The 55,439-nt window shown below is 66.8% G+C and carries 52 protein-coding genes, 1 tRNA gene and 1 pseudogene (2 of these 54 running past the window's edge); 19 read left to right on the forward strand and 35 right to left on the reverse strand.

Features of this window, described 5'->3' with window-relative positions:
* A protein-coding gene (locus tag ACU0AG_RS06840; protein WP_482781512.1) for a fatty acid desaturase crosses the window boundary here: on the reverse strand, nt 1–305 show its 5' portion. Its footprint begins 481 nt before the window's first position; 305 of the gene's 786 nt are visible here — the first part of the coding sequence; the start codon lies at nt 303–305; its stop codon lies off the left edge, out of view.
* A gap of 186 nt (nt 306–491) precedes the next feature.
* Between ACU0AG_RS06840 and ACU0AG_RS06845 the strand changes: the two genes are divergently transcribed.
* Nucleotides 492–2,543, forward strand: coding sequence for a GMC family oxidoreductase N-terminal domain-containing protein (locus ACU0AG_RS06845; RefSeq protein WP_482781513.1), 2,052 nt, complete (start codon nt 492–494; stop codon nt 2,541–2,543).
* A gap of 7 nt (nt 2,544–2,550) precedes the next feature.
* On the opposite strand, the gene ACU0AG_RS06850 is transcribed toward ACU0AG_RS06845, so the two are convergent.
* On the reverse strand, nt 2,551–2,967 hold the full coding sequence (locus tag ACU0AG_RS06850) for an acyl-CoA thioesterase (RefSeq protein ID WP_482781514.1): 417 nt from the start codon (nt 2,965–2,967) through the stop codon (nt 2,551–2,553).
* A 130-nt stretch (nt 2,968–3,097) separates the two neighbouring features.
* Here ACU0AG_RS06850 and leuC point away from each other — a divergent pair, with 130 nt between their 5' ends.
* From leuC to ACU0AG_RS06890, 8 genes and pseudogenes are all read left to right on the forward strand, one after another.
* Nucleotides 3,098–4,528: a 3-isopropylmalate dehydratase large subunit gene (gene leuC / locus ACU0AG_RS06855; protein WP_482781515.1), complete on the forward strand. Its 1,431-nt coding sequence runs from the start codon at nt 3,098–3,100 to the stop codon at nt 4,526–4,528.
* A 45-nt stretch (nt 4,529–4,573) separates the two neighbouring features.
* Nucleotides 4,574–4,750, forward strand: a complete 177-nt coding sequence (locus ACU0AG_RS06860) for an LPXTG cell wall anchor domain-containing protein (RefSeq protein WP_482781516.1) — start codon at nt 4,574–4,576, stop codon at nt 4,748–4,750.
* 9 nt (nt 4,751–4,759) lie between these two features.
* Nucleotides 4,760–5,362: a 3-isopropylmalate dehydratase small subunit gene (gene leuD / locus ACU0AG_RS06865; protein ID WP_482781517.1), complete on the forward strand. Its 603-nt coding sequence runs from the start codon at nt 4,760–4,762 to the stop codon at nt 5,360–5,362.
* 24 nt (nt 5,363–5,386) lie between these two features.
* Nucleotides 5,387–6,385: an NADPH:quinone oxidoreductase family protein gene (locus tag ACU0AG_RS06870; RefSeq protein ID WP_482781518.1), complete on the forward strand. Its 999-nt coding sequence runs from the start codon at nt 5,387–5,389 to the stop codon at nt 6,383–6,385.
* A 102-nt stretch (nt 6,386–6,487) separates the two neighbouring features.
* Nucleotides 6,488–6,811: a DUF1476 domain-containing protein gene (locus tag ACU0AG_RS06875; RefSeq protein ID WP_482781519.1), complete on the forward strand. Its 324-nt coding sequence runs from the start codon at nt 6,488–6,490 to the stop codon at nt 6,809–6,811.
* A gap of 3 nt (nt 6,812–6,814) precedes the next feature.
* Complete coding sequence (locus ACU0AG_RS06880; protein WP_482781520.1) at nt 6,815–7,048, forward strand: BolA/IbaG family iron-sulfur metabolism protein; 234 nt, start codon at nt 6,815–6,817, stop codon at nt 7,046–7,048.
* 41 nt (nt 7,049–7,089) lie between these two features.
* Entirely contained in the window at nt 7,090–7,416 is a 327-nt protein-coding gene (grxD, locus tag ACU0AG_RS06885) for a Grx4 family monothiol glutaredoxin (protein ID WP_482781521.1), read from the forward strand.
* A gap of 458 nt (nt 7,417–7,874) precedes the next feature.
* Nucleotides 7,875–8,678: pseudogene (locus ACU0AG_RS06890) on the forward strand (NUDIX hydrolase); the annotation flags it as partial.
* Between the two features lie 30 nt (nt 8,679–8,708).
* On the opposite strand, the gene ACU0AG_RS06895 reads toward ACU0AG_RS06890, so the two are convergent.
* The 4 genes from ACU0AG_RS06895 to ACU0AG_RS06910 all read right to left on the reverse strand — a co-directional run bounded on the left by ACU0AG_RS06895 (nt 8,709) and on the right by ACU0AG_RS06910 (nt 11,227).
* On the reverse strand, nt 8,709–9,521 hold the full coding sequence (locus tag ACU0AG_RS06895; protein ID WP_482781522.1) for an outer membrane protein: 813 nt from the start codon (nt 9,519–9,521) through the stop codon (nt 8,709–8,711).
* 235 nt (nt 9,522–9,756) lie between these two features.
* Nucleotides 9,757–10,452, reverse strand: a complete 696-nt coding sequence (locus ACU0AG_RS06900; RefSeq protein ID WP_482781523.1) for an anti-sigma factor — start codon at nt 10,450–10,452, stop codon at nt 9,757–9,759.
* A complete protein-coding gene (locus ACU0AG_RS06905) occupies nt 10,445–11,014 on the reverse strand; it encodes a sigma-70 family RNA polymerase sigma factor (RefSeq protein ID WP_482781524.1) in 570 nt (189 codons plus the stop codon). Before ACU0AG_RS06905 ends, ACU0AG_RS06900 begins: the two co-directional genes overlap by 8 nt.
* Nucleotides 11,015–11,150: 136 nt before the next feature.
* A tRNA-Arg gene (locus ACU0AG_RS06910) sits at nt 11,151–11,227 on the reverse strand.
* A 61-nt stretch (nt 11,228–11,288) separates the two neighbouring features.
* Here ACU0AG_RS06910 and ACU0AG_RS06915 point away from each other — a divergent pair.
* A complete protein-coding gene (locus ACU0AG_RS06915; protein ID WP_482781644.1) occupies nt 11,289–12,173 on the forward strand; it encodes a queuosine precursor transporter in 885 nt (294 codons plus the stop codon).
* Here the strand turns inward: ACU0AG_RS06915 and ACU0AG_RS06920 are convergent.
* The 11 genes from ACU0AG_RS06920 to ACU0AG_RS06970 form a co-directional block, all read right to left on the reverse strand.
* On the reverse strand, nt 12,170–13,717 hold the full coding sequence (locus ACU0AG_RS06920; protein WP_482781525.1) for a Ppx/GppA phosphatase family protein: 1,548 nt from the start codon (nt 13,715–13,717) through the stop codon (nt 12,170–12,172). The genes ACU0AG_RS06915 and ACU0AG_RS06920 overlap by 4 nt on opposite strands.
* Nucleotides 13,717–15,909: an RNA degradosome polyphosphate kinase gene (locus tag ACU0AG_RS06925; RefSeq protein WP_482781526.1), complete on the reverse strand. Its 2,193-nt coding sequence runs from the start codon at nt 15,907–15,909 to the stop codon at nt 13,717–13,719. Before ACU0AG_RS06925 ends, ACU0AG_RS06920 begins: the two co-directional genes overlap by 1 nt.
* Before the next feature lie 102 nt (nt 15,910–16,011).
* Nucleotides 16,012–17,028, reverse strand: a complete 1,017-nt coding sequence (virB11, locus tag ACU0AG_RS06930; RefSeq protein WP_482781527.1) for a P-type DNA transfer ATPase VirB11 — start codon at nt 17,026–17,028, stop codon at nt 16,012–16,014.
* Between the two features lie 4 nt (nt 17,029–17,032).
* Entirely contained in the window at nt 17,033–18,187 is a 1,155-nt protein-coding gene (locus ACU0AG_RS06935) for a TrbI/VirB10 family protein (protein ID WP_482781528.1), read from the reverse strand.
* Nucleotides 18,187–19,011 (reverse strand): TrbG/VirB9 family P-type conjugative transfer protein, encoded by an 825-nt coding sequence (locus ACU0AG_RS06940; RefSeq protein WP_482781529.1) that lies wholly within the window; start codon nt 19,009–19,011, stop codon nt 18,187–18,189. The genes ACU0AG_RS06935 and ACU0AG_RS06940 overlap by 1 nt, the downstream gene beginning before the upstream one ends.
* A complete protein-coding gene (locus ACU0AG_RS06945) occupies nt 19,008–20,210 on the reverse strand; it encodes a TrbL/VirB6 family protein (protein ID WP_482781530.1) in 1,203 nt (400 codons plus the stop codon). The genes ACU0AG_RS06940 and ACU0AG_RS06945 overlap by 4 nt, the downstream gene beginning before the upstream one ends.
* Nucleotides 20,207–22,630, reverse strand: a complete 2,424-nt coding sequence (locus ACU0AG_RS06950; RefSeq protein WP_482781531.1) for a VirB4 family type IV secretion/conjugal transfer ATPase — start codon at nt 22,628–22,630, stop codon at nt 20,207–20,209. Before ACU0AG_RS06950 ends, ACU0AG_RS06945 begins: the two co-directional genes overlap by 4 nt.
* The gene (locus ACU0AG_RS06955) at nt 22,620–22,904 is read right to left on the reverse strand and encodes a VirB3 family type IV secretion system protein (RefSeq protein WP_482781532.1); all 285 of its coding nucleotides are present in this window, start codon (nt 22,902–22,904) and stop codon (nt 22,620–22,622) included. Before ACU0AG_RS06955 ends, ACU0AG_RS06950 begins: the two co-directional genes overlap by 11 nt.
* Entirely contained in the window at nt 22,901–23,200 is a 300-nt protein-coding gene (locus ACU0AG_RS06960) for a TrbC/VirB2 family type IV secretion system protein (protein WP_482781533.1), read from the reverse strand. The genes ACU0AG_RS06955 and ACU0AG_RS06960 overlap by 4 nt, the downstream gene beginning before the upstream one ends.
* A gap of 39 nt (nt 23,201–23,239) precedes the next feature.
* Nucleotides 23,240–23,866, reverse strand: a complete 627-nt coding sequence (locus ACU0AG_RS06965) for a lytic transglycosylase domain-containing protein (RefSeq protein ID WP_482781534.1) — start codon at nt 23,864–23,866, stop codon at nt 23,240–23,242.
* A 164-nt stretch (nt 23,867–24,030) separates the two neighbouring features.
* Nucleotides 24,031–24,432, reverse strand: a complete 402-nt coding sequence (locus tag ACU0AG_RS06970; RefSeq protein ID WP_482781535.1) for a tetratricopeptide repeat protein — start codon at nt 24,430–24,432, stop codon at nt 24,031–24,033.
* Nucleotides 24,433–24,746: 314 nt separating this feature from the next.
* On the opposite strand from ACU0AG_RS06970, the gene ACU0AG_RS06975 reads away from it, so the two are divergent.
* Nucleotides 24,747–26,312: a hypothetical protein gene (locus tag ACU0AG_RS06975; RefSeq protein ID WP_482781536.1), complete on the forward strand. Its 1,566-nt coding sequence runs from the start codon at nt 24,747–24,749 to the stop codon at nt 26,310–26,312.
* 126 nt (nt 26,313–26,438) lie between these two features.
* Nucleotides 26,439–29,147, forward strand: a complete 2,709-nt coding sequence (locus ACU0AG_RS06980) for a TonB-dependent receptor domain-containing protein (protein ID WP_482781537.1) — start codon at nt 26,439–26,441, stop codon at nt 29,145–29,147.
* A gap of 326 nt (nt 29,148–29,473) precedes the next feature.
* Here ACU0AG_RS06980 and ACU0AG_RS06985 read toward each other — a convergent pair whose 3' ends face one another.
* The 3 genes from ACU0AG_RS06985 to ACU0AG_RS06995 form a co-directional block, all read right to left on the reverse strand.
* Complete coding sequence (locus ACU0AG_RS06985; protein WP_482781538.1) at nt 29,474–30,148, reverse strand: response regulator transcription factor; 675 nt, start codon at nt 30,146–30,148, stop codon at nt 29,474–29,476.
* Between the two features lie 94 nt (nt 30,149–30,242).
* Nucleotides 30,243–30,983: an SDR family NAD(P)-dependent oxidoreductase gene (locus tag ACU0AG_RS06990; RefSeq protein ID WP_482781539.1), complete on the reverse strand. Its 741-nt coding sequence runs from the start codon at nt 30,981–30,983 to the stop codon at nt 30,243–30,245.
* A 14-nt stretch (nt 30,984–30,997) separates the two neighbouring features.
* Nucleotides 30,998–32,140, reverse strand: coding sequence for an acyl-CoA dehydrogenase family protein (locus ACU0AG_RS06995; protein ID WP_482781645.1), 1,143 nt, complete (start codon nt 32,138–32,140; stop codon nt 30,998–31,000).
* 397 nt (nt 32,141–32,537) lie between these two features.
* Between ACU0AG_RS06995 and ACU0AG_RS07000 the strand changes: the two genes are divergently transcribed.
* Both ACU0AG_RS07000 and ACU0AG_RS07005 read left to right on the forward strand, forming a co-directional pair.
* The gene (locus ACU0AG_RS07000; protein WP_482781540.1) at nt 32,538–33,815 is read left to right on the forward strand and encodes a FecR family protein; all 1,278 of its coding nucleotides are present in this window, start codon (nt 32,538–32,540) and stop codon (nt 33,813–33,815) included.
* Nucleotides 33,816–33,841: 26 nt separating this feature from the next.
* Nucleotides 33,842–36,034 carry a CHASE2 domain-containing protein gene (locus ACU0AG_RS07005; RefSeq protein ID WP_482781541.1) on the forward strand — a complete coding sequence of 731 codons (2,193 nt, stop codon included), beginning with the start codon at nt 33,842–33,844 and terminating at the stop codon, nt 36,032–36,034.
* Here ACU0AG_RS07005 and ACU0AG_RS07010 read toward each other — a convergent pair.
* The 6 genes from ACU0AG_RS07010 to ACU0AG_RS07035 form a co-directional block, all read right to left on the reverse strand.
* Nucleotides 36,012–36,572, reverse strand: a complete 561-nt coding sequence (locus ACU0AG_RS07010) for a hypothetical protein (RefSeq protein ID WP_482781542.1) — start codon at nt 36,570–36,572, stop codon at nt 36,012–36,014. The two genes, ACU0AG_RS07005 and ACU0AG_RS07010, sit on opposite strands and share 23 nt — an antisense overlap.
* Nucleotides 36,553–37,248 carry a response regulator transcription factor gene (locus ACU0AG_RS07015; RefSeq protein WP_482781543.1) on the reverse strand — a complete coding sequence of 232 codons (696 nt, stop codon included), beginning with the start codon at nt 37,246–37,248 and terminating at the stop codon, nt 36,553–36,555. Before ACU0AG_RS07015 ends, ACU0AG_RS07010 begins: the two co-directional genes overlap by 20 nt.
* A 451-nt stretch (nt 37,249–37,699) precedes the next feature.
* Entirely contained in the window at nt 37,700–38,065 is a 366-nt protein-coding gene (locus ACU0AG_RS07020) for a hypothetical protein (protein WP_482781544.1), read from the reverse strand.
* 71 nt (nt 38,066–38,136) lie between these two features.
* The gene (locus tag ACU0AG_RS07025) at nt 38,137–38,952 is read right to left on the reverse strand and encodes a ferredoxin--NADP reductase (RefSeq protein WP_482781545.1); all 816 of its coding nucleotides are present in this window, start codon (nt 38,950–38,952) and stop codon (nt 38,137–38,139) included.
* A 398-nt stretch (nt 38,953–39,350) separates the two neighbouring features.
* Entirely contained in the window at nt 39,351–40,400 is a 1,050-nt protein-coding gene (locus ACU0AG_RS07030; protein ID WP_482781546.1) for a Fe(3+) ABC transporter substrate-binding protein, read from the reverse strand.
* Between the two features lie 63 nt (nt 40,401–40,463).
* Complete coding sequence (locus ACU0AG_RS07035) at nt 40,464–41,483, reverse strand: ABC transporter ATP-binding protein (protein ID WP_482781547.1); 1,020 nt, start codon at nt 41,481–41,483, stop codon at nt 40,464–40,466.
* Between ACU0AG_RS07035 and ACU0AG_RS07040 the strand changes: the two genes are divergently transcribed.
* The 5 genes from ACU0AG_RS07040 (at nt 41,483) to ACU0AG_RS07060 (ending at nt 47,098) form a co-directional block, all read left to right on the forward strand.
* Nucleotides 41,483–43,171, forward strand: coding sequence for an ABC transporter permease (locus tag ACU0AG_RS07040; protein ID WP_482781548.1), 1,689 nt, complete (start codon nt 41,483–41,485; stop codon nt 43,169–43,171). The genes ACU0AG_RS07035 and ACU0AG_RS07040 overlap by 1 nt on opposite strands.
* 187 nt (nt 43,172–43,358) lie before the next feature.
* Entirely contained in the window at nt 43,359–44,360 is a 1,002-nt protein-coding gene (gene bchI / locus ACU0AG_RS07045) for a magnesium chelatase ATPase subunit I (RefSeq protein ID WP_482781549.1), read from the forward strand.
* Complete coding sequence (locus ACU0AG_RS07050; protein ID WP_482781550.1) at nt 44,357–46,051, forward strand: magnesium chelatase subunit D; 1,695 nt, start codon at nt 44,357–44,359, stop codon at nt 46,049–46,051. Before bchI ends, ACU0AG_RS07050 begins: the two co-directional genes overlap by 4 nt.
* On the forward strand, nt 46,048–46,920 hold the full coding sequence (gene bchO, locus ACU0AG_RS07055) for an alpha/beta fold hydrolase BchO (protein ID WP_482781551.1): 873 nt from the start codon (nt 46,048–46,050) through the stop codon (nt 46,918–46,920). Before ACU0AG_RS07050 ends, bchO begins: the two co-directional genes overlap by 4 nt.
* Nucleotides 46,921–46,930: 10 nt before the next feature.
* Complete coding sequence (locus ACU0AG_RS07060; RefSeq protein WP_482781552.1) at nt 46,931–47,098, forward strand: hypothetical protein; 168 nt, start codon at nt 46,931–46,933, stop codon at nt 47,096–47,098.
* On the opposite strand, the gene ACU0AG_RS07065 is transcribed toward ACU0AG_RS07060, so the two are convergent.
* From ACU0AG_RS07065 to ACU0AG_RS07105, 9 genes are all read right to left on the reverse strand, one after another.
* The gene (locus ACU0AG_RS07065; RefSeq protein WP_482781553.1) at nt 47,095–48,579 is read right to left on the reverse strand and encodes an OmpA family protein; all 1,485 of its coding nucleotides are present in this window, start codon (nt 48,577–48,579) and stop codon (nt 47,095–47,097) included. The two genes, ACU0AG_RS07060 and ACU0AG_RS07065, sit on opposite strands and share 4 nt — an antisense overlap.
* Nucleotides 48,563–50,335 (reverse strand): S8 family serine peptidase, encoded by a 1,773-nt coding sequence (locus tag ACU0AG_RS07070; protein WP_482781554.1) that lies wholly within the window; start codon nt 50,333–50,335, stop codon nt 48,563–48,565. The genes ACU0AG_RS07065 and ACU0AG_RS07070 overlap by 17 nt, the downstream gene beginning before the upstream one ends.
* A 6-nt stretch (nt 50,336–50,341) precedes the next feature.
* Entirely contained in the window at nt 50,342–51,064 is a 723-nt protein-coding gene (locus ACU0AG_RS07075) for a hypothetical protein (protein WP_482781555.1), read from the reverse strand.
* Between the two features lie 184 nt (nt 51,065–51,248).
* Complete coding sequence (locus ACU0AG_RS07080) at nt 51,249–51,641, reverse strand: hypothetical protein (protein ID WP_482781556.1); 393 nt, start codon at nt 51,639–51,641, stop codon at nt 51,249–51,251.
* Nucleotides 51,642–51,674: 33 nt separating this feature from the next.
* Nucleotides 51,675–52,412 (reverse strand): hypothetical protein, encoded by a 738-nt coding sequence (locus ACU0AG_RS07085; protein WP_482781557.1) that lies wholly within the window; start codon nt 52,410–52,412, stop codon nt 51,675–51,677.
* Nucleotides 52,399–52,884, reverse strand: a complete 486-nt coding sequence (locus ACU0AG_RS07090; protein WP_482781558.1) for a hypothetical protein — start codon at nt 52,882–52,884, stop codon at nt 52,399–52,401. Before ACU0AG_RS07090 ends, ACU0AG_RS07085 begins: the two co-directional genes overlap by 14 nt.
* 3 nt (nt 52,885–52,887) lie before the next feature.
* On the reverse strand, nt 52,888–53,865 hold the full coding sequence (locus ACU0AG_RS07095; protein WP_482781559.1) for a hypothetical protein: 978 nt from the start codon (nt 53,863–53,865) through the stop codon (nt 52,888–52,890).
* Nucleotides 53,866–53,968: 103 nt separating this feature from the next.
* On the reverse strand, nt 53,969–54,838 hold the full coding sequence (locus tag ACU0AG_RS07100; protein ID WP_482781560.1) for an AfsR/SARP family transcriptional regulator: 870 nt from the start codon (nt 54,836–54,838) through the stop codon (nt 53,969–53,971).
* 308 nt (nt 54,839–55,146) lie between these two features.
* Nucleotides 55,147–55,439: the 3' portion of a hydroxyneurosporene dehydrogenase gene (locus tag ACU0AG_RS07105; protein ID WP_482781646.1), read on the reverse strand. It continues 613 nt past the right edge of the window; 293 of the gene's 906 nt are visible here — the last part of the coding sequence; the start codon falls outside the window, past its right edge — the gene reads right to left on this strand; its stop codon occupies nt 55,147–55,149.

The following is a 55,439-nucleotide window of genomic DNA, read 5'->3' on the forward strand; positions in this document are numbered from 1 at the left end:
AGCTGCTTCCACGCAAAGCCCGCATAGAGCGCCAGCAGCACCGCGCCGATGGCGGCGTTCACACGCGGGCGGCCCGGCACCAGGCTGCCGTGCATCGCATCATGGCAGACGATGAAAACGCCCACCGAAAGCCAGCACTGCACCGCCGCCATGGCAAGCGCGAGCGGCCAGTTGTTCCAGGTCAGTTCGAACACGAACATCCCCCAGGCGTGGATACCCAGCCAGCTCCCGGCAATCGCCAGCGCCAGCGCCAGCCCGACAGCACCCTGCGTGCCGCGTTGCGGAGGGGAGAAATGCGCGTTCATCGCAGCAGGGATACGGGGGCGCGGGCCATCGGGATGCGTATAGCCGGGCCGCGCAAAACGGCAATTGCGATTGCAGCGCGCCCCGCCGCGCCCCGCGCAAACCGGCGCATGCCAAATCGACGCATGGTTACAAGCCTTTGTTGCTGTGTCAGGATAGCGCCTGCGTATCAGGGGGATCATCACGCAATGCTGTCCAAGCCGTTCAATCCGTTCATCGCGTCGATCTGGCGCAGGCTGGCCGAGACGATGTTCGTCGAACCCGAACGGATGGTGATCACGCCGCAGCAGGTGGTCGACAATCTCCAGACGATGTTCGGCAATATCGAGGGCAGAAAGCCGTTCGAAACCGGCCTGTCGGTGCTGGCCGCGTGGGTGGTGCTGGGCGGGCCGTTCTGGCATTTCGCGCCGCGCAGCTGGCGGATCGCGCGGATCAACCGCAAGCTCAGGAACAGCCGCGTCGACCTGTTTCAGGACATGGCCCGGATTCGCGGGATCGTTTACGCGGGCTATTACGGCCACTGGCTTGGCTCGCCCGATGATGATCAGGCCGCGCAGGAAGATGCCAACGCCGCAAACCCGGTGTTCGAAGCGATCGGCTTCACCCTCCCCCGCCACCGCGAGCGGGCGGGCACGCCCGACGATCCGGCGATCGAGGAATACACCGGCAATGATCTGCCCGCTTCGGCCTTTGTCGATCCCGAGGCGATTCCCGCGAGCGTCGAGGTGGTGGTGATCGGATCGGGCGCGGGCGGCGCGGTGGCAGCGGCGAACCTTGCCGCGCAAGGCTATGAAGTGCTGGTGATCGAGGCCGGGCCTTACCTCCCCAGCACCGCGATCACCCCGCATGAATTGTGGATGTCATCGAGCCTCTACAAGGACGGCGCGATCCAGACCACGGCGGACCGCGACATCATCGTGTTCCAGGGCCGCACCGTGGGCGGATCGACCGTGATCAACAACGGCATCTGCCTGCGCGTGAAGGGCGCCGAAACCCACCCCCGCGCCAATAATGTGCTGGATACGTGGAGAAGCCTCGGCGCGGCGGTGGCTCCGGAGGCGCTCGATGCGGCCTATTGCAACATCGAGAAGCGGCTGAACATCCACGAGATCGACCGCCGCCTGGGCCGCAACAACGGCACGCGGATGCTCACCGCCTGGCAGGCCTATCGTGCAGGGTCCAGCGATCCGATGGATCTTGAAGCGCCTTCGGGCTGGTTCCGCAAGAACTGGGGGGCGAAGGATGAGGACAACCGCTGCCTCTCCTGCGGCTATTGCAACACCGGCTGCCCCTATGGCCGCAAGCGCGCCATGCCCGAAAGCTTCCTGCACGATGCGGTGCTGGCCCCCGGGCCGCGAGGCCGCAAGGCGCGCATTCTTGCCGATGCGCAGGTGCTGGAGATCGGCTGGGGGCCGCGGGCGGATGATGGCCGGCAGGTCGCGACATCGGTGCAGGTGCTCTTCCCCGACGGACGCGGCAAGCGCATCGGCGTGACGAAGGGCGTGGTGGTGGCCGCAGGCACCATCGCCTCGACCAATATCCTCGTCGCCAGCGGCATCCGCGGCACTGGCAAGGACGTCTCGCTCAACATCGCCTGCCCTGTCCCTGCGCTGATGCCCACACCCGTGATGGCGTGGGATGAAGACCAGATGGCGACCTATATCGACCGCGGCGACTTCCTGATCGAAAGCCATTTCCAGCCGCCCATGAGCATGGCGACGCTGGTGCCCGGCTGGTTCGACGATCACTTCGCCCGGATGCTCAACTACCACCGCCTCGCCTCGGCAGGGGTGCTGTTCCCGGCTGACCGGCGCGGCGAGATCAGCAAGGGCAAGCTGTGCTTCAAGCTGGAGGAGGAAGACCTCGACGTGCTGCGCCGTGCGCTGGGGCTGCTGACCAAGATTCACCTCGCCGGCGGGGCCGAGGAGGTCTATCCTGCGCTGCTGAAGGGCGACACGATCCGCGCAGGCACCAGCCACGAGGCGATCGACCGGCTGATGCGCGACAAGATCAGGGAGCCGGACGATGTTGTGCTGTCATCCAGCCACCCGCACGGCGGCAATGCGATCAACGCCGATCCGGCCAAAGGCGTGGTCGATCTCGACCAGCGGGTGCACGGCACCAGCAACGTGCTGGTGTGCGATGCCAGCGTGATGCCGAGCTGCATCCGCGTCAACGCGCAGCTGACCACCATGGCGATGGCCGACCGCGTGACCAGAGACCGGCGGGTGTTCGGTTAGGGGCGGTCTACTCGCCCTTGGGGAAGAAGAATTCGCGCAGGTGTTCGCCGATCCGCGCCGGGCGCAGGGTTTCGGCATCGATGCAGCACCAGCTCGATTGCACCTCGGCCAGCACCTCCTCGCCGCGCTTGATCAGCGTGGAATAGAACGCGCGCGCGCCGTTGAACCGTTCGAGCACGGTCTGGGCGATCACGTCGTCTTCGAGGAAGGCGGGCTTGCGATAGGTGATCTCGTGCTTCAGCGCGACCCACGCCTTGCTGGCCACATCCTCTGCCGGAGCGATCCCGCGCCAATGCGCCAGCACTGCATCCTGCACCCAGTTCAGGTAACGCGCATTGTTGACATGGCCCATGAAGTCGATGTCGTCGGCCACGACCTTGATCGGATGGAGAAAAGCGGCGGCGGGCGGGAAGATTGCTGACATGGATGTAAGCTAGCGCATAATTGTTACAATTTCCACCTCCGCCTGACGGTCAATCGCCGCAATCTTGCCACGGCTCGGCAAAGATGATTAGGGGGCATCACCCTGACCCCTCGCAACAATGGATCCCGCCATGGCCAGCCGCCCCCGCACGCTCTACGAAAAGATCTGGGACGCGCACGTTGTCGAAACCCGCGACGATGGCACCGCGCTGATCTATATCGACCGCCATCTGGTGCACGAAGTCACCAGCCCGCAGGCGTTCGAGGCGCTGAAGGTGGCGGGCCGCCCCGTGCGCCGGCCCGAACTGACGCTGGCGGTGCCCGATCACAACCTGCCGACCACGGCGCGGGTGGATGCCAGCGGCAAGCCCGTTCCCATCGCTGACCCCGAAAGCGCCGCGCAGCTCGCCGCGCTCGAAGTCAACGCCCCCGCCTTCGGCATCCGTTACATCCCCGCCACCGCGAAAGAGCAGGGGATCGTCCATGTGGTCGGCCCCGAACAGGGGTTCTCGCTGCCCGGCACCACCATCGTCTGCGGCGATTCGCACACCGCCTGCCACGGCGGCCTGGGCGCGCTCGCCTTCGGGATCGGGACGAGCGAGGTCGAGCACGTGCTCGCCACGCAGACCCTGCTGCTCCAGCAATCAAAGCCGATGGAAGTGCGGGTGGAAGGCGATCTCGGCCCCGGCGTTTCTGCGAAAGACCTGATCCTCCACATCATCGGCCGCATCGGCGCGGCGGGCGGATCGGGCTATGTCATCGAATATCGCGGGCGCGTGTTCGAGGCGATGACCGTCGAGGAACGCCTCACCGTCTGCAACATGAGCATCGAGGCAGGCGCGCGCGCCGGGCTGATCGCGCCCGATGATGTCACCTTCGCCTATCTCAAGGGCCGCCCCATGGCCCCCAAGGGCGCGGAGTGGGATGCGGCGGTGGCTTACTGGCGCACGCTGCATTCGGATGAAGGCGCGGTGTTTGCCAAGTCGGTCACCATCAACGCCGCCGATGTCGAACCCAGCGTCACCTGGGGCACCAGCCCCGAAGACGTGGTCCCTATCGGCGGGCGCGTTCCCCACCCCGAGGATTTCGCGGACGAGAGCAAGCGCGTCGCCGCGCAGAAATCGCTCGATTACATGGGGCTGACGCCGGGCACCCCGATGACCGAGGTGCCCATCGAGAACGTCTTCATCGGCAGCTGCACCAACAGCCGCATCGAAGACCTGCGCGCCGCCGCCGCTGTCCTGAAAGGTCGCCGCAAGGCCGACAATGTGCGCTGGGCGATCGTCGTGCCGGGATCGGGTCTGGTCAAGGCGCAGGCCGAGGAAGAGGGCCTCGACAAGGTGTTCACCGAAGCAGGTTTCGAATGGCGCGAGCCGGGCTGTTCGGCGTGCCTCGGCATGAACCCCGACAAGGTGCCGGCAGGCGAACGCTGCGCTTCGACCAGCAACCGCAATTTCGTCGGGCGGCAGGGGCCGGGGGCACGCACGCACCTCGTCTCGCCTGCCATGGCCGCAGCTGCCGCAGTCACCGGTCGGCTCGCCGATGTGCGCGCACTGGTGTGACGCCAACCCCTTGAAACCCGCAGCAGCGAGGCGCATGGAACAGCCATGACCGACAAGCCCAAAAGCAACACCGCCCGCAACGCCGCGATTGCCGCAGCGGGTGCCATCGGATCGGCGGCCATCGCGGCTGCGCTGCTCTATGCGGGCAAGCGCAAGAAGAAGGCCGATGAGCCGGCCAAGCCCGACGCCATTCCCTCGGGCGAACCGCCCCAGACCGATTAAGGACAGCCCATGCAGCCCCTCACCCGCGTCGAAGGCCGCGCCATTCCGCTCGGCCTCAAGAATGTCGATACCGACATCATTATCCCGGCCAAGTGGCTCAAGACCATCAGCCGCGAAGGCCTTGGCGCAGGCGCTTTCGAGGTGCTGCGCGCGGAGCCGGGCAATGTGTTCGATGATCCCGCTTACAAAGGCGCGCCGATCCTGATCGCGGGCGACAATTACGGCTGCGGTTCCAGCCGCGAACACGCCGCATGGGCGATGCTCGATCTCGGCATCCGCGTGGTGATCGCGCCGAGCTTTTCCGACATCCATTCGGGCAATGCGGTCAAGAACGGCATCCTGCCCGTGGTGCTGCCGCAGGACGCGGTCGACCGGCTGCTGGAGGTTGCGCGCGAGGGGCTGGAAATCACCGTCGATCTCGAAGCCCAGACCGTCACCACCCCCTATCAGGATCGCTTCGCCTTCGAGATTGATCCGTTCCGCAAGCACTGCCTGCTGAACGGGCTCGACGAGGTGGGGCTGACGATGGCGCGGGGCGAGGCGATCGGCACCTTCGAGGCCAGCCGCACCGCCGCCCAGCCCTGGCTGATGCGCGGCACGCAAGCTGCCTGACACAATCACTTGGGAGAGGACACAATGAAAGCCATTCGCACCCACCAGACCGGCGGGCCGGAAACCCTGACGCTTGACGAGGTCGAAACCCCCGTCCCCGGCAAGGGCGAAGTGCTCGTCGCGGTCAAGGCCTGCGCGATCAACTATCCCGACGGGTTGATCATCCGCGACCTCTACCAGTTCAAGCCGCAGCGGCCCTTCTCGCCCGGCGGCGAGATTTCGGGCGTGATCGAAGCGGTGGGCGAAGGGGTTGAAGGCTTTGCCGTGGGCGACCGCGTGCTGGCCGGGATCGGCAATGGCGGCCTTGCGGAAAAGGTCGTCGTCCCCGCCGGGCGCATGTTCAAGGTGCCGGACGGCGTTCCGTTCGAAAAGGCGGCGAGCCTGCTGATGACCTATGGCACCACCATCCACGGGCTGAAGGATCGCGGGCATATCAAGGCGGGTGACACCGTGCTGATCCTCGGCGCAGCGGGCGGCGTGGGGCTTTCGGCGATTGAACTGTCCAAGGCCTTCGGGGCGCGTGTGGTCGCTGCCGTTTCGTCCGAAGCCAAGGGCGAGGTCGCCCGCAAGGCCGGGGCGGACGAAGTGGTGATCTACCCCCGCGAGGCGATGGACAAGGATGCGTCCAAGGCGCTCGCCGACGCCTTCAAGAAAGCCTGCGGGCCGGAGGGCGCGAACATTGTCTATGACATCGTCGGCGGCCAGTATTCCGAGCCTGCCCTGCGCGCCATCGCGTGGGAAGGCCGCTTCCTCGTGGTCGGCTTCCCCGCCGGGATCGCCAAGATGCCGCTCAATCTCACCCTCCTGAAATCCTGCGACATCTGCGGCGTGTTCTGGGGCGCCTTTACCGCGCGCGATCCCAAGGGCTTCCACGCGCAGGTGCAAGAGCTGTTCGACCTGATGGCGGCGGGCAAGATCGATCCGCTGGTGAGCGAAACCTTCCCGCTCGAACGGGCGGGCGATGCCATCGCCAAGCTCGAAGCGCGCGAGGCGGTCGGCAAGCTCGTCGTCACGATGGAATAGTCCGGGGGAATAGAGCCTGCCTGCGGGCGGGTTCGCGCTTGAAGGCGCGGCCTGCCCGCTTTATCGCTGATGCCGGATCGTATCCGAAGGGACACTGAACACATGACCGATTTCAAGGACCGCGAACGGGCGGAAGAAGCCCACTTCGCGCTGGAGGAAGAAACCGCCTTCCGCATCGCGGCGCGCCGCAACCGTCTGCTGGGCGAATGGGCCGCCGGCGCGATGAAGCTGACGCCGGAGGAAACCGACGCCTACAAGAAGGCGGTGGTGCAGGCCGATTTCGAGGAATCGGGCGATGAAGACGTGGTGCGCAAGCTGCTCGGCGATCTGACCGCGGCAGGCACCGACATCAGCGAGGCCGACATCCGCGCCAAGCTCGATGAAATGGCGATCGAAGCCCGCCGCCAGCTGATGGGCGAGGCCTGATCCATGCCGATGTCCGCGACCGAGATCGAAGACGCGATCCTCGCCGCCCTGCCCGGCGCGCGCGTGGAGCTGACCGATCTGGCGGGCGACAATGATCACTGGGCCGCCACTGTCACCGCACCGCAGTTTGCCGGCTTAAGCCGCGTGGCGCAGCACAAGCTGGTCTATGCCGCATTCGGCGGGCGCATGGGGGGCGAACTGCACGCCTTGCAAGTCACCACCGTGGTCCCCAAGTAAGCGGCCATAACCACCCATTTGCATCAGGGGCATCAGCCACCATGACCGACGTCAATTCGCGCATTTCCGATCTCGTCACCAGTAATGATGTGGTGCTGTTCATGAAGGGCACCCCGCTGTTCCCGCAGTGCGGCTTTTCCAGCCGCGCCGTGGCGATCCTCGACCATTGCGGCGTCGCCTATGAAAGCGTCGATGTGTTGCAGGACATGGAAATCCGGCAGGGCATCAAGAACTTCTCCGACTGGCCGACCATCCCGCAGCTTTACGTGAAGGGCGAATTCGTCGGCGGCAGCGACATCATGATGGAAATGTTCGAAGCCGGCGAATTGCAGCAGCTGATGAACGAAAGCGGCGTGAAGACTGTTTAATTTTCGCAGCCCCTCCGGACTGCGGTATCCTCGCTCACACGCCCTTCGGGCGCATCGCTGCGGGCGGCCGGTCTGCCTTGCGATCGCTGCGCGACCGTCAACAGCACATCATTGCGGACTTGATCGGTGAAGCCGCATCCCGGCGCCGGCGACTGTCCCCCCATCACCCCAAAACAAAAAACCCTCCGCAGGACCAGTGCGGAGGGTTTTTCATTTACGGGGAGGCGCGACCCGAAAGACCAGGAGAGTCGCGCCTCGCATTGAAGACCATTAGGACCGCTCCATTCTATGCATGGCGCGTGCCAAACTTGAAAAATGCCGGAAATTCAAGGTTTTTCGCATTTCGGCCGGCATCCGGCTGCGGCCACTTGTAAAGCAGCCCGACACATCTCGTCAAAGCGGCAGGATTTGACCTTCGCTCTTGGCAAGCGCGTGCCGCCGCGCCATCCTTTGCCGCAATGACCAGCAACACATCCGGCGATACACTTGGCGATTCTGGCCCCCAGGGCATACCCGCTGCCACCATCATCATTTTCCGCAACGCCCCCGATGGCGGCGCGCCCGAAGTGCTGATGACCGTGCGGTCGCGCAATATGACCTTTGCGGGCGGCATGGCGGTGTTCCCCGGCGGGCGGGTCGATCCCGAAGACTTCGCGCTGGCAGAGACCATCGCCGCCGCCCACGCGATGACCGCCGATGAAGCCGCCCACCAGATCGCCGCCGTGCGCGAGACACTGGAGGAAACCGGCCTGGCGCTCGGCCTTTCAGGCGATATCGACGCCGCCCGCGCTGCTGCGGCCCGCGCCATGCTGGCCGAAACGCAAGCCCTCGCCCCGGTGCTCGATGCCTTCGGCTGGCGGCTCGATCTGGCGCAGATCACGCCCTTTGCGCGGTGGTTCCCCAAGAACGAGGCGATCCCCCGCGTCTATGACACGCGCTTCTACCTCGCCAATCTCGGCACGGGGGCGGTGGATGTGTCGATCGACCAGTCGGAAAACACCCACCTGTTCTGGACCAGCGCGCAAGGCGCGCTCGATGCGGCGGCGCGCGGCGAGATCAAGCTGATCTTCCCCACCCGCCGCAATCTCGAACGCCTCGCCCTGTTCGCCAGCTACGAGGAAGCCCGCGCCCAGGCCGAGGCGATCCCGGTGCGCACGATCATGCCGCAGATTGTCGAGCAGGATGGCAAGCCGTGGCTGACGATCCTCGCCGATGCGGGCTATCCGGTGACGGGGGAACTGCTGGAGAATGTGGCGCGGGGCTGGCCGGATGTCAGCCCCGCGCAGCACGGGTCAGAAGCGGTAGGCTGCGACAACCTTCAGCGATTGCAGGTTGGAGTTATCATTGGCGCGCTTGAAATCCACGCCGCCCGCAAGGACGAAGGGGTTGGTCGCACCCGCCGTGCCCTGACCGACCCGGATCAGCGTGTTGTCATCATTGTAGCCGGTGTAGAGATATTCGACGCCGAGCGAAAAGTTGCTCCCGATCTTCTGCTCCAGACCGGCACCAAGCTGGTAGCCCCACGCGTTTTCATCGGCCAGCACCGTGAACGAATTTGCGGTGTTGCTCGATTCGAACGACTGGTCGAGCTTGGCATAGGCAAGACCGCCGGTGACGTAGAGCAGGGTCTTTTCGGCCGGGGTGAAACCGGCCCGCAGACGCAGCGCGGCGGTGAAATCGACCTCGCGGGTCATGGTATAGAACGCCGGTGTGGTGCTGAAGGCGGCGACGCTGTCGCGGATATCGGCGGTGCCGATCTCGCCCACCACACCCAGCACGAAATTGTTCATCTGGCTGTCGTAACCGAAGCGGCCCTGAAAGCTCACGCCATCGGAATCGCTGCGGCAATTGGCGTTCTGGGGCGAGGTGGCTGCGCCTCCGCAGAAACCGGGCGAGAAGGCATTGGCGCCCGCCGCAGTCGTCACGGTTTCGCCGAAGCTGCCGTTCGAACCGCGATCGAAGGTGATCGTTTCATCGGCATCGCCTGCCTGGAAATCATAGCCGATCGATGCGCCTGCGTAGAAACCGTCGAATTCGTCGTCGGCCTGCGCCGGCGCGGCGATCATCACTGCGGCGGCGGCGGTAGCGAATGCGAGTCTTTTCATGGAAGTGCTCCGGCAAATGGACATGCAGTGTCACGACACAGATGCGACCGCCCTTGGGGGCGCTCCGGACCCTCGGGGCCGCAGACGAATATCGCCCGCCTGTCAGGGCAGGGGCGGGACAGCTGCCCCGGTCAGGCACCTGACAGACGAGCGATAACCGACGGTCGCAGTGTCGGTGTGAGAGGACCTCACGTCACAGATACGAGCATCCGGAAAAAATCGGATGCAGCGCGGATCAGATGGCCGAAATTTTTCCCATCGCGATCGGCGTGCTGCTTGGCGCGGTGTGGGGCGCGCCCTCGGGCGTCTCCAGCGAGACAGCCAGAAGCGCGCCATCAACCACGAAGGCCTTCAGGCTTTCGGGCACGGCCACCAGCGTGGTGCCGTCAGCGGCGATCAGACCAAGCGAGCGCGGCACCCCGTCTGCCGGGATCACCCACAATTCGGGCACCAGCGTGCTATCGGGCAAAGCCACTGCGCGGATGCTGATCCGGTTGTTCTGCGGATCGAGATCGGCTGCCAGCAGGGTGCCATCCGCCCCAGCCAGCTGGGCGATGACCGCCGGCGCGGGTTGTTGCGGCGCGGGCGTGCGCACGGCAAAGGCATTGAACATCAGGATCGCCGCCAGCGATGCCGCCAGCGCGCCCGAAAGCGCGGCGGTGCGTTGCCAGAACCGGACCCGCCCGAGTTCCAGCGTGCGCGGTTCGGCATCCAGACGGGCCTCGATAGCGGGCCAGAGATCGGGCGGCGGGGCTTCGGCAAAACCTTCGCCCAGAGGATCGAGCCGGTCCTGCCACTTGCGCACCCGCGCCGCGAAAGCCGGATCGGACAGCGACAGCCGCAAGGCTTCGGCACGCTCCTCGCCTTCGAGCACGCCCAGTGCGAGCTCGGCTGCCAGTGCGGCCTGTTCCGGTGTGAGCTTGCTATTCACCCTGGAGACACCCCCGCAATTGCAGCAATCCACGGCGGATCCAGCTTTTGGTGGTGCCCAGCGGAACCTTCATGATGTCTGCCAGCTCTGAATGGCTTGATCCGTCGAAAAAGGCCAGACGGATTGCGCGCTGCTGGTTGGGGGGGAGCGCTTCGAGACAATCGAAAATGTGGGCGCGGTCCTCGCCTGCTGCCATGGCTTCGATGGCATCGCCGATGCCGGCGCCGCTTTCATCCGTCATCGCCGCAGCGGGCAAGGCCGGAGCGCCGTGCTTGCGCAGCCAGTCGATCGCGGCATTGCGGGCCACGGCGCAGAGCCATGTGATCGGGCTGGCGCAGCTGCGGTCGAACCGTCCGGCGCGGTTCCAGACCTTGAGGTAAACGTCCTGCAACACATCCTCGGCCGCGTCGCGATCGCGGCAGATGCGCAGGCAAACGCCGAAGAGTTTTGCCGAGGTCCGGTCATGCACCGCCCGCAGCGCCCGGCGATCGCCTTTTGCGACCTGCTCGATCAAGTCGGCGAGCTCTTCGCGGCGCGCATCGGCGTGATCGGCATTCGGCATGGCGGCGGGATATCGGGCAGGGCCTGCGCCTGCAAGCAGCAATCGCCCGGTGGCATGGGCCCCTTCCCTGCCGCGCCAGTTTGGGACACGGCGCGGCCCATGCAACCCGCCCCGCCCCTTGCGGGACGGAGCGATTTGGCGCGCCCGGCAGGACTCGAACCTGCTGCCTCAAGATTAGAAGTCTCGCGCTCTATCCAGATGAGCTACGGGCGCGCGCCGCCATCGCCATTAGCGCGCTTTGATCGCCATGGGAATCGCGCTAACCCTCGCGGCGATGGAAAACACCTCTTCCCCCGATCCCGCCGCCGCGTTCGATCGCGATCCGACCGACGGCATCATCGCCACATCGCGCCCGCCGGTCACCTTTCGCTATTATGATCTGGTGATGGCGGCCTTTGTCGCGATCCTGCTGCTGTCGAACATCATCGGAGCGGCCAAGCTGACCTTTGTCGATGTGCCATTCTGGCCGCAGGGCTGGTGGCCCGCTGCGGACGGCGTGTTCATCTATGGCGCGGGAATCCTGTTCTTCCCGCTGGGCTATGTCATCGGCGACGTGCTGACCGAAATCTACGGCTTTGCCAAGGCGCGGCGGGTGATCTGGGTGGGGACGGCGGCGATGCTGTTTCTGGCCTTCATGTCGTGGGTCGTCACCGCCCTGCCCCCGTTTGACGGCTGGGAATGCGCCGCCAGCGGCTTTGGCGGGGAGCGCCCTGCCACCTCGACCGCCGATAGCGCGATCCCCGGCGGGGCGATCTGCCAGAGCACCTATGAAAGCGTGTTCGGTAGCACCTGGCGCATCGTCGTCGCCTCGATCACCGCCTTCTGGGCCGGCGAATTCGTCAATTCCTTCGTCATGGCCAAGATGAAGGTCTGGACCAGAGGCCGCGCCCTGTGGACCCGCACCATCGGATCGACCTTTGTCGGGCAAGGGGTGGACAGCCTGATCTTCTATCCGGTCGCCTTCTACGGCATCTGGACCACAGAGGCGGTGCTGACCGTAATGGTCACCAACTGGGCGCTGAAAGTGCTGTGGGAAGCGGTGCTGACGCCGGTGACCTATGTGGTGGTGAAACGCCTGAAGGCAGCCGAGGGCGTGGACCTGTTCGACCTCGATACCGATTTCTCGCCCTTTGCGAGCAGCAGGAACGACGCCGCCTAGAGCACAATCTCCGGCACAATCTCCACCCGCCAGCCGAGGCCGAGGCGTCCGGCGAGCAGTTTCATGTCCTTTTCGGTCGGCTGGCCGAACAGCGCGGCGTGGCTTTCGGCCAGTTGCAGCACCAGCGCATCGCCGTCCACCGACAGGCGGCTGACCTCCAGCGAGCGGCGCGACTGGGCGCCCAGCCTGCGGGCGAGCCGCAGGGCGAGGCCCCAGCGCACCGCTTCTTCCAGCGCCTCGGCACTGGCAAGGGCACGCACTTCGGCGGGCAGGTTCAGCTGGTTGCCATTGGCGGCAATCGCCGCAGCGAGCATCGCCCGCCCCTTGCCGTCGATCCCGGTCCAGCGCTTGTGCAGCGCCCAGTTGATCGCCTGCGGCAGACGGATATTGGGTTCGATCTGCATGCCCGCAAGCGCCAGCATGGTCGCCGCCATGCGCAGCCGTTCGCTGCCATGGGTCCGGGCGGGCGCCGCGTCGAGCGTCCATGCCCCCATGCGGGTCGCCAGCGTCGGCGATGTGCCGCGCTGGTCGGAAAACACCATGACCCCGGCCAGCAGCGGATCCTGTGCGCGGGTGTGTGCGGGCAGGCGATCATAGAGCAGCCCTTCGCGCAGGCCCCATGACGAAAACACCACCCTGTCCGGTGCCAGCCGCGCCAGCAGGGCTTGCAGCAGCACCGCCGCATCGGGCAGTTTTTCGGCGCGCATCGTGGAGATGCGCTCGCGCCCGCGGATCGCCTCGCCCTCGGTCGCGGCGAGCGTTGCGGCCAGATCGAGCGCAGCGCCGGCATCCAGCTCGAACCCGTGCGGATCGCTCAGCGGATAGCCGTTCGCCGCCATCGCATAGACCGCCATCGCCCGCCATGTGCCGCCCACCAGATAGAGCGCGCCATTGGCCGCCGGCGGGTTGGCGGAAAGATCCCACCCGCCCTTGCGGATCGCCTTGTCGAGCGACTTGCGCATCTCGTCGCGCGCGGCATCGCCCTTGCGCCCCTGCGGGCGGTGATCGGGCAGGCGCAGCGTGCCGAGCGGGAGGGTGCTGGCGCTGTCGGTCCGGCCCTCTGCAACCCGCACCAGTTCAAGGCTGCCGCCGCCCAGATCGGCCACGATCCCGCGCGCGTCGGGAAAGGCCCCGATCACGCCGTGGGCGCTCAGCAGCGCTTCCTCCTCGCCCGAAATCACCCGCGGCGAAAGGCCGATGCCGCGCAGCTGTTCGACGAATTCCGGCCCGTTGGCGGCATCGCGCACCGCCGCTGTCGCCACGGTGTCGATATCGGTAATGCCGAGATCGGACAGCAGCAGCGCAAACCGCTTCAGGCCCCGCAGCGCGAGCGCCATCGCCTCGTCCGCCAGCCTGCCGGTCGCGGCAATCTCGCGCCCCAGCTTGGCGGTGACTTTCTCGTTCAGCAGCACCATCGGCGCGCGCATCGTGCCGCCATAGACCACCAGACGCACCGTGTTCGACCCGATGTCGATGATCGCGCGTTCGGGCCGGATACCGGCAATCGCGCCCTCGCGCTCGCCCCGCCTTCTGCCATAGGTCATCAGGCTGCCCCCCGCCGCAGCGTAAGCTTGGGCACCGCCCCCGCCTCCAGCGCCCCGCCGCGTCCGGACAGCGAGGGGTTGGTCATGAAATAGCGGTGGCAGTTGAACGGCTTTCCATCGGTATCCACGCGCGAATAGGAGCCGTCGGCGTGGAGCCACCAGCTTTGTTCGGTATCGAGCATATTGGCGAGCAGCACCTGTTGCAGCACCTGATCGTGCACCGTGCGGTTGAGGATCGGGATCAGCGCCTCGACCCGGCGATCGAGATTGCGGGTCATCATGTCGGCCGAAGCGATGAACACCGCCGCCTGCGCGCTGGGCAGGTTGTGACCATTGGCAAAGGCATAGATGCGGCTGTGTTCCAGAAAGCGTCCGATGATCGATTTGACGCGGATGTTCTCGCTCATCCCCGCGATGCCCGGCCGCAGGCAGCAGATGCCGCGCACCACCAGTTCGATCTGCACGCCGGCATTGCTGGCGGCATAAAGCCGGTCGATCACGCCTTCATCGGTGAGCTGGTTGCACTTGAACCAGATCGCGGCGGGCTTTCCGGCCTGCGCATTGGCGATTTCGGTATCGATCCGCGCATAGATTTCGCTGCGCAGATCGATCGGGGCGATGTGGATGCGTTCAAGGCTGTGCGGCTGGACATAGCCGGTGACGAAGTTGAACATCTTGGCCGCATCGCGCCCCAGCTTGGGATCGGCGGTGAAGAAGCTGAGATCGGTGTAAACCCTGGCGGTGACAGGGTGATAATTGCCCGTGCCGAAATGGCAGTAGGTGCGGAAGCCATCGCCTTCGCGCCGCACCACCATCGCCACCTTGGCGTGGGTTTTCCAGTCGGTGAAGCCGTAGATCACCTGCACCCCGGCGCGTTCCAGCTTGCTTGCCCATTTGAGGTTCTGTTCCTCGTCGAAACGGGCTTTCAGCTCGACCACGGCGGTCACCGATTTGCCCGCTTCGGCTGCCTCGATCAGGGCATTGACCACGGCAGACTGTGATCCTGCGCGGTAGAGCGTTTGCTTGATCGCCACGACATCGGGATCGGCGGCGGCCTGCCGCAGGAAATCGACCACCACCTCGAAACTTTCATAGGGGTGGTGGATGATGATGTCCTTCTCGCGGATCGCGGAAAAGGCATCGCCGTCATGTTCACGGATGCGTTCGGGAAAGCGCGGGGAATAGGCTTCGAACTTCAGGTCGGGCCGGTCTTCGCGGACGATTTCGGCAAGGCCGTCGATCCCGATCATGCCATCGGTCTTGATCACTGCCGCTTCGTTGATGCCGAGCTGTTCGAGCAGCAGCGCCTCTGCCGCCGGATCGAAATCCTCCTCGATCTCCAGCTGGATCACCTGCCCGCGCCGGCGCCGCTGGATCGCGCTGCGGAAGGTGCGCACGAGATCTTCGGCCTCTTCCTCGATTTCGATATCGCTGTCGCGCAGCACGCGGAACAGCCCGTCGCCCTGAATGGTGAAGCCGGGGAACAGCGCTTCGGCATAGCGCTGGATCAGCCGGGCAATCGAGATATAGAGCACCCCGCTCTCGCCCGTCACCGCATCCGGCACCCGCACGAAACGCGGCACGGCGCTGGGGATCAGCACCATCTCGATCAGCTGGTCGCGGGTGTCATCGCGGGTCAGGGTGAACAGCAGGCCCATGCCTTCGTTCTGCACGAAGGGGAACGGGTGCGCCGGATCGAGCGCCTGCGGGGTGATGATCGGCAGGATTTCGTTGAGGAAGTAGCTCTTCAGCCACTTGTGTGCCGCCGCGCTGACGCGCTGTTCATCGGCGATGTGGATGTCCGCCGCCGCCAGCCCTTCGCGCACCGTGCGCCAGATCGCCTGCTGGCGGTGCGACAGATCGACCAGCTTCTCGCGGATCGCGGCCAGCTGCTGCGAGGGACTGCGCCCGTCGAGCGAAGGCGTCGCCAGCCCGCGCTGCACCTGCCCGACCAGACCGGCCACGCGGATCATCATGAATTCGTCGAGATTGCTGCCCGAAATCGACAGGAACCGCAGCCGTTCGAGCAGCGGATAGGCCTCGTTGCAGGCCTCGGCCAGCACCCGCTGGTTGAATTGCAGCCACGAAAGCTCGCGGTTGAAATAGGGCGATTCGTCCGGGGCAAGGTCCGCAAATTGCGCTGCCGCCGCGCCTTCAGGCGGGTCTTCGCTGCCGATCGGTGACGTGCTCATCGCTTTCCTGTTCCGGACGCTGGTCTGCTGCGCCATGTTCGCTTGCCGCGGTGGTGTAAATCAGGAAGGCGGAATTGTCACAAGCGTGTCAGACGAAATCGCTCAAACCAGATCGCGGGCCTCGGCGATGCTGGTGATCCCCCGCTTGCCATTGGCATCGCGGCCCAGTTGCACGATCACATCGATCACGCTGGCGGCATAGGCGATGGTGTCGGAGCGGGTCAGGCCGATGCCGGTCTGCATCACCATCAGGCTCAATTGCTCCAGCGCCCCGCGCACGCTGTTGGCGTGGATGGTGGAAAAGCTGCCGGGGTGCCCGGTGTTGATGGCGCGCAGGAAGCTGACGCTTTCCGCCCCTCGCAATTCGCCCAGCACGATGCGATCAGGGCGCAAACGCAGCGCGGCTTGCAGCAGTTCGTTGGCGGTGACCTTGGCCTCGCCCAGCTCGCCCTTCACCGCGACAAGGCCGACGGCGTTGGCGCCGGGGAATTTCAGTTCCGGCGTATCCTCCACCATCACCACGCGTTCGTCCGCCGGGATTTCGCCGAGCATGGCGTTGAGAAAGGTGGTCTTGCCGGTGCTGGTGCCGCCCGAAATCAGGATGGTGCGGCGATTGCGGATCGCCTCGCGAAGGAAGGCGATGGGCTGGCCTTGCGGATCGGGCATCGCCGCCGCAGCCTCCCCCGCCAGCGGCCCGGTGTCATAGGCATCGAGCGGCAGATCGAGCCGGCGGTGGCGGCGGATTGCCATCACCCAGTGTTTGCGCGCAGCCGGAGGCCCGCAGAACTGCACGCGCGCGCCATCGGGCAGGGTCGCGCCCAGCAGCGGGTGTTCGCGGTTGATCCCCTGATGCGAAACGCGCGCAACCTGTTCGGCGAGGCGCTGCACCAGCCGGTCATCGATCTCGGGCGTTTCGATGCGCTGCATCCCCGGATGGGCGGCATCCTCGATCCACACCTCGCCCGGACGGTTGACCATGATTTCGGTCACGGTGTCGCGATCAAGCCAGCGGCGGAACGGCGCGAGATAGGCGTCGAGATAGACAGAACGTTCGGGCGCGAGCGGCGCTGCCGCCTCCCCGCCCTCGCCCGTGTCCAGCCGGTGGATATCCGCGCCCATGGCCTCAGTTGCCGACCGGGCTGAAATCGAGATCGCGCGCCGCGAAGACGCGGATCGGCTCGCCCGCACGCACGCGGATGGTGGGGCTGATCTGGCCTTGCGATTGCACCGCCGAATTGGCCGCACTCTGCGAACCGCCCGCGACGATCAACCCGCCGACCCCGCCGGTCGCCACCGCGCCCAGCCCGCCGACCACCGACAGCAGCAGGCCCGATCCGAAGCGCTTGAAGAAGTGGCTGTTCACATCGCCCTCAAGCCCGGTCGTGCCGTCAAAGCCGACTGCGGGCGACGCGATGTTGACCGACACGCCATCGGGCCGGATCAGCCGTGTCCATACCACATAGGCGCGGCGCTGGCCCTGCTCCACGCCTGCCTGATACTGCCCGATCAGGCGCGATGAACGCGGGATCAGCACGCGCTTGCCATCGAAGCTCTTGACGTCCTGGCTCACCACGGCGCGCACGTAACCCGGCACATCGGTATTGATCGCGGTTTCGAGGATCGCGGGGATCAGCGTGCCCTCGGTCACGGTGGTCGAGGGGTTGAGCATCGGGCGGGCCTGCGCAGGCGCGCCGCCCACCCCGCCGATGCGGCTGGCAAAGGCTGCCGCGCTGCCCGTGCCCGCCGGGTCTGCGGCAGCGGCAGTCGCCGCCGGAACGCCCGCCGGAAGCTCCGCCAGACGCTGGCCGCCCGCGGCGCGGCTGCCGTCGAAGATCAGGCTGGGGCTGGCATAGGGATTGACCGCCGCGCCCGGCATGGCGGCGGGGTTGGTGGCATAGACCGGCATCGGCGCCGGATCGCCCTGCTGCACCACCGGCACCGCGCCGGGCTGCTGCGCGGGATCGGTGACCGGCTGCACGGTTGCAGGCGCGGCCGTGCCAGCCTGCGGCGGCGCGACCGCAGGATTGCCGATGCCCTGCGGCTGCGGCGCATCGGCGGAATTCATCGCCCAGTAGGTCGTGCCGCCCAACCCTGCGACCAGCAGCGCGCCGATCGCCAGACCCAGCCCGTCACCCCTGACCTTGCGATCGGTAACCGCGGGAAAGGCGGCGCGGCTGGCAAGGTCGATGATCTCGGCACTTTCACGGGTCCGCGGATCGACCGCTTCGCCGCTGTCCCCCGCGCCCTTCTTCGGCGGCAGTCGCATGGCCAGACGCATCAGTTGCTCTCCTTGGCAGGCTTGGCGCGGCCCAGCCCGGCGCTGCGCGCTTTCGGGGGCATCGGCCCGGTGTTGGTGAGGGTCGCAGCGTCACGGCCCGACCGCAGGATGATCTGCGCCGGCACCCCGTCCACCACCACGGTCTCGCCGCGGGTGGTGAAGTTGACCGGCCCTTCCTCGCCATCTGCGTTGGTGACGAGAATGGCGGGGATCGCAGTCCCTTGCGCCCAGGTCAGGAACACCGCATCGCCATTGTCGAACGCCCGCAGCGGCAGCAGCTGCGCCGCGCCCGCGCTGGCCCATGCGAAGTTGAGGCTGGCCGGATCGAGGATCGACAGCGGGTCGCGTGCCGCCGCCATTTCCGCCGGCGATGCCGCCTCGCGCTGTGCCGCTGCCTCGGCCTCTGCCGCCATGGCGAGGCGGGCTTCCTCCTCGGCCTTTTCCAGTTCGGGATAGCGGAATTGCAGCACGTAAAGCGCCGAATTGCGGGGGGAGGCGACAAGATCGAACAGGTAGGTGCGCTTGTCGGTCACCACGGTCATGTTGGTGCGCGCATCCACTTCGAGCGGCTTCACGAACAGGATCGTCTGCGCCTTGTTGGGCTGCACCTGCCATGCCGCGGAATCGCCGATGGCGACGTTTTCGATCATTTCGTCGGGCGCGAACTTGATGGTGGTCTGCACCTTCACCTTGCCATCGATCCGCACCACGGCGTTTTCGTCAAAAACGCGGGTTTGCAGGCGGTTGTCCTCAGCGCCCAGCGGCGCGGCAACAGCACCGGCAAGGACAAGGGCGAGCGCGGCGATCAGGGCGGCGCGGGTCATTGATAGGTCTCCGTAGGCGTGGTCACGGCAGGCTTGGCCGCAGCGGTCTTGCCCGCCTGCCGGAAACGGTTGCCGATACCGCGGGTGCGCGATGCGGCGGGGTTGAAAGGCACCACCTGCCCGCCCCCGCCATTGGTGGCATAGACACGCGTTTCACGTGAAACACCGGAGGCAGCGCCGGCATCATTGGCGGCGGCAACGGGCAAGGCGGCGGCAACATCGACCCGGCGCGGGGCAAGCGCGGGGCTGCTGGCCGGGGCGACAGCGGTGCTGCGCGGCGTGGTCGACACAGCGGCGGGCGCAGCCACGATCCGCGCGCCATCGCCGCCCCGTTCGCCGCGATCCCTGCCCGGCACCAGGCCGAACACCTGCCAGCCCGAAACCATCGTGCCCGCCACCTTCAGCGTCATCAGCATCAGCGCCACGTGCACGGCCCCCACAAGGAAGAACGCCATCGCCGCATTCTGGTCGATCACGCCCGGCACGGCCACCAGCGCGGCGAGGATCGGGACCGACATTTCCAGCATCAGCGATCCGCCGAGCACCGCGAAGAGCGGCGCCAGCGCCATCATCACCAGCCCCTTGAGCCAGCCGGTGAACAGCCCGCGGGTGCCCTCGAACAGCGCCAGCACCACGAAAATCGGCCCGACCGCGAGCAGCAGCGCCAGCCCGATGCGCGCTGTCACCAGCAGGCCGACCGTGCCCAGCATCAGCAGCATCGCGCCGAACCACATCATCCCGCGAGGCGAGAAGGCGCTGATATCATTGGTATCCCCGCTCGCCTGCTGGACAGCGAGGAACACCACGTCGAGTTTCTGCGCGAAGGTTTGCGTGGCCGAGCCCTGGGTTCCCGTCAGCACCCCCGCCACCCAGTCCGGCGCGCCGACGAACAGGTTGTAGAACACCGTCGAAAACGCGACGTAGGATGTGGCGAAAGTCAGCACCAGACCCAGCGTCATCATCTTCGGCAACAGCGCCCGCACGCCAAGGCTCGACCGGCCGAGCATCAGCGATATGCCGAAGCCCGCGACATACAGCACCAGCACCAGCGAAAGCGCGAGCGCCAGTCGCCCTTCGGTGCCGAACAGGCGGTTGAAGGCCTGTTCGCTCATCCCGCTGGCGATGCAGTCCACCGCCGTCAACGCGGAGGAGACGCCGGTGCCCATCGCCTGTGCGGCAAGATCGCAGGCCGTGCTCATTCGGCGGCCTGCCACAGCGGCGCATCATCGCGCGCGGTGCCATCGGGCCATTCGCGCCCCGTGAGCGCCGGGAACCATGCGGCCGGATCATCGCCCACCGCCTCGCGCAGCAGATCGAGCCGCCGCACCGCGCTTTCGCGGCCCGAAAGGATGGTGAGCACCTCGGGCGCGCCCGACAGATCGAGGCGCACGACCACGCTCGCGTCCGGCTGGCGCACCAGGAAGCAGCGGCTGTGTGCCGGAAGCGAGCGGATCAGCGCGAATTCGTGGCTCGTCAGGCCGAAGCCGTCGCAGTAATCCTCGGGCCGCGCGCGGCTGTTGGGCATGAACACCATGGTCGCTGTCTGTTCGACCAGCGCGGTGGAAATGCGGCTGTCGAGCGCGTCGCGGGCCGACTGCGTGGCGAACCCGACCAGCGCGTTGCGCTTGCGCAGGGTTTTCAGCCAGTCGCGGATGCGCGCCGCAAACACCTCGTCATCCAGCGCCTTCCAGCCCTCGTCGATCAGGATCATCGTCGGCTGCCCGTCCAGCCGCTCGTCGATGCGGTGGAAGAGATACATCATGGTCGGCGTGCGCAGGCGCGGGTTTTCGAGCAGCGCGGTCATGTCGAAACCCATCACGCGGGTATCGAGATCGAGCCGGTCGGCCGCGTTATCGAACAGCCAGCTATGCTCGCCGCCCCCGATCCACGCGGCGAGGCGATCCGCCAGATCGCCCGGCTGCGGGCGGCGGGTGCCGGCCAGCAGCTCCTTGAAGTGCCTGAGGCGGCGCAGCGCGGGATCATTGGCATAGGTCGCATCGACCGCGGCGCTGATCGTGGCGAATTCCTCCGGCCCGTCCGCCTTCAGCAGCACGGCGAGCCAATCGCGCAGGAAGGCGCGGTTGGCAGGGGTATCGGGCAGGCTGAGCGGGTTGAACCCGGTCGGCAGCCCCGGCGCGATCCGGTCATACCGCCCGCCGATCCCGCGGATGAACAGCTCCGCCCCGCGATCCTTGTCGAACAGGATGGTGCGCGGTTTGAATTTCTGCGCCTGCGCGGCGAGGAAGTTCATCACCACCGTCTTGCCCGATCCGCTCGGCCCGATGACGCTGAAATTGCCAAGGTCGCCGTGATGGAAATTGAAGAAGAACGGCGTGGCGCTGGTGGTTTCCAGCAGGGTCACGGCATCGCCCCAGTGGTTGCCGGACGCCTGCCCCAGCGCAAAGCCGTGGAAGGAGCCGAAGCCCGCCATATTGGCCGAGGAAATCAGCGCACGGCGCACGATATATTCCTCGTTGCCGGGGAACTGCGCCCAGAACGCCGGTTCGAGATTGGTGTCCTCGCGCACCGCAATCGCGCCGGTATCGGCGAGCGCGGCGGCGCAGGCGGCCATCGCATCGTCGAGCGCGGGGAGCGTCGCGGAACGCACCAGCACAGTGAGGTGATGATCGCCAAAGCCCACCGCCCCGTTGCCGAGGCTGTCGCGCGCGGCGAGCATGTCGGCGCGTTCCGCGGCGGCCTCTTCATCGACCGAGCGCGAGCGGCGCAGGGCAAGGTCGATCCGCTCCTTGGCCGTGGTACGCTCGTTGGGGGCGTAGCTTTCGGTCACGACCATCTCGAACGGCAGGCGCAGCAGATTGTCGAGCAGGCCGGGCGAGGTCGCCTCAGGGTAATCCTTGAGGCCCAGAATGGCGGCGAAATCGGGCGCGGCGCTGCCCCGCAGCTCCATCGCATCCAGCCCGAAGGAGGCGCGACGATAGGGCAGCATATGGCCGATGTCGGTCTCGTCCGAAGGGCGGCGCACCGGGCGCATTTCGCCGTTGTAGAGCGCCGAGAGCAGCTCCAGCATCTCCGAATTGGTGCCGCTGGCGCCGGGGGCCTGATAATCGCCCAGCACCGCCGCGCCGTAATTCTGCAAGCTGGCGACCAGGCCCGTGATCGCGGCTTTCAGGCTGCGGATATCCTTGGGGTCGGCCTGAAGCTCGTCGGCGCCGGCGCGGCTGAACAGTTTGGACAGGCGCTCTGGCAGGCCGGTCTTGCCGCGTGCGGGGCGGCGGATCAGGGTAACGAACTGGTCGTTGATGAACAGCGATCCGCCCGCCAGCCGCTGCTTCCAGCGCGCATCGATATGGCGCGACAGAGGATCGGGGAATTCCGCATCCAGCTCCACCTCCACCCGGCGGCGGATGACGTGGTGATACATCACGAAGCGCGCATCGAGCGTGCTGCGCAGCATCACCTCGCGGGTGGCGGCGTGGGCGTTGAGGGCGTCACTGTCCTCGGTCTCGAACAGGAGGCCGGGGATCTGGATCGCGCTCATCACGCTGCCATCGCGCAGCAGCACGGTGTTCTCGTCGATCAGGCGGGCATAGGGCAGCCGGTCGCCGACACGGGCTTCCTTCGCGCTCCACGCCGCAGCGCCAAGCCATTTACGGGGCATAGGAATTGCACCCCCAGCGTTTGAAATTGGGCACCCGCGGGCATTTGCTCACCTTGGTGATCCACAGGTCGAAAATGCGCGGTTCGCGCAGACAGGCGAAGTAGCCGATCACGTGCATCACCACCGGCACCGGAACGACCCAGAAGCTGTCGAGGATCAGGAAGGCGATCGTCGTCACCATCAGGTTGATGATGAAAAAGTTCATCGTCACGCCCGCAAACATCTGCGGGCGCGTCAGGCTGCGGTGAACCGGATGGCGGACGAGATCGGTCATAAGCCGCTGATGCTCGCCACCAGTCGCGGCGCGCCGAAGATGATGAACACGCCGACGATCACGGTGCCGCCGTAGCGCCAGTTCATCCGGCCGGTGAGCATCATGAAGCCGACGCCGGCCACCGCCATCACCGCAAGGCTGGTCGCCACCGGGCCAAGCAGGATGTTCTGCATCCACAGCAGGGCGCTGGTGATGGGATCATCGCCGCCGGCATTCTGCGCCGAGGCAGCGGCAGGGGTCAGCGCCAGCAGCAGCAGCGCGGCGATACGGGCGGGAAGGCGGAACAGGGACTGCATGCTATCTGTCAGACTTTCGCTTGTGGTGGACGCGGCCGGTTACTGTCCGGCAGGGCGCGCATGGTTGGCAAGGCGGCCCATGATGGCCGCGACATAGTTTCGCGTTTCGCGGATATTCGGAATGCCGCCCGCCCGCTCGACCCGTCCGGGGCCGGCATTATAGGCGGCGAGCGCCTTCTCCAGATCGCCATCGAACCGGTCGAGCTGTTCGCGCAGGTAGCGCGCCCCGCCTTCGAGGTTCTGGAACGGATCACGCGAATCCACCCCGAGATAGCGCGCCGTGCCCGGCATCAGCTGCGCCAGCCCGCGTGCCCCGACAGGCGATACTGCATCCTCGCGCCACCGGCTCTCCTGCCACACCACCGCTTCGAGCAGCGCGGGCGACAGGTCGAACCGCGCCGCCAGTTCGGCAATCTTGGCGGAATAGCGCGGCGGCACGGCGGCAGCATGGCGGGCGGGATCGACGATGACATGATCGGGCAATGCCGGCCCGGCCGCCAGTTCAGCCGGAGCAGCAGCCCCGGACGGCACTGGCACCGCAGCCAGCGGCCCCGCCACCCAGCGCGCCCCGTCCGGCCCCAGTTCGAGCACGTCGGCGCGCGCCCCGGTGCCGAGGCCAACCAGAATTGCAGCACACATGACGCGACCAACCGCGGCGAGAATCATTTCCCGGCACTCCTGAATGCCCCCCTTTGTCTAACCTAAATGACATGCAGGTGACAGCCTTGTGAAACCCGCAGGGCCAGCGACGGCGCACAGCAAAACAGGCGGGCCGCATGGTGCAGCCCGCCCGTCATGCGGTTCGGTGCGACCCGAGGGCCGCGGGTTGTTCAGTCGCGATAGGTCAGCTGGCCGGCGCGGGCCGTGGCCGGGCGGAATTCGCCGCGGTCCAGCATCTTGATCGCCTTGCGCGCCAGCCGCCGCGAATCGGTGGCGGTGCCATCGGCGGTGTCGAGCTCGATCACTTCATGGCAGGCCAGCGCCGCCTCGAACGCCGCACGCGCCTTGGCATCATCGCCTGCCTGCGCATGGGCGATGCCAAGATTGATCAGCACCGCCGGATCATGCGGATTGGCCGCCGCGGCCTTTTCCAGCACCGCGAGCGCTTCGTCCCCGCGCCCGGCGGCGAGTGGCTGGACCGCAAGCTCGCCCATCGCGGCGACAGGCATCACGGTTGCGGCAGGCGTCGGGGCGGCAGCAAACAGTGCGGCAACAAGCAGGGTGACAGACATCGGCAAGGCTCCCTCATTCTCTGGAAGTCATAGTGACCCGAACAGCCCGCGAGTGCAACACAACTGTAACATTGTAATTTTTCTGTAATGCAAATCGCCAAACAACTGTTTTTGCGATATTCTTTCGTGACATTTTCGCCCCGCGCCTGCGCAGCCACGCGGTCATAAATGTCTTTCTTCGGTCATAATCGCAGAACTGCAACGCAACTGTAACGCTGCAAGAATTCCGTCACGCACCGTCCCTAGCGCTCGGCCCGCGCACCGCTTGAACCGCGCGCAATCGATTCTTTCGGCACTTTAGGGGACCGCTCGCTGTGAAAAACATTCAACGCACGCTTATTCTGGGATGCAGCCTGGTCGCTCTGGCCGGATGCGGCGCGGATGAAATCGTCTCGCCCGGCACCGGCGGGAACATCATCATCAACAATCCCACGCCCACCCCGACCCCGACGCCGACCCCCACGCCGACCCAGGCGCTGGTCACTCCGGCAGCCGGTTGCCCCACCATCGCCACCCCCGGCGGCCTGGCCGATTCCGGCACCCTGAGCGGCCCGACCGGAACCTACCGCGTGTGCCGCCTGCCGGCGCGCTTCACCACCACCGACACGCTGCCTTTCATCCGTGGTCTGGTCTACCAGATCGGCGGCCGCGTCGAAGTGGGCGAAGACCGCGGCTTTGCCAGCACCGGCACCTCGGTCACCCTGACGATCCAGCCCGGCGCGATCCTGTTCGGCCAGCAGGATTCCTACCTCGTGGTCAACCGCGGCAACCAGATCCAGTCGAACGGCACCGCCGATCGCCCGATCATCTGGACCAGCCGCGACAACATCCAGGGTCTGGCCGACGACAACAGCCAGCAGCAGTGGGGCGGCGTCGTGCTGCTCGGCCGTGCACCGGTGTCCGACTGTTCGACCGGCGTGTTCAACACGACCGCCAACCCCAACGCCAACCCGACCTGCGAAGGCCGTCTGGAAGGCGCGGCGATCGCCACTCCCTTCGGCGGCGCCAATGCGGCGGACAGCTCGGGCTCGTTCCGCTTCAACCAGATCCGCTTCTCGGGCTTCGAACTGGCGCCCAACAACGAACTCCAGTCGCTGACCACCGGCGGCGCGGGTTCGGGCACGGTGATCGAGAACCTCGTCTCGTTCAACAGCTCGGATGACGGCATCGAATTCTTTGGCGGCGGGTTCAACGCCCGCAACTTCGCGATCATCGGCGCATCGGACGATTCGCTCGATGTCGATACCGGCGCGATCGTGAACCTCGACACCGTGATCGCGGTGCAGCGCAGCAGCACCGGCGACCGCATCATCGAACTCGATTCGCCCAACGTGGCCGATCGCACCCCCTCGAACGCCCTTCCGCAGACTCGTTTCCAGGTGAACAATTTCACCTTTGTCGTCCGCGCCAGCGCACCGCAGGTGGTGCAGGCACGCGGCGGCGCGGCGCTGGGCCTGACCAACGGCGTGATCGATGCCGGCACCAACCACTGCTTCCAGATCGACGAGCCGACCACGCTGGCGGCACTGATCGGGGTGAACTCGGTGGTGGGCGATTGCCCGGCGACTGATCCGATCCGTGGCGGCGCGGGCGTGACCAATGCCGATGCGGCAGCGGCCATCAATGCCGGCACCAACAACAACTTTGCCTTCGTGATCACGCTGACCAACCGTGTGGTCAACGGCGCTGGCGAAGCGGGCCGCACGGCGTTCAACGCCAACACCCGCTCGACCTTCTTCCCGACCCGCACCTTCATCGGCGCGATCGAGAATGCCGGCGCGCTGACCACCATTTTCGGCAACTGGACCTGCAACTCGACGATCCAGAACTTCGGCAGCACCACCGGCAACTGCACCTCGCTGCCGGTCTATCCGGCCTAAGCGGACGACCATGATACCCGAGGGGGTGAGGCTGCAACGTCACGCTGCGCCTCCCCCCCTTTTGTCATTCTGCGGGCCGGTTTGCGGCCATTGAAACTGAACCAACTCACCAGGGGGTCCCCACCTATGTCGACCGGCAAGCGCCTTGCAGGGCTGCTGCTTTTCACCACCGCGATCACCCTGCCTTCCGTGCTGGCAGCACAGGATGCGCAGCCCGATGCGGATGACGCGGCAGAGCAGGCTGAGGAAACCCCGCCCGAGGAAGAGGTTCAGGATACCGACATTTCGGTGCCGGGCGGCGGGATCATCGTGACCGGACGGCGCAACCGCGATCCGGCGCGCAATTCCTCGCAGGTGCTCAGCGTCCTGTCCGAAGCCGATATCGCCCGCACCGGCGAAGGCGATATCGCGGGCGCGCTGACCCGCGTTTCGGGCCTGTCGCTGGTCGGCAACGGCCGCGTGTTCGTGCGCGGCTTGGGTGACCGCTATTCGCTGGCGCTGCTCAACGGCCTGCCGCTCCCCAGCCCCGAACCGCTCAGCCGCGTGGTCCCGCTCGACATCTTCCCGACCAGCGTGATCGCATCGTCGCTGGTGCAGAAGACCTATTCGGCCAACTTCCCCGGCGAATTCGGCGGCGGTGTGATCAACCTCACCACCAAGGCGATCCCGACCGAGGACTTCCTCACCGTCAGCTTTTCGGCCAGCGGCGATACCGAAACCACCTTCCAGAACGGGCTGACCTATTTCGGATCGGACTGGGACGGCTTCGGCTTCGACAACGGCAACCGCGATTTTCCCACCGCGCTGCAAGACCTGATCACCAGCGGCACCCGCGTCAACGATGCGCCGATCGCGCTGCAGCGCCAGCTGGCCGGGCAGATCATGCCCCTGAACCTCGTCACGCTACAAAAGAACGATGTGCTGCCGGCCAATTTCTCGGGCAGCATCACCGGCGGCGGTTCGTTCGAGGTGGGCGATGGCAACTACCTCGGCATCATCGCCACCGCCGGCATCACCAATTCCTGGCGCAACCGATCGGTCACCAGCCAGCAGTTCGGCGATGCCGAGGCGGGCGACATCATCTTCGATTCGCGCAACTTCATCACCGATAACAAGGTGCTGGTGAACGGGCTGATCGGGATCGGGCTGGATATCGGCGAACACACCCTCCGCTGGACCAACCTCTACATCCGCGACACCCTCAAGACCGCGCGGCTGGCGCAGGGCACCGATTTCTTCACCGACCGCGTGACCGGCTTCGATTTCCAGACCCAGCAGACCGGCTGGTTCGAACGCCAGCTGATGGACAGCCAGCTGGTGGCCGAATTCAACTTCGACAAGCTGGAGCTGGACCTGCGCGGCGGCTATGCCCGCACCGACCGCGAAGCGCCCTACAACGCCATCGTCCCCTATATCCGCACCAATATCGAAGGCGATCCCTTCGGCAACCTGTTCACGGTCGATGTCGGCGCGCTGATCGGGGGGACCGAGCGCATCCAGGTCGGCTTTGAAGACCTGCGCGAAGAGCTGTGGTTCGGCGGGGCGGACGTGACCTACGAAGTCACTGACACACTGTCGCTGACGGCGGGCTATGCCTATTCGGACACGGCGCGCCGTTCGCTGTCGTTCATCATCCGCCCGCTGATCGCATCGAGCGCGGAATTCACCACCGCGCTGCGGGCGCTGGGCCTGCGTCAACCGGGCGAGATCATCAACGGATCGACGCTGGCGACCTTCGATGACGGCACGCCGTTCTTCAACGTCACCGTGTCCGACCCCACCCCCTTCCCGGTGTTCGATGCGGCGCTGACGATCCATGCCGGCTACGGTCTGGCGCGTTACCGCCCGACCGACCGGCTGAGCATCGAGGCGGGCGTGCGTTACGAAGACGCATTGCAGGTCGCCGCTCCCGATCTGGCCTTCGGCGGCGGCAACCTCGCCAACCCGACGCGGATCGCCAATGACTACTTCCTGCCCTCGGCCACGGTCACGTGGGAGGCGATCGACGATCTGCAACTGCGCCTCTCGGCCTCGCAGACCATCGCCCGCCCGCAGTTCCGCGAGCTGGTGGAACAGACCTATTTCGATCCGGAATCGAACCGCCGTTTCCGCGGCAACCCGTTCCTGCAGGACAGCGAGCTGCTGAACCTCGAAGTGCGCGCCGAATATTACATGGGCGGGCCGAACCGGGCGAGCCTTGCGGGCTTCTTCAAGAAGATCGACAATCCGATCGAAAACTTCCTGATCACCGCGCCGGGCATCATCGAAACCAGCTACGCCAACGCGCCCGAAGCCGAGCTTTACGGCGCCGAAATCGATGTCGCCTATGGCATCGATCTGGCCGACTGGGGCAGCTTCTTCGAAACCAAGCAGTTCCTGATCCTTGCCAACTACACCTACACCCAGTCGAGCATTTCGGTGGGTGCGGGCGACATCGCGCCGATCCCCGGCGCGACCGGCCTGCCCGCGATCCAGATCTTCGACGATGGCGCACCGCTGGTGGGCCAGTCGGATCACGTGGCGAACCTGTCGCTGGGGATCGAGGATACCGACAAGGTCCAGCAGTTCACCGTGCTGTTCAACTACGCCAGCGAGCGTGTGACCCTGCGCGGCGGGGCGCTGCCCGATGTGGTGGAAGACCCCGGCCTGACCATCGATGTGGTCGCCCGTTCGGAAGTGAAGCTGGGCGGCATCCCGCTGGAAATCAGCTTCGAGGCGCGCAACATCACCGGGCGCGACAATTTCGAATTCCAGGCGATCAACGGCAACCGCGCCGAGATCAACACCTTCGATGTGGGCACCAGCTTCTCGATCGGAGTGAAGGCCGAGTTCTGAGGCATCCGCGTTCCTGACCCGAAACCAGACAAGGCCGCCCTTGACGGGGCGGCCTTTTTTGAAGGCGAGACGACCTGCAAAGGGATCGCCGGTAGCGTCCGGTTTCAGGGGAATGATGCGTGCGGTTTTTTGGCCGCAAATGGGTGGGGAGCTGCCCCTTTCGTCATCCCAGCGCAAGCTGGGACCTAGGGCCTCATCATGCAGCGCTTGCCGCCTTAGGCCCCAGCTTGCGCTGGGGTGACGGGAAGGGGCAAATCGGGGTCGCTAGCCAACCGGCAGCTTTTGTTGCACGGCGCGCGATTGCGGACATTGCCTGCGCGACCCGCTCACCCCAGATCGAAAACATACCCCAGCGAACGCACCGTGCGCAGCGGGTTGCCGCCGCCGGCCGCCTTGATCGCGCGCCGCAACCGCCCGATCCACACATCGACCGTGCGTTCGTCGATCGCCGGTTCGCGCTTGCCAAGGCCGCTGATCAGATCCTCGCGGGTCAGCACGCGGTTGGGGTTTTCGGCGAAGTAGCGCAGCAGCCGGAATTCGTTGGGCCGCAGCACGATCGGCACCTCGTTCCAGCGCGCCTGAAGCGCGGCCATGTCGATGGTCAGCGCCCCCATCTCGAACCGGCGCGTGGCAACCCGCTCGCTGGTGCGCGATTGCAGCGCCAGCACACGGTCGAGCACTGCGGTGCGATCCAGCGGGCCGACGACATAATCATCCGCCCCTGCCCGCAGCGCCCGGCGGCGATCCTCGGCGTCGTCCGCTTCCAGCACCATGGTGATATGCGCATCCTCGGTGCGCGGATCGGCGCGCAACCGGCGGCACAATTCGAGACCCGCGAGTTCGGGCAGAACCCAGTCGATGAAGGCCCACATCGGCCCTTCGACCAGCCGCTTGGGCCCTTCCGGCCCCAGCCGGTCGAAGGTGAAGCGGCGCTGGTCGTGGACGAAATCGTCCAGACTTTCACCCAGTTCGCCTGTCAGGAAGATATTGACGACATCCATGTGCAGCTTGCCCCGGTTTCCTGCCGGATTGGCGCAAGCGTGTGACGCGTTTGTGACTGCTTTTCAGTTGAGTGTAACAATATCACCGAAAGGATCAGGACAACGTCAGCCCTCCGTCCACCACCAGCGTCTGACCAGTGATGTAGGACGACAGCGGCGAGGCGAGGAACAGCGCCGCGCCGGCCATGTCCTCCGGCGTGCCGGTGCGGCGCAGCGGGATCTTCCTGAGGCTCGCTTCCAGCCGTTCGGGGTGATCGGTGGTGACGCTCGTCAGCTTGGTCGGCACCAGCCCGGGCGCGATGCCGTTGACGCGGATGCCGTCCCTCGCCCAGGCCTCGCCCAGCGTCTTGGTAAGGCTCGCCGCGCCCGCTTTCGATGCGGCATAGGCAGGCGTGCCGATGGTCGATTTGAACGCGGCGACGCTGGAGACGATGATGATCGTGCCCTTGGCTTCAGCCAGCGCCGGGTGAAAAGCGCGGGCGGCGTCCATCACCGAATTGAGGTTGATATCGACCACCTGATCCCACCCCTCGCGGGTGAATTCCTGCCGGCCATAACGCACCGTCCCCTGACACAGCACCAGCACATCAAGCGGGCCGAAATCCGCCGCCAGCCGGCCTGCCGCCGTGCGATCGGTCAGATCGAGCTGTCGGTATGCAAGGCCGGTGAAGTCCGAATCCTCGGCCTCGAGGTAGTCGCCGCAATCGGGCCGCGTGCCGGTGACAGTCACGCTGGCTTCCTGCTGGCGGAAGCCGTGCGCGATCCCGTTGCCGATCCCGCTCGACCCGCCGATGACGAGAACGCGCTTGCCGGTGAAGTCGAGGGGGTTGGTCATGCCCGGATACTCCCCTAGATCGACCGTGAGATCACTTCCTTCATGATCTCGTTCGTGCCGCCGAAGATCCGCGTCACGCGCGCATCGCGCCACAGGCGGGCGATGGCATATTCGTTCATGTAGCCCGCCCCGCCGTGGAGTTGCAGCGCGACATCGCAGCATTCCCATTGCAGGTCGGTGTGCCACAGCTTGGCCGCGCTCGCCTCGTCGGTGGTGAGTTCACCCGCCAGGTGCTTCTTGATCGCCCAGTCGAGGTGCGCCCAGCCCACCTGCAGCTTGGCCTTCAAATCGGCGAGGGTGAACTTGGTGTTCTGGAATTCGAACACGCTCTTGCCGAAAGCCTTGCGGTCCTTGGTGAACTTGACCGCCTCGTCGAAGGCCCGCTGCGCCGCAGCCTGCGCGCCGACCGCGATGCTGAGGCGCTCCTGCGGCAGTTCTTCCATCAGGTGGACAAAGCCCATGCCTTCCGCGCCGAGGATATTGGTCATCGGCACGCGGCAGTCGTTGAAGAACAGCTCGGACGTGTCGGCCGAATGCTGGCCGATCTTGTCGAGATTGCGCCCGCGTTCGAAGCCGGGGGTGTCGGCGTCCACCAGCACCAGCGAAATGCCCTTGGCGCCCTTGTCCGGATCGGTCTTGGCGACCACGATCACGCAATCGGCGTTCTGGCCGTTGGTGATGTAGGTTTTCGACCCGTTGATGACGAGGTGGTTGCCATCCTTCTTCGCCGTGGTGCGGATGCCCTGAAGGTCGCTGCCGGCGCCCGGTTCGGTCATGGCGATCGCGGTGATGATGTCGCCGCTGACCATGCCGGGGAGATATTTCTGGCGCTGTTCGGGGGTGCCGAGCCGCTCGAAATAGCTGGCAGTGATATCGTTCTGGAGCGTGAAGCCCGCTGACGATCCGAGGTAGGAAATCTCCTCGGTCAGCACGCAGTTGAAGCCGAAATCGAGGCCGAGACCGCCGTTCTCCTCCTTCACCGTCATGCACAGCATTCCGGCCTCGCCCACGGCTTTCCACACATCGCGGGGCACGATGCCGTTCGCCTCGTGTTCGTCCATGTGGGGGGCGAGATGTTCGGCAAAGACCTTGCGGACAGTGTCGCGGAACGCCTCGTGGTCCTGGTTGTAGGCGGTGCGGTAGGTGGTGGCGAGCATGGCGGGGTTCTCTCCGGCAAAACGGTTTTGATTTGCCACGATTGAACAGCGCGCGCGGGCGGCGGTCAAGCGCGAAAGTGGGGGTGAAGCGCGGCTGTGCCTGCCCCCCGCGATGCCAGCCTGTTCGGGGTGAATTTACATCTGTTTACTCGGCGGCTTGTCCCCGCACCTCCTAAGGGGCCTTTCGGGTGAGGGAGGGCGCGCAGCATGATCCTGTGGGGAAAAACCGAAGGGCAGCCACGGGGACGCAGACTGCGTCTGGCGGTTGCGGGCGCAGGCGCCGGGCTGGTTGCCGGATGTTTCGCAATTGCCTATGCGCTTTCGGTGCAATCGTTTTAGCAGGAATTGGCGGAGCGCCGTGGTAAATCGAGTTGCGATCCGGAACAGTCCTTTCACCGTGGCACGAACGGTCGCGCTGGCCTGCCTGCTGACCGGTCCTGCGGCACTTGCGCAGGATCAGGATGTCATCGAGCACCGGCTGAAAGCCGATGAATCGCCCTATTCGCTGGCCCGCGACTACATGGCCTCGCCCGCCAGCCACCGCGCCATCATGCAGGTCAACCGGATCACCGATCCGCGCCGGATCCCGGTCGGCACGGTCATCCGCCTGCCGCGCCATCTGCTCGCTTTCCGTCCGGTCAATCTGCGGATCGAGGCCTTTTCCGGCGCGGTGACGATCAACGGCCGGCCGGCCGCCCGCGGCATGGCCCTGCCCGAAGGGGCGGTGATCCGCACCGGCAGCAACGGCTTCGTCTCGCTGCGGGGCGAAAGCGGTGCGGTGCTGACCATGCCGACCAATACCCATGCCGAACTGGTGCGCGCCCGGATTTACCGGCTCGACGATTTGCAGGATATCGAATTCCGGGTGCTGGGCGGGCGCGGCGAGGCGACCGTCCCCGGCCTCAGACCGCGCGAGCGTTACCGGATCGGCACGCCGGCCACGGTCAGCGCGGTGCGCGGCACGGTGTTCCGGGTCGGGTATGACGAGGCAGGCAGCCGCTCGGTGGTTGAAGTGGTCGAAGGCGCGGTCGCCACCGCAGCCGGCGCGCAGGAGGCCCTGACCGGCGCGGGCTTCGGCATTGCCGCAAGCGCGGGAGGCCTGTCGGGGCCGGAAGCGCTCGCCCCTCCGCCGCAAATCACCGCGCCGGGCGCGGTGCAGACCGAGCCTGCGGTGTCCTTCGCCATTGCCCTGCCGCCCGCCGCCGCCGGTATCCGCACCCAGATCGCCCGCGATGCCGGCTTCATCGACATCATCGGCGAGGCGATCACCACAGGCGATGCGCCCGCGACCTTCGCCGATATCGCCGACGGGCGCTATTTCGTGCGCGCGCGGGTGATAAGCGCCAGCGGGATCGAAGGCAATTCGGAGGTCTTCTCGTTCCGCCGCAAGCGTCTCGGCGTCAGCGCCAGCGCCGGGCCTTCGCCGCTCGCGGACGGCTACCGCTTCGCATGGCTGAAGGATGGCGAGGGCGAGACGACTTACGCCTTCCAGCTATGGAACACCGCCAACCCTGCCGATCCGGTGGTCGATGAAACCGCCCTCGACAGTCAGGGAATTGTGGTTTCCGACCTTGCGCCGGGCACCTATGAATGGCGCGTGGCGGCGATGCAGGTCGACGAGGATGGTTTGCTTCAGGTGTGGGGACCGACGCAGCGTCTGAACGTGACCGAATAGCCGGTTCTAGAGGGCGGAGCGCAGCAATGTTGAACCAGCGGCGCCTTGCGCGGGAATGGCTCGTGCTGCTGCTCGCCAGCGCGCTGCTCGCAGCGCTCGCCGTACGGGGCGAGTTCACCCGCAAGCTCGATTGGTCGCTGCTCGATTTCGCCGCCGCGCTGACCGGGCCGGAGCCGGGGGCAGACGTGGCGATTGTCGGCATCGACGAGCGCAGTCTTGCGCGGATCGGAGAATGGCCCTGGCCGCGCATGACCCATGCCCGGCTGATCGACAACCTGCACAAGGCCGGCGCGACAGTTGTGCTTTACGATGTGCTGTTCGTGGAGCCGGGCGATCCGCAGGGCGATGCCATGCTGGCCGCCGCGGTCGCCCGCCACGGCAAGGTGGTGCTCCCCTACAGCTTCATTCAGGCGGATAACCGGGAAGCAGGGATCGTGCCCGAATATCCGCTGCCCGCCCTGCGCGATGCGGCAGGCGCGACGGGGCATATCGGGGTCACGCCCGACAGCGACGGCGCGGTGCGGCGCTTCACGCTGGCGGCGCGAAGCGATGGCCAGACCTATCCGCATTTCGTGCCCGCCGCACTCGCCCTTGCCGATGGCCCGCAGCCGGACATGGCCATCCCTCGGGACGGCCTCTGGCCGGTTGTGCCGTTTGCCCCGCCCGGCAGCTATCCCGTCATCCCTGCCTATGCCGTCGTTGACGGGACGGTTCCGGCCGGGCTGCTGAAGGGCCGCAAGGTGATCGTGGGCGCGACCGCAGCGGGGATGGGCGACAGGCATGCGGTGCCTTCGGGCCGGATTGCCCTGATGAACGGCGTGGAAATGCAGGCCAATCTGCTCGACGCCCTGCGGTCAGGCAGCCTGATCCGCGAACTTGCGCCACACTGGGCCGTGGTGCTCGCCGCCCTCGCCCTGCTGGTGCAGTTTGCCGGGTTCTGGAAGCTGTCGCCGCGCGCGGGACTGATGCTGTCGGTCGCCTTGCTGGCAGGGGTATCGGCAGGTTGCATCGCGCTGGTGCCGGGGGCGCAGGTCTGGATCGCACCCGGCCCTGCCCTGCTGGTGGTGGCGCTCGCCTACCCGTTGTGGAGCTGGCGCCGCCTGACGGTGGTATCGGCCTATCTCGAGGACGAAGCCGAACGGCTGGTCACCACAACCGGCCACACGGCCCCGGCAGACGGGTTCGATCTGGTGGCGCGGCAGGTCAACCGGCTGGGCCAGCTGGTCGGCGAAGTCAGCAATGCGCTGGCCTTTGTGCGCAGCACGATCGAGGCATCGCCCGATGCGATCCTCGTGCTCGACGAGCAGAATGTCGTGATACTCGCCAACCGCGCCGCAGGCCGCCTGTTCAGCGAAAATCCCGATCCTGTCGGGCTGAGCCTTGCCGACCTCTATCTCGATCAGGGCGCGGCGACCGATAACGACAGCGCCGAAATCGCCCTGCGCGACGGACGGGCCTTCCTGTTCGCCAGCGCGCCGCTTGCCGGCCAGCCCGGGCAGGGGAAGGCCAGCCGCATCCTCGCCTTCCGCGACATCACCGAAATGCGGCGGCGCCAGCGCGAGAATGACGAGCTGATCGAATTCCTCTCGCACGACATGCGATCACCGCAGGTGGCGATCATGGCGCTGGCTGCCGAACTCGGGGCAGACAATGCCGAACTCGCCCGGCGCATCCGCAGTCAGGCGCAGCTCACGCTGGGCCTTGCCGACGGCTTCGTCGAGCTCGCCCGCGTCAGGGAGGCAGGCGCCCGCTTCGAACATCACGATCTGGCCTTCCTGCTGCACGAGGCGATCGACCAGTCCTACGCGCTGGCAGCGGGCAAGGCGATCACGGTCGAGCGCGACATTCCGGATGATCCGGTGTTTGCCGACATCGACCCCGCCCAGATCGCCCGCATGGCGGCCAACCTGATCGGCAATGCGGTGAAATACACGCAGGCCGGCGGGCAGGTGGTGGTCAGGCTGGCATTGCCCGTTGCAGGCGAAGCGCAGATCAGCGTGGCGGATAACGGCCCCGGCCTGCCCGCCGAACGCCAGCGCGATCCCTTCACCCGGTTCGGTTCACGCTCGAACGCGGACGGGCCGAGCGCCGGGCTGGGGCTGGCCTTCGTGAAGCGCGTTGTCGACGCGCATCATGGCCGGATCGCGGTGCACGCGAACCCCGGCGGCGGGACGGTGTTCGAAATCAGCCTGCCGCTCAGTCAGTCGGGGAATGCCTGACGCCGCGAGCGCCCCCGACCAGCGCCTTGGCGAGCGCCTCGAGATCGGCTTCGGTAAAGTCGCACCCGTCCACTTCGCCCGTCGCGCGGTAAACCAGCCCGTTGGCAGGGCGCGAATAGAGCGCGAGCGTGGCGCGCAGCCGCTCCCCCTTGCAGGCCTGCAAGGCCCGCTTGCGCGCAGGGGACGAAATCCATGCGATCGCAGGCACGCCACCGTCTGCCGCCGGACGTTCCTCGGCGGCACCGATTGACCGGCTGCGGCGGGTGAAGGCGAAGACCGCCGTGACAGGCGCGGCCTCGGTCACGGCATGGCCGTTTTCGGCAAAGGCACCCGCCAGTGCGCCTGCGAATTGCGTGGCCAGCGGGTTGTCGGCAGGCGCGGTGCGGATCGATACCGCGGTATTCGCAGGCAGGCCCTCGCCCTGCACATCCAGCCGCAGGTCCTTGTTGATGGCGCAGCCCGCCAGCAGCGGCAGCACCAGCGCGCCCGCGGCGGCGAGCGCGATCCGGCGGCCTGTTCTATCTTTCGTCTTGGACATAACGGGAAAGACGATAGCCGAAGCCGAAAACGGTTTGAAGGACATAGAGGTTTTCAGGGCCGAGCGAGAGCTTGCTCCTCAGGCGCGAGATATGCACATCCAGCGTGCGCGTCTCGACCCCTGCGGCAGCGCTCCACACCTCGGCCAGAAGGTAGGAGCGCGACAGCGGGCGGTCGAGATTGTCGAACAGAAGGGCGGCCAGCTGGAATTCCTTCTGGGTCAGCCTGATCGCCTCCCCGTCGAGCGCGATCGACTGCATCGCCCGGTCGATGGTGTAACCGTCGAAGGTCAGGGACGAGCGCTGCGAGAAGCGCGACCTTTGCCGGACAGCCGCCATGATGCGCGCGCACAGCACCGGCACGCTGACCGGCTTGACGATGTAATCGCTGGCGCCGGCCTCAAGCCCGGTGACGACATCGGCTTCGCCCGAACGGCTGGTCATCATCAGGAATGGCGGAGGATCGGGAAATGTCGATGCCGCCCATTTCACAATCTCGATGCCGTTTTCGCCCGGCATGTTCCAGTCGATCAGGACAGCATCATAAGTATTGCGGGCAATAGCAGTGCGGAAAGCCGCGCCATTGCCAAACACTTCCACAGACAGGCCGTTTGCGGCCAGCGCGGACGCAAGGGGGCCGGTTACATCCCTGTCATCGTCCACGATTGCGACTCTCATGGCGGCGGAACAGCAGTTTGCCGCCGGAGCGTCAAGCGATTGGCCGGGCAGGATCGGCCAGCGAGCGACGTTCGCGTTATCCGGTCGGGCGCCAACATGCCGCGCAAAGCGAAAATACCGCGGATTGCAGGCACTTCACCACATCTCTTCAATGATTTGCGCAGCCGGGCATTTTACATCTTTTTACACCGGCGGGCGCCGCTTCGGGGCTATCACAACGCCACATATCGGGCGGGCAAAGCAAAGATTGCTGTGAAAGCCCGATGATCCGCTTGTCTGTCCGGGGCCCCTGCCCCCCTTGAAGCCGAAGGTGCGCCAGCATCGGAGGCTATCGCTGCAATCCGGCAAAAGCCGGACGCGAGTATCCTAAGGGTCGCAAGGTCAGGGTCGCCGTGTCCGCATGGCGCATTGCATGAAAATGCAGCGCGTCATGCGGGCATCGGGCGGGCAGTCAGCTGCGGTGGCAGATCACCACCACGTGCATCGCCGCACCCTGCTCGACCAGCACCGGCGTGGCCTGGCCGGTCGGGGTCTGGGCGAGGATAGGCCGGATCTTCGGGGGCAGCAGGTTTGCCATCACCGAATCGCCATTGTTGATCCGTGCGCCCAGCGCCTTGCCGAGCTTGCGCGCATCGGCGCAGGACTGGATCGCTTCGGTGCGCTCCCTGAAACCCGCAGGCGAGATCGTCGCTGCGTTCACCGACAGCTGCACGAAGCTGTAGACCGGTACGGACGAACGCCGTTCATCCTCAGCCAGCGCCCCGGCGGGCGCGAGCGCTGCGGCGATCAGGGCGACGGGGGCAAGGCGGTGCAGCATAGCGATCTCCTTCGGGTCACGAAGGTGATGCCAAATCACTGAATAGTCAATGAATAGCTGACCGCGCGGGATTAACCCACAAACGCCCGCTCGATCACGAACTGGCCGGGCTTGTTGTTCGCGCCCTCTTCGAAGCCGCGGCGTTCCAGATCGGCGGCGTGATCTTTGATCATCGCCATGCTGCCGCACAGCATCACGCGGTCTTCCTCGGGCACAAAGCGCTGCGGGCCCTTGCTCTGTTCGAACAGACGGCCATCGTCGATCAGCGCCTGGATGCGGCCCTGCGTGCGGAAGGGTTCGCGGGTGACAGTGGGGACGTAGATCATCCGCGCACGGTCTTCATCCTCAAGCAGCGGATCGCCTTCGAGCTTGCTTTCCAGCAGCTCGCGATAGGCGAGTTCATTCACGTTGCGCACCGAATGCACGACGATCACTTCCTCGAACATCTGGTAGACTTCGGGATCGCGCACAAGGCTCATGAAGGGCGCAAGGCCGGTGCCGGTCGAAAGCATGAACAGCCGCTTACCCGGCAGCAGCGCGTCGGTCACCAGCGTGCCGGTCGGCTTCTTGCCGAGGTAGATCGGATCGCCGACCTGGATGTGCTGAAGGCGCGAGGTCAGCGGGCCGTCCTGCACTTTGATCGACAGGAACTCCAGCTCCTCGGCATAGGACGGCGAGGCGACCGAATAGGCGCGAAGCAGCGGCTTGCCGTTGTCACCAGGCAGGCCGATCATCACGAATTCGCCCGAGCGGAAGCGGAAGGACGCCGGGCGCGTCATCTTCAGGCTGAACAGCCCGTCGCACCAGTGGTGGACATCGGTGATCGTCTCGACAGAAAGCGCCGCGCTTTCGGTGAACTGGTCGCGGGTCAGGGTGGGCTGGTTCAAAACGGGCCTCGAAACTGTGGTCTGCGCCGCCCGCAGCGGGCGGCAGAATGGGGGCGCAAATGGACGAAGCCAGCGCCCCCTTCAAGACAGTTTAGTGTTAAGGGCTGAAAGCGCGCCTTGATAAGAGCGGTTTCCGGCCGTTCTGACCCACCCTGACGGAGCCGAATTGGGCTCAGGGCGAGGCGCGAGGAGCGAGCGATGCAGCGCATCGTGAGCGACGAGCAACGTGGCACTGAGCCCAATTCGGCCCGCCCCACAGGGGTCGCGCCCTGAAACCCGCTGGCTTCGTCATGCCGTTTGCAGGGGCAACCAGCCCCTGCCGCACGCCACTCCTGTCCAGCGGGTTTCAGAGCGCGATCAGAGTGGGTCAGAACGGTCGGAAACCGCTCTACGCGCGATCAATTCCACCCCGCCCGGTCGAAAATCTTCACCGCTTCGGCCTGTCCCTTGCCGATTTCGGCGGCATTGAGGGTGTCGGACTTGAAGCTGCCGAGCTGTTCCACCGCCGAATTGGCCTTGAGGCCGATGGCGGCGGGGTATTCGTTATTGCCGTCGGCAAAATAGCGCTGCGCGCTTTCCGAAGTGAGATATTCGAGGAACTTCACCGCATTCTCGCGGTTGGGCGAGGTCTTCACCACACCCGCGCCGCTGATGTTGACATGGGTGCCGGTGCCCGCCTGATCGGGGAAGATCACGCCGACCTTGCCGAACAGCGCCTTGTCCTTGGCATCGCCCCCGGCATAGCGGGCGAGGTAATAGGTGTTGACGATCGAGATGCGGCACTGGCCCGCCGCGACCGCCTCGATCATCGCGGTGTCGTTGCCCTGCGGTGCCTGCTTGAAATTGGCGACCACGCCCTTGGCCCACTTTTCCGCTTCCGCCGCGCCCTTGTGCGCAATGATGCTGGAAAGCAGCGAGATGTTGTAGATGTTCGAGGAGGAACGCACGCAGATCTCGCCCTTGAATGCCGGATTGGCGAGATCGGCATAGTTGGCGAGGCCTTCGGGCGCGCCTTTGGCCTTATCATAGATGATGATGCGTGCGCGGGTCGAAAGACCGAACCACAGGCCTTCAGGGTGGCGCAGGTGCGCGGGGATGCGTTCCTTCAGCACCGCCGAATCGACCGGGGCGAGGATCCCCGCTTCCTCGGCGCGCCACAGCCGCCCGGCATCGACCGTCACCAGCAGATCGGCCGGGCTGAATTCGCCTTCGGACTGGATCCGCTCGATCAGCGCGTCGGCATCGGCTTCGATGCGGTTGACCTTGATCCCGGTCTGCTTGGTAAAGTCTTCATACAGCGCCAGATCGGTGTCGTAATGGCGCGAGGAATAGATGTTCACCTCGCCGGTGACCGGCTTGGCAGCGTCGTCCCCGCCTTCGGTTTCGGCGCAGGCGGACAGGGTGATCACGCTGGCACAGGCAGCAGCAACGGCGAGCAGGTTCTTCATGGATGGAGGCTTTCTGTTACAAGTTGCGAATGACTTGCAATATTATCTCGGGTTGCGCAAGGCTTAACTTCGGGCAAACGCCCGCACGCTTTCGGGATCGGGCACCACACTGTAGGTCAGCGCCGGATCGACCGGCACCGCGGTCTCGACCGTGATCTGCGTCCCGTCACCGGTTTCGAGCAGCACCCGCGCGTGCGGGCCGATCGGGTGAACATCGCGCACGCGGCAGCCGCGCTTGTCGGCCACCGGCACCAGCCGGTCGGCCTGCACCAGCAGATCGAAGGTCGCACCTTCGGGCAGATCGCCGATCAGGCTCGCCATGGGCCACAGGCCGAAATCGGTGTCGAGCACCCCGCCCTTCAACCCGCCCGCAATCACCTGCGCGCCGCTGAAAATCGCGCCCACTGCGGCGGTCTGCGGCGCGTGGTGGAGTTCCTCGGGCGTGCCGAACTGCACGATCCGCCCGCTTTCCATCACCGCGATCCGGTCCCCGATGTCGAGCGCCTCGGCAGGGTCATGCGTCACCAGCACCACCGTCGCCCCAGCCTCGCGCAGCAGGATGCGGCAATCGCGGCGCAAGCGGCGGCGCAGCACGATGTCGACGCTGGCGAAGGGCTCGTCCATCAGCAGCACCGCCGGCCCCGGCGCGATCGCCCGCGCCAGCGCGGCGCGCTGTTGCTGACCGCCGGAAAGTTCATGCGGATAGCGCGCGCCCATCCCTGCCAGCCCGACCTTGGCGAGCCAGCTTTCGACCTCGCCATGCCTCTCGCGCGGCAGGCCGAAGGCGACATTGGCGGCGATGGTCATGTGCGGGAACAGCGCGCCATCCTGAAACACCAGCCCCACGGGCCGCGCTTCGGGCGGGGGGCTGCGGCGGTCATCGGCCAGCACCTCGTCACCCAGCAGGATCGCGCCCTGCTGCACCGTCAGCATCCCGGCCGCCAGCCCCAACAGTGTTGACTTCCCGCAACCCGACGCGCCAAGCAGGCAGGTGATCTCTCCGGCCGGAGCGGTGAAGCTGATATCCTCCAGCGCCCGCACCGCGCCATAAGCATGGGCAATATGTCGAAACTCAAGGCTCAATGGCTGATCCTGCGCGTCATCGCCGGTGGTGTCCGGTGAGCCGCCTTTGGCAATTTGCGCGGGCCGAGGCAAGCGGCGGGGGCTGGAGCGTGGCGGCGCTGGCGCTGGCGGCCCTGGCGGGCCTGCCGCTCGCCGCGATCGGCTGGGCATCGCTGGCAGGCGGGGGCGAGACGATTGCCGCGCTGGGCGCAACCGTGCTGCCGACCTACATCGCCAACACCGCGCTGCTGATGCTGCTGGCGGGCGGGTTTGCCGCCGTTACGGGGACGGGCTGCGCCTGGCTGGTCGCGGCCACCGCCTTTCCGGGCCGCCGCCTGCTCGGCTGGGCGCTGGTGCTGCCGCTCGCCGTGCCGGCCTATATCGCGGCCTATATCTATGCCGATCTGCTCGATTACGCGGGGCCGGTGCAAGGCGCGCTGCGGAGCCTCACGGGCTGGGGCGCGGATGATTACGCCGCGCCCGCGATCCGCTCGCTGGGCGGGGGTGCCTTCGTGCTCGGCATTGTGCTCTATCCTTACGTCTACCTGCTCGCCCGCACCGCCTTTGCCACCCAGAGCGCCAGCCAGTTCCGCGCCGCGCGCAGCCTTGGCGCAGGCCCTATGCGCGCCTTCCGGCAAGTCGCCCTGCCCGCTGCCCGCCCCGCGATTGCCGGAGGGCTGGCGCTGGTGCTGATGGAGGTGCTGGCCGATTTCGGCGTCGCGGAATATTTCGCCATTCCCACCTTCTCGACCGGCATTTTCCGCAGCTGGCTGGCGGCGGGCGACAAGGCCGCGGCACTCAAGCTGGCGGCGGTGATGCTGCTGTTCGTGATCGCGCTGGTGGCGCTGGAGGCGGCGACGCGGCGCGGGCGCAGCGACAGCCGCGATGGCCTCGCCGCGCCCGCCAATGCCGAACCGCTGGTGGCGCTTTCCCCGGCGGGCAAGGCCTTCGCCTTCATCGCCTGCGCGCTGCCAGTGCTGCTCGGCTTTGCGCTGCCGGCCGGATACCTTGCCACAATGGCTCTGGGCGAGACGGCGCAGGCCGCGGCGGGCGATCTGGGGGAATATCTGCGCGGCAGCCTGTGGCTGGGGCTGGCGGCGGCGGGCGTGTGCCTTGCCGCTGCGCTGCTGCTGGCCTTCGCCCGCGCGCGCGCGCAATCGCGCCTCACCGCCGGTGCGATCCGGCTGGCGACTTTGGGCTATGCCCTGCCCGGCGCGCTGCTGGCAGTCGGCCTGCTCGCCCCGCTCGGCAGCCTCGACCAGACCATCACGCGGTTTGCGCGCGACAGCCTCGGCTGGAGCGGCGGGTTGCTGCTGACCGGCACCAGCGCGATTCTTGTCTATGCCCTGTCGGTGCGGTTCCTGACGGTGGCCTACAACACCGTGGGCGGCGGCCTGTCGCGCATTCCCCCCGGCCTTGATGCGGCAGCGCGCAGCCTTGGCGCGAGACCATCGCGGGTGCTGGCGCGGATCTATGCCCCGCTGCTCGCTCCCAGCCTTGCAGGCGCGGCGGCACTGGTGTTCATCGACACCCTGCGCGAACTGCCCGCCACGCTGATCCTGCGGCCCTTCAACCTCGAAACGCTGGCGACCCGCACCTATCGCCTCGCCAGCGACGAACGGCTGGTCGAAGCGGCCATCCCCGCGCTGATCCTGCTGGCGGCGGGCCTGCTGCCGGTGCTGCTGCTGAATCGGCTGGGGAAGCGGTAAAGCCTTCGTCATTGCGAGCGGCGCAGCCGCGCGGCAATCCACGGCCCGCCCTCGCCGCAGCCGAATGGTCCATGGATGGCCACGGGGCCTGCGGCCCCTCGCCATGACGACGCGGGTGATAATGTGTAACGCCAGCCTGTCACTTCCGCTTGTCCAAACCCGCCGGAAGGTTCACAAGCATAGGCACATGGCACGCTTCCCCTTCTCCGCAATCGTCGGTCAGGACGAGATGAAACAGGCGCTGCTGATCGCCGCTGTCGACCCCGGTATCGGCGGGGTGATGGTGTTCGGCGATCGCGGCACCGGCAAGAGCACGGCGGCGCGCGCGCTCGCGGGGCTGCTCCCGCCGATCATGGCGGCCGACGGCTGCCCCTATGGCGCCTCGAAGGAAGATCAGGCGCGCTATCCCGATGTCTGCGGACAGGGCAAGCTGGTGAAGCGGCCCGTGCCTTTTGTCGACATGCCACTGGGCGCGACCGAGGACCGGGTGATCGGCAGCCTCGATCTCGAACGGGCATTGCGCAGCGGGGAAAAGGCGTTCGAACCGGGCCTGCTCGCCAAGGCGCACCGCGGCTTCCTCTATATCGACGAGATCAACCTGCTGGAGGATCACCTTGTCGACCTGCTGCTCGACGTGGCGGCATCGGGCGAGAATGTGGTCGAACGCGAAGGCCTGTCGGTGCGCCACCCGGCGAAATTCGTGCTGATCGGCAGCGGCAACCCCGAAGAGGGCGAATTGCGCCCGCAATTGCTCGACCGCTTCGGCCTGTCGGTGGAGGTGCGCAGCCCCAAGGATATCGAAGTGCGCATCGCGATCATGCGCCTTGTCGCCGAGAACGAGCGCGATCCGGAAGGCTTCGCCGCACGCTGGGCGGGCGAGGACGAGGCGATCCTCAAGCGCGTGGCCAAGGGCAAGGCGCGCCTCGCCAAGCTGGAAACCGGCGAGGATGTGCTGCGCGATGCCGCCGAACTGTGCCTTGCGGTGGGCGCCGATGGCCTGCGCGGCGAGCTGACCCTGATGCGTGCCGCCCGTGCGCTGGCGGCGCTGGAGGGCGCGAAGAAAGTCACCCGCAAGCATCTGGTCGCCATCGCGCCTTCGGCCCTGCGCCACCGGTTGCGCCGCGATGTACTGGATGAAACCGGCTCCACCGTGCGGATCACGCGGGCGATTGCCGAGCTGTTCGGATGACTTCGGGCGAGGCCGCTGACCCGCTGGCCGATGCGGTGCTGGCGGCGCGGCTGTTCGTGCTGGCCCCCGCCACCTTCAGAGGGATGGTGCTGCGCGGAGCCAGCCCTGCCCGCGATGCGCTGGTCGCGGCGCTGGGCGAGACCATCAAGCTGCGCCGCCTGCCCGGCCATGTCGATGACGAGCGCCTGCTGGGCGGGATCGATCTCGCCGCCAGCCTGTCGGCCGGACGCCCGGTGCGCCAGACCGGCCTGATCGAGGAAGCCCGCCAAGGCGCGCTGATCGCCGGCATGGCCGAACGGCTGGACAGCAGCATCGCCGGGCGGCTTGGGCAGGCGCTGGATGACGGGCAGACCGCGCTGGTGCTGCTCGACGATGCGGCAGAGCCTGACGAAGCCCCGCCCGCCAGCCTGACCGAACGGCTCGCCTTCGCCTGCGATCTTGCCGCCTCGCGGGAATGGCGCGGGGTGGCGCTGGCTCCGCCCAAGGGCACGCTGGCACAGGTCGCCCCGCTCGCGGAAGACGCCCTGCGCGCCCTTGCCGCGACGGCTGAAGCGCTGGGGGTGGACAGCCTGCGCGCTCTGATCTTCGCGGGCGAGGCGGCCCGTGCTCTGGCGGCGCTGGACGGGCGCGAGGTGGCAGGCGAGGCCGATCTGGCGGGCGCGGTGCGGCTGGTGCTTGCGCCGCGCGCCACGCGCCTGCCGCCGCAGGAGGCCGAGGCTCCGCCGCCCGAAGACCCCCCGCCCCCGCCGCCCGACAGCCAGCAAGGGGACAACAGCGACAGCGAACAGCAGCAGCAGGAACCCGATCTCAGCGAACTGCTGGTCGAAGCGGCCAAGGCCGCGATCCCCGCCGATCTGCTCGCGCAGCTCGCACAGGGCAAAGCCCCGCGGCGTTCGGCCAGCAGCGGCTCCGGTCAGAAACGGAAGTCCGCGCTGCGCGGCAAGCCGCTGGGCGCAAGGCCCGGAATGCCGCGCGGGGGCGCCAAGCTGGCGCTGATCGATTCCCTGCGCGCCGCTGTGCCCTGGCAGGGCGTGCGGCGGCGGGAAAACGGTGCCGACGCGGACGCGCCGATCATCATGCGCAAGGAAGACCTGCGCATCCGCCGGTTTGAAGAACGCGCCGCCCGCGTCACCATCTTCGCGGTCGATGCCTCTGGCTCCGCCGCCGCAGCGCGACTGGCCGAGGCCAAGGGCGCGGTCGAACTGATGCTGGCGCAGGCCTATGTCACCCGCAGCGAGGTGGCGCTGGTCGCCTTTCGCGGGACAAGCGCCGAACTGCTGCTGCCGCCCACCCGCAGCCTCACCCGCGCGCGGCGGACGCTGGCGGAACTGCCGGGCGGCGGCGGCACACCGCTCGCGCTCGGCCTCAACGCCGCACGCGAAGTGGCAGAAGCGGTGATCGCCCGCGGACGCAGCGCGGCGCTGGTGATCCTCACCGACGGCAGGGCCAATATCGCCGCCGATGGCTCCCCCGGCCGCCCGCAGGCCAAGGCCGATGCCGAAGCCGCCGCCCGCGCCATCGCCCTGCGCGGGATCGATGCGCTGGTGGTCGATATCTCCGCCCGCCCCGGCCCCGAAGGCGCGGAACTGGCGCGCGCGCTGGGTGGGCGCTTCCTTGCCCTGCCGCGTGCTGACGCAAAGATGCTGCAAGCGGCGATCAACGCGGTGCAGCCGCTTGGCAAGGCGGCATGACCACGCTCGACTGGAACCGCGAAGGCCTGATCTGGCCGCACCGCGATGCCAGTTGCTTTGTCGAGAGCGGCCGGGCGCGCTGGCATGTGCAGCGGATGGGCGCCGGAGCGCCGCTGCTGCTGCTCCACGGCACCGGCGCATCGGTGCATTCGTGGCGCGACCTGATGCCCTTGCTGGCGCAGACGCATGACGTGATCGCGCTCGATCTGCCGCGCCACGCCTTCACCACCGGCCACAATGCCTATGCCATGAGCCTTCCGGCCATGGCGGGGGCAATTGCGGGGCTGCTGGAGACGCTGGATGTCGCCCCCGCCGCGATCATCGGCCATTCGGCAGGCGCGGCGCTGGCGCTGCAACTGGGGCTGGCGCACGGGTTTACCGGCCCGGTGGTGGGCCTCAGTTCGGCGCTGCGCCCCTTCCCCGGCCCCTTCGCGCAGATTTTTCCGGCGGTGGCCAAGGCGCTGTTCATCAACCCGCTGGTGCCGCGCATCTTCACCGGCAGCATCGATCTTGTCGGCGGCGCAGGGCGGTTCCTGTGGCGATCGACCCATTCGCGGATCGATGATGCCGCGCTCGCCTGTTACGCCGCGCTGCTCAAGCATCCCGGCCATGCGGGCGGCGCACTGGCGATGATGGCCAACTGGGATCTGCCCGCCTTGCGCGATCAGATGGGCGCGGTGCGCAATCCGGTGCTGCTGGTGCACGGGGGCAATGATCCGGCAATCCCGCCCGGCTGGGCGCGCGAGGCGCAGGGGTGGCTGCCCGATGCGCGGCTGGAACTTCTCCCCGGCCTCGGCCATTTGGCACACGAGGAGGCGCCCGAGAAAGTCGCCGCGCTGATCGCCGCCTTCCTCTCCGCGCAGGCCTAAGGGGAAAGACATGAACGGCGAGAACTTCGGCTGGATCGAGCTGGTGCTGTTCTACGGCCTCGGCATCGGGATCGGCGTTTGGCAATGGCTGAAGATGGACAGGATGCTGAAGCAGACCCGTGCCGAACGCGAAGCGAAGGAGGCGGCGGAGCGCGACGGCACCCCGCCTGCTGCCTAGCGCCGCAGATCGAGCCCCACTGTAACCCGCCGCCATGACGGGTCGGCGCCGGTCACCCCGCTGCGGCGGGCAAATTCCGATCCGTGCCCTGCCGCCACGATCCGCGCCCCCGGCAAGAGCGATCGCACGATCCCCGCCACGCTGCGCGCCCGCTGGTCGGACAGTTCGCGGTTGCGGCTTTCCTGCCCCGTCGGATCGGCATGGCCATCGACATAGATCACGGTCTGCCCGGCTTGCAGGTTGTTTTGCAGGTGGATCGGCAGCGCGGCCCACCATTCGCGCAGCAGCGCCTGAATCTCGCCGGTCGAACCGGAGCGCGAATTGGCAAAGAAGATGTGCTTGCCGTTGGGCGGATCGGGCAGCAGCCCCTGCGAAGCGCGCCCGCCGCCGCCGAACGAGGGCGGACGCCCCGCGCCGCTACCGGGCACGGGCATACCGGTCATGGTCTGCCCCGCCGCACCCATGCGGCCGCGCGCGGCGTCATACTGCACCTGACAGGTGCCGGTCGAAGGGCCGCTGTGAGCCCGCAGCGAAGTCACCGACACCAGCCTGCCCGACGAGCGGATGGTCACTTCCACCATGCCGTTGGATTTGACGATGATGCGTCCCGAAAACTGGTCCCGCAGCGATCCCGCATCCGCCGGGTTCCAGTCACCATCGATATCGAAGGCAGCCTGATAGGGGAAATTGTTGTACTGCGTCGTATCGACTGATGACCTGATCGCCAGCCGGTGGGTGCCAAGCACTCGGGTTGCCGAATTCACCACCGCACGCGCCGGCGCTGTCACCGCGTTGAAGGCTGTGTTGAGCCCGCTGGTGAACCAGTTTTCCTGCACCTCGGAAAAGGGCGTTCGCGGAATATCGGGCGTCTGCGCGTTGATCCGCGCCCGGATGATGCTGAAGCAGTTGTGCGTGACCACCACCTCGAACGGGAACCGCGCCGGGACAGTGTCGCTCGCCCGGATCTTGCAGGCGATGGTGAACCGCCAGACATTGGTGCGCTCACCCAGATTGCCGGGGTTGTAGGCGGCTTCGAGCCTGAGGCTGCTCGGCCCTTCCCAAGTCAGCGCTTCATAGGCGGTGCGGATGTCGTTTGCCATGCCGACCACGCGGTAGCCGGTGTCGATCGCATCGCGCACCGCGCCCATGGCAGCGCGCCCGGTATCGATGCCGTCGCGCACGAGCCCGACGCCCGAGCGGGCGAGATTTACCCCCGATTGCGGAATGGCGAAGGGATCGAAGTTCGCCGCGGCATTGACCAATGCTCCTGCTGCGGCGGGGGCTGCGGCCAGCAGCAGCGGGTTGGCCTCGGCATAGGCCGGCCCGCTGCGGGCAAAGGCGCTTTCGCGGAATGTCTCCATGCTGGTGCCATCGGCGAACAGATCGGCGGCGGTAACAGCCTCGCTGCCTGCCCCGGTGCAACCGCAAGCGGCAGTTTCGGCAGCGATGGCGCGGCGGTGGTGTTCAAAGATGCTGGTCATGGGCGATCCTTTCTTCAATCGGCAAGGGTCCGGAATGGTCGGCATAACGCCCGATCCGCACGACACCCGCGCCCAGCCGCAACCGGTGCGCGGGATCGGCGGCGATCACCGGCTCGCCCAGTGCGTGCAGGCGGGCGCGGATGGCGTGGCAATCGAGCGGCGCGGCGGCATCCGAAAGCAGGCAGGCGACCAGCCCTGCGACATAGGGCGCGGCCTGCGACGCGCCCGACATGCGGGTGGCGGCGTGCAGCGGCGCGGCGGCGCGGCGCGGGGCGGAACGGGCGGCGCTGATGCGCACGCCGGGCGCGCAAAGATCGGGCTTCTGCCGCCCGTCGCGGGTCGGGCCGCTGCTGGCAAAGCTGGCCGGGCGCTGGCGCGGCGCGGTCTGGTCGATGGCGCCCACCGCTATCGGCAGAAAGCCGTTGCAGATGCTGCCGATGGTCGATTGGCGCACCACATCTTCGCGCGCGAACCGCGATTGCCCGCGCTGCCCGGCCCGGTCGCGCTCGATCCAGGCGTGGAAGCGCCCGTCCTCGACCAGTTCGCCTGTCAGCTCGATCCGCCAGCGGCCCGCGGGCGCCGCGGGGCTGAGGAAAATCTCGATGTGGTGATCGGGCGTGTTGGGATCATAGGCGCGGTGGTAGATCCGCCCCACAGGCCGCCCCTGCGCATCGTAAAGCCCGCGCGAATCCCCCAGCCGCGCCACCAGCCCCGTGGTGCTGCCCGGCGCGAACAGCCGCAAGGCGAAGCGGTCGCGGTTGGAATACCAGATCTCCAGCTCGTTGGCCGACCGGTCACGGCGCGGGATGATCCAGTGCCGCGCCGCCATGCCGCCCGGCGGCACCATCCCCGCGCTGTGGGTATCGGAGGTGTGGTAATTGCCCGCCGACTGCACCACCATCCGCCCCGGCGCGGCTTCGAGAAAGCGGTCGATCGCCTGTTCCACCGGGGTCAGTCCGGTGTGCGGACCGGCATGGCGCCCCACGCTCATGTTGATCACGAAAGGCGTATCGCCCGCCACCTGCGCGATGAAATCGAGCGCTTCGAGCAGCCGCACCGAATCCCCCAGATTGGCAAGCCCCGACAGGGCTTCGGAGGCGAGGTGGACGAACACGAATTCGGCGTTGGGCGCGATCCCGCCGCCGTCTTCGCGGGAGGTTCCTCCGGCAATATCGGCGACATGCGTGCCATGCGCCCCGATCCCGGTATCGGCATCGCCCGGATGATAGCCAAGCGTGCGGTAAGGCTGCGTGCTGGCGAGCGCGCGGTCGATCGCCGCGCTGTCATGCACTGTGCCATATTCGGGCCAGGTCACCCCGTCAGGCGCCGGTCCGCGCTGGTCCCACAGGGCGCGGATGCGGGTCGATCCGTCGGCATGGCGGAAGGCGCGGTGGGCGAAATCGAACCCCCAGTCGATCACCCCGATGATGGTGCCCGCACCACCGCGCGAACCGGGCGGCGGGCGGCGATCGGGCGCTTCATCGGTCAGGCCGAAACGATCGAACCCGGAAAGCGTCGCTTCGGGCGCGTCGATCTCCAGCATCCGCGGCGCTTTCAAGGAAGCGGTGAAGGGGTGCGCCCAGACCTCGGGAATATCACGCCGCAGCAGGCGGATGGTGCGGATATCGGCAAACCGCGCCACTTCGCGCACATTGGGCGGCAGCGCGCCTTCGCTTTCCAGTTCGAGCCGCAGGATCGCCTCGATCTCCTCCCCGGGATGGCCCGCCTCGGCCAGCTCGCGCAGTGCCGGGTCCATGGCGGGCTACTTCGTTGCCGGACGCGACTTCGCGGCTTTGCCGGCCGCCTTGCGGGCAGGGCGTTCCACCACCGGCACTTCGGCGGCGGGGGCGTCAGCTGCGGGCGGATCGCTGGCGGCTGGCTTGCCAAGTTCGGACAGGACGAATTCGAGCGTGACGGTTTCCGCGGGGACATTCTTGCCAGCCAGCAACGCCGTGTTGCGCTGCTCCATCCTCTCCACCACCGACATGAACGTGTCTCGGAACGCATGAAAATCACGGATGACCGCCGGATCAACCGTGCCGTCGTCCAGCGCGATCTGAAACAGGAAGCGATCGAGCCTGCGCTCGGGCCCATCGAGGAACAGGATGGTGTGCATCGCATCATTATCGGTGTCGCTCTTGTCCATCGCAGCGCGCACCTGTTTGAGCTTGCCAGCCCATTGCGCATCATCAGCATCACCAGGCCGGTAAAGGCGCGTGAGAATCGCGGTCGCATCATCATGTGCGGCATTTTCGGCTGTCAGCGCGGCGTGTTCTTCCTTGAGTTTTTCCAGTTCACCTTCGCTGGTGCCAAGACGAGCCTTCACATCATCCAGTTCCGCCTGCACTTTTTCCGGCTCTGCGGCGGCTGAGGCCGCCGCGGCCTGAGCCGCCGTCAGCTGCGCTTGCATAGCGACGACCTGATCGGTGATCAGCTTGGCCGCGATCAGCGGGCCGCTGGCGCCGAGCGCGCCTTGCAGCAGCATGGCGCGGGCGATCTGCGGCCCTGCCGGATTGGCAATCGTGAAACTGGCGATGGCGGTGGGCATGATACTGGACACGGGGCGCGATCCTTCCTGAACTTGCAGGCCTTCTTGCGAGAAGCGCAAAGCTCTGCCGGACTGGCGTACAGTCTGGTGATCCGGGCCCGGCAGAGCTGGCTGTTGGCGGCTATCTGACGTCTTCCGCCACCGTAGCGGTTTTGGCTTTCCCGCCCCGGAGCAAGTCCTTGTTGAACTTCTCGCCAAGCGCCTTGGCCGAGGCATCGTCCTTCAGCAGTTCGGCCTTGAAGGTATCGAACTTTTCGAGGCCGCCTGCATTCGCCGTGGGAATGTCCTTCATCATCGCCGCATGAAACGTCGCCAGCCGGGCGAGGGTGGCGGCATTGGCAGCGATGGCCGCGTCCTTTTCCGCCACCACGCCGGTGGCTGCATCCACAGCCCGTTGGGTGGTGACAAAGCCGACCATGGCGTTGTCCTTCCCCGCAATCGCACCGAGCAGCATCGGCTGACGGATTGCCTCGGGCATCTTCATCAGCGGCAAGATCTTGAGCAGGTCGCTCATGGCAAAATTCCTTTCCTGACTTGGGGCGCGGGCTTACTTGTTCTGCTGGCTCAGCAGCAGCGCGATCGCGAGCATGTTGTTATCCCCGCCCATGCCGCCCGAGCCGGACATCCCGAGGATCAGCGGCAAGGTCATGTCGGCCGGTTCGAATTCGATCTGCGGGTTCGTCACCGGCTCGCCGTTGAGCGTGACCGACTTCACCTTGGGCGGACCCGCCAGCAGGCCCAGCAGCGAATTGGTCTGGGCGCGGCCTTCAAGGCTTTTCACCTTCTTGTCCATCGACGCCAGCTTGCCATCGATCGTGCTGGTCGCCTGGGCGATCTGCTTGGTCAGGGCAGCGTGGTTGGCGCGTCGTTCCTTGAGCGCGGCAGCGAACTGCTCGTTGGTCTTGGCGATGTGATCGTTGAACTGCTTGATCGTCGGGAAGGCCTGCCCCAGCTGCACCTTCATCTGCTGGCCGTTGGGGGCGCGCAGGGTGGTGGTGGTGGCCTTGGCGCGCGCCTGCGGCAGCTTGGCGGTGCGGGCCTTGCGGTATTTCGCCCCGCGGAACGAGCGGGCGATGCCGCGCCGCGGCTTGGCCGGAGCCGATTCCCAGTCCCAGCTTTCGTCATCGAAATCGGTTTCATCGTCGAAGTCGCTTTCGTCGTCGAAATCGCTTTCATCGTCGAAATCGGTCTCATCGTCGAAGTCGCTCGTTTCGCTCATCGAGCCGAGCAGCAGCGCTTCGAGCAGCGCGTTCTGGTCCATATTGCCGAAGTTAGTCATCTTCATTCTCCTGATTGAAGGTCTGGAAGGGGCTGGCTGCAAAGGCGGATGGCGATGCCGGTGCAGCCGGGGGTGGCGGACGGCGATGCGCGGCGGAGGCCGCAGGTGCGGCGGCCAGCCGGCCGGTCATGAACTGGCGCACCGCGGGCATCACAAAGTAATCGAAGGCGGGCTTGTCGGGCGGATAGGTGCCCGGCACCCCCTCGCCCGCGCAGGCCTCGCAATCATCAAGGTTGCCCCAGCAATGCGGGCAAGCCCCCAAGGCATGGGCGAGCATTTCGTTGTGCGCGGCCAGCCCGTCGCTTTCGCGCTTCAGCCGCCGGGCGGTTTCCAGCACCTGCGCGCGCCCGGCCCTTTCGGTCTCGCGCAGCGCCGCCATCGCCCGGATGCTTTCCAGCCGCTGGGGATCGACCGGCAGATTGAGCTGCTCGGCCAGCGCGGCGAAGCGCTCCAGTTCCTCTGCGCTGGGCAGGCCCATGGCTCAGGCCCCCACGAATTCGGCCAGCTCGCCGCTGCCGATCGGCATCGGGCTGGCAACCTCGATGCTCTCGAGGATGTCGCTGGCTTCAAGGATCGCCTCGCGCAGGGCGCCCGCCATGATCGCGGCATCGAGCGCCTCGCCCGAGGCATTGGTGATCACCGCAGGCAATCCGGCTGCGACATTGCTGAGGGCAAGCTGCATTTCCTGCGCGTTGATGATGCCCGACAGCGTGCCTGCGACATTGGCGATCTGCTGGCCTGCCGCCTGGCCGAGTGCGGCACCGGCCTGCGGGTCTTCGAGCTGCTGGGCAAGCTGGCTGACAGCGGGCGCGGCGGCTTGCGTCATCGCCTGAACCCCGGCCTGCACGGTCGGCGCATATTGGCGCACCTGCTGCATGAAGGCGCGGGCCTGCGGGTGGCGGCGCATGAAGCCCCGACCCTGCCCGTGCCCCTGCCCGTGCCCGCGCCCGTGCCCCCTGCCCCGGCCACGACCGCCGCGACGCTGCCCGCCCTGCGGAACCCGCATTGTGCCGAGGTGCCGGTTCAGCGCCTGCGCACCGTGCCCGACCAGATCGCCGGCGACCCCGCCGATCATCGTGCCCACCGGCCCGCCGACCGCGGTGCCGATGATGCGTCCGGCCACTCCTGCCACCGGCGCCGCCACGCCCAGCACGCCGCGCGCGCCGTTCTTGAGCATATTGAGGAAGTTTTCGGCCTCGGCCTCGCTCATGCCCGACATGATCGCGGCGAGTTCGGCATCGACTTCGTCATCGTCGAATTCGGCGAGCGCGGGCAGCGCGGCCCGCGCCACTTCGTAAAGGTCATAGCCCTCATCGGCGAATTCGGCCCATTGGGGACCGGCGGGCGCTGCGCCAAAAGCACTGGCGGCATCTTCGCCGAAAAATTCGGCAAAGCTTTCGGCGCTGTGCGCTGCTGCGGGAAGCCCCGCCATCCGGCCCGTAACGGTTGGTCTCGACATTGCCTCGCTCCTCAAGCTGGTTACGAATCACTTGAGAGCGGTGTGGCAAGGCGCCGATACGCAGCGGTCACCGGCCTATGTCAGGCCTATCACAGGGGCCGGATCAAAGCCGCATATTGGCGAGTATAACGCTGATTTCGTTCAATTCTTCCTGAAGCGCGCAAATTCTTTGCGAGACTTCGCCGATGCGCCTCGAAAGGCTGGTCGCGGGCTGTGGCACCGGGCGTTCGGCAGCCGGGCTGGCCCCGTTCAGCAGGCCCGCCGCCTGCAACAGCCGCCGTGTCGCCCGCGCCGGTTCGACCCCCAGTTCGCGCGCGAGAATATCGGCAAGCTCGCGATAGCGGCGCAGCGCCATCGAGCCGTTGCCGCTGGCAATGTGATACTGGATCAGCACCCGCCAGCCGCGTTCGTCGAAGGGATCGATGCGGGTGAGGCGCTGCGCCAGTTCGACCAGCTGCGGCGATGGCACGCCGCGTCCCATCCGGTCGCACAGCGCGCCCGCGGTGTTGAGAAAGGTTTCGGCGTGCTGGCGGCGATGGTCCTCCAGCCATTCGCTGGCGATGTCCCCTGCCAGCTCGCCATCGGCATAGGCAGCAAAGGCGTGCAGCTGCGCCCCGTCCAGATCGCCGCCGGCCGACTGGCGCACCGCCTGCCAGAAATCCTCGATGTCGAGTTCGGGGCCGGACACCGGATCGAGCCGCAGGTAGTCGCCATCGACCGCAATCCAGTCCTCGCAGCCATGTTCGCGCAGGGAATTGCGTAGCCGCCACAGCGCCGAATTGAGCGCCTTGCGCGCTTCCGGCCCGTCGCTGCCCCAGATCCGGGCCGCCAGTTTTTCGCGGCTGATGGCATTGCCCTGTTCGAGCGCGATCGCGGCCAGCACCTCGCGGCTGCGTTCGCCTGCCAGCATGATCGGGCGCAGCTGCCGGTCAAGCGCCCTGACGGGGCCGATCAGGTGCAGCCGACCGATCATCAGGGCTGCGCCCGATGATGGCCTGTCCGCGTCCCGGCGGTGGATGTGACCCCTTGATGAAGCACCGGCGACTCCCACTGTGCGCGGCTCTGCAAGACGCGAGAGTGGAGACGAAGGCGGTCATTTGATTGGTGAATTCCGACATTCGGCCCGCGCCGTGTCGTTCAGCGGGCACGGGGTATCGTGGCCTGCTCCGGCCGGAAGGCGCGGTCACAGGGGTGCCCGATGTCCCGCGTTAGCCAGCCTCCGGCTTACCCTCTCGCATTGCCGCAGGCGCGCTTGCCGCACCCTCGGCCGCCCGCCGTCAGCTAACGCGCGCGTCGCGGCATCCGGTAGGGCAGCATGAATTGCACAAGCCGCGACGAGAAGCGCCGCATGTCGAGGCTTTCCTGCACCGCCACCACGTCCTCGCCCAGAAAGCGCGAGGCAAGCTCGCTGCGGGCATAGAAGGGCGTATCCTCCCACGTGCGACGCACCTCGGCGACGCCGATATCGGAACGGGTGCGGCGGTCGATCCGCCACTTGCTGGGTGGCAGTGCGGCAATCGGCGGCAGATCGACCGGTTCGGGAACGCCCTTGTCGTTGAACCGCAGCGCGCTGG

It is taken from the genome of Erythrobacter sp. RANMB8 (assembly GCF_056848235.1).

What these genes read in the sequence shown, in the direction of transcription:
- ACU0AG_RS06845 (WP_482781513.1), top strand. Translation starts at nt 492, where the DNA reads ATGCTGTCCAAGCCGTTCAATCCGTTCATCGCGTCGATCTGGCGCAGG.
- ACU0AG_RS06850 (WP_482781514.1), bottom strand. Translation starts at nt 2,967, where the DNA reads ATGTCAGCAATCTTCCCGCCCGCCGCCGCTTTTCTCCATCCGATCAAG.
- leuC (WP_482781515.1), top strand. Translation starts at nt 3,098, where the DNA reads ATGGCCAGCCGCCCCCGCACGCTCTACGAAAAGATCTGGGACGCGCAC.
- ACU0AG_RS06860 (WP_482781516.1), top strand. Translation starts at nt 4,574, where the DNA reads ATGACCGACAAGCCCAAAAGCAACACCGCCCGCAACGCCGCGATTGCC.
- leuD (WP_482781517.1), top strand. Translation starts at nt 4,760, where the DNA reads ATGCAGCCCCTCACCCGCGTCGAAGGCCGCGCCATTCCGCTCGGCCTC.
- ACU0AG_RS06870 (WP_482781518.1), top strand. Translation starts at nt 5,387, where the DNA reads ATGAAAGCCATTCGCACCCACCAGACCGGCGGGCCGGAAACCCTGACG.
- ACU0AG_RS06875 (WP_482781519.1), top strand. Translation starts at nt 6,488, where the DNA reads ATGACCGATTTCAAGGACCGCGAACGGGCGGAAGAAGCCCACTTCGCG.
- ACU0AG_RS06880 (WP_482781520.1), top strand. Translation starts at nt 6,815, where the DNA reads ATGCCGATGTCCGCGACCGAGATCGAAGACGCGATCCTCGCCGCCCTG.
- grxD (WP_482781521.1), top strand. Translation starts at nt 7,090, where the DNA reads ATGACCGACGTCAATTCGCGCATTTCCGATCTCGTCACCAGTAATGAT.
- ACU0AG_RS06895 (WP_482781522.1), bottom strand. Translation starts at nt 9,521, where the DNA reads ATGAAAAGACTCGCATTCGCTACCGCCGCCGCCGCAGTGATGATCGCC.
- ACU0AG_RS06905 (WP_482781524.1), bottom strand. Translation starts at nt 11,014, where the DNA reads ATGCCGAATGCCGATCACGCCGATGCGCGCCGCGAAGAGCTCGCCGAC.
- ACU0AG_RS06915 (WP_482781644.1), top strand. Translation starts at nt 11,289, where the DNA reads ATGGAAAACACCTCTTCCCCCGATCCCGCCGCCGCGTTCGATCGCGAT.
- ACU0AG_RS06920 (WP_482781525.1), bottom strand. Translation starts at nt 13,717, where the DNA reads ATGACCTATGGCAGAAGGCGGGGCGAGCGCGAGGGCGCGATTGCCGGT.
- ACU0AG_RS06925 (WP_482781526.1), bottom strand. Translation starts at nt 15,909, where the DNA reads ATGAGCACGTCACCGATCGGCAGCGAAGACCCGCCTGAAGGCGCGGCG.
- virB11 (WP_482781527.1), bottom strand. Translation starts at nt 17,028, where the DNA reads ATGGGCGCGGATATCCACCGGCTGGACACGGGCGAGGGCGGGGAGGCG.
- ACU0AG_RS06935 (WP_482781528.1), bottom strand. Translation starts at nt 18,187, where the DNA reads ATGCGTCTGGCCATGCGACTGCCGCCGAAGAAGGGCGCGGGGGACAGC.
- ACU0AG_RS06940 (WP_482781529.1), bottom strand. Translation starts at nt 19,011, where the DNA reads ATGACCCGCGCCGCCCTGATCGCCGCGCTCGCCCTTGTCCTTGCCGGT.
- ACU0AG_RS06945 (WP_482781530.1), bottom strand. Translation starts at nt 20,210, where the DNA reads ATGAGCACGGCCTGCGATCTTGCCGCACAGGCGATGGGCACCGGCGTC.
- ACU0AG_RS06950 (WP_482781531.1), bottom strand. Translation starts at nt 22,630, where the DNA reads ATGCCCCGTAAATGGCTTGGCGCTGCGGCGTGGAGCGCGAAGGAAGCC.
- ACU0AG_RS06955 (WP_482781532.1), bottom strand. Translation starts at nt 22,904, where the DNA reads ATGACCGATCTCGTCCGCCATCCGGTTCACCGCAGCCTGACGCGCCCG.
- ACU0AG_RS06960 (WP_482781533.1), bottom strand. Translation starts at nt 23,200, where the DNA reads ATGCAGTCCCTGTTCCGCCTTCCCGCCCGTATCGCCGCGCTGCTGCTG.
- ACU0AG_RS06965 (WP_482781534.1), bottom strand. Translation starts at nt 23,866, where the DNA reads ATGATTCTCGCCGCGGTTGGTCGCGTCATGTGTGCTGCAATTCTGGTT.
- ACU0AG_RS06970 (WP_482781535.1), bottom strand. Translation starts at nt 24,432, where the DNA reads ATGTCTGTCACCCTGCTTGTTGCCGCACTGTTTGCTGCCGCCCCGACG.
- ACU0AG_RS06980 (WP_482781537.1), top strand. Translation starts at nt 26,439, where the DNA reads ATGTCGACCGGCAAGCGCCTTGCAGGGCTGCTGCTTTTCACCACCGCG.
- ACU0AG_RS06985 (WP_482781538.1), bottom strand. Translation starts at nt 30,148, where the DNA reads ATGGATGTCGTCAATATCTTCCTGACAGGCGAACTGGGTGAAAGTCTG.
- ACU0AG_RS06990 (WP_482781539.1), bottom strand. Translation starts at nt 30,983, where the DNA reads ATGACCAACCCCCTCGACTTCACCGGCAAGCGCGTTCTCGTCATCGGC.
- ACU0AG_RS06995 (WP_482781645.1), bottom strand. Translation starts at nt 32,140, where the DNA reads ATGCTCGCCACCACCTACCGCACCGCCTACAACCAGGACCACGAGGCG.
- ACU0AG_RS07005 (WP_482781541.1), top strand. Translation starts at nt 33,842, where the DNA reads ATGTTGAACCAGCGGCGCCTTGCGCGGGAATGGCTCGTGCTGCTGCTC.
- ACU0AG_RS07010 (WP_482781542.1), bottom strand. Translation starts at nt 36,572, where the DNA reads ATGTCCAAGACGAAAGATAGAACAGGCCGCCGGATCGCGCTCGCCGCC.
- ACU0AG_RS07015 (WP_482781543.1), bottom strand. Translation starts at nt 37,248, where the DNA reads ATGAGAGTCGCAATCGTGGACGATGACAGGGATGTAACCGGCCCCCTT.
- ACU0AG_RS07020 (WP_482781544.1), bottom strand. Translation starts at nt 38,065, where the DNA reads ATGCTGCACCGCCTTGCCCCCGTCGCCCTGATCGCCGCAGCGCTCGCG.
- ACU0AG_RS07030 (WP_482781546.1), bottom strand. Translation starts at nt 40,400, where the DNA reads ATGAAGAACCTGCTCGCCGTTGCTGCTGCCTGTGCCAGCGTGATCACC.
- ACU0AG_RS07040 (WP_482781548.1), top strand. Translation starts at nt 41,483, where the DNA reads ATGGCTGATCCTGCGCGTCATCGCCGGTGGTGTCCGGTGAGCCGCCTT.
- bchI (WP_482781549.1), top strand. Translation starts at nt 43,359, where the DNA reads ATGGCACGCTTCCCCTTCTCCGCAATCGTCGGTCAGGACGAGATGAAA.
- ACU0AG_RS07050 (WP_482781550.1), top strand. Translation starts at nt 44,357, where the DNA reads ATGACTTCGGGCGAGGCCGCTGACCCGCTGGCCGATGCGGTGCTGGCG.
- bchO (WP_482781551.1), top strand. Translation starts at nt 46,048, where the DNA reads ATGACCACGCTCGACTGGAACCGCGAAGGCCTGATCTGGCCGCACCGC.
- ACU0AG_RS07060 (WP_482781552.1), top strand. Translation starts at nt 46,931, where the DNA reads ATGAACGGCGAGAACTTCGGCTGGATCGAGCTGGTGCTGTTCTACGGC.
- ACU0AG_RS07065 (WP_482781553.1), bottom strand. Translation starts at nt 48,579, where the DNA reads ATGACCAGCATCTTTGAACACCACCGCCGCGCCATCGCTGCCGAAACT.
- ACU0AG_RS07070 (WP_482781554.1), bottom strand. Translation starts at nt 50,335, where the DNA reads ATGGACCCGGCACTGCGCGAGCTGGCCGAGGCGGGCCATCCCGGGGAG.
- ACU0AG_RS07075 (WP_482781555.1), bottom strand. Translation starts at nt 51,064, where the DNA reads ATGCTGCTGCAAGGCGCGCTCGGCGCCAGCGGCCCGCTGATCGCGGCC.
- ACU0AG_RS07080 (WP_482781556.1), bottom strand. Translation starts at nt 51,641, where the DNA reads ATGAGCGACCTGCTCAAGATCTTGCCGCTGATGAAGATGCCCGAGGCA.
- ACU0AG_RS07085 (WP_482781557.1), bottom strand. Translation starts at nt 52,412, where the DNA reads ATGAAGATGACTAACTTCGGCAATATGGACCAGAACGCGCTGCTCGAA.
- ACU0AG_RS07090 (WP_482781558.1), bottom strand. Translation starts at nt 52,884, where the DNA reads ATGGGCCTGCCCAGCGCAGAGGAACTGGAGCGCTTCGCCGCGCTGGCC.
- ACU0AG_RS07095 (WP_482781559.1), bottom strand. Translation starts at nt 53,865, where the DNA reads ATGTCGAGACCAACCGTTACGGGCCGGATGGCGGGGCTTCCCGCAGCA.
- ACU0AG_RS07100 (WP_482781560.1), bottom strand. Translation starts at nt 54,838, where the DNA reads ATGATCGGTCGGCTGCACCTGATCGGCCCCGTCAGGGCGCTTGACCGG.